General features: G+C 69.1%; 53 protein-coding genes and 3 riboswitches. Of the genes, 28 read left to right on the top strand and 25 right to left on the bottom strand.

The window, feature by feature from the left end; translation table 11 throughout:
* The first annotated feature begins 21 nt into the window (after nucleotides 1–21).
* The gene (locus APY03_RS05475) at nucleotides 22–399 is read left to right on the top strand and encodes a VOC family protein (protein WP_068674697.1); all 378 of its coding nucleotides are present in this window, start codon (nucleotides 22–24) and stop codon (nucleotides 397–399) included.
* Between the two features lie 146 nt (nucleotides 400–545).
* The gene (locus tag APY03_RS05470) at nucleotides 546–743 is read left to right on the top strand and encodes a hypothetical protein (RefSeq protein ID WP_068674696.1); all 198 of its coding nucleotides are present in this window, start codon (nucleotides 546–548) and stop codon (nucleotides 741–743) included.
* A gap of 9 nt (nucleotides 744–752) precedes the next feature.
* Here the strand turns inward: APY03_RS05470 and rocF are convergent, their stop codons facing one another.
* Genes rocF through senA form a run of 6 tightly spaced genes read right to left on the bottom strand, consistent with a single transcriptional unit; the run spans nucleotide 753 to nucleotide 6,343 of the window.
* Nucleotides 753–1,670: an arginase gene (gene rocF / locus APY03_RS05465; RefSeq protein WP_068674694.1), complete on the bottom strand. Its 918-nt coding sequence runs from the start codon at nucleotides 1,668–1,670 to the stop codon at nucleotides 753–755.
* Nucleotides 1,671–1,694: 24 nt separating this feature from the next.
* The gene (phnE, locus tag APY03_RS05460; protein WP_068674899.1) at nucleotides 1,695–2,504 is read right to left on the bottom strand and encodes a phosphonate ABC transporter, permease protein PhnE; all 810 of its coding nucleotides are present in this window, start codon (nucleotides 2,502–2,504) and stop codon (nucleotides 1,695–1,697) included.
* Nucleotides 2,505–2,547: 43 nt separating this feature from the next.
* Nucleotides 2,548–3,384 carry a PhnE/PtxC family ABC transporter permease gene (locus APY03_RS05455; protein WP_068674692.1) on the bottom strand — a complete coding sequence of 279 codons (837 nt, stop codon included), beginning with the start codon at nucleotides 3,382–3,384 and terminating at the stop codon, nucleotides 2,548–2,550.
* Nucleotides 3,381–4,211 carry a phosphonate ABC transporter ATP-binding protein gene (locus tag APY03_RS05450; protein WP_083944174.1) on the bottom strand — a complete coding sequence of 277 codons (831 nt, stop codon included), beginning with the start codon at nucleotides 4,209–4,211 and terminating at the stop codon, nucleotides 3,381–3,383. Before APY03_RS05450 ends, APY03_RS05455 begins: the two co-directional genes overlap by 4 nt.
* Before the next feature lie 13 nt (nucleotides 4,212–4,224).
* Nucleotides 4,225–5,091, bottom strand: a complete 867-nt coding sequence (locus APY03_RS05445) for a putative selenate ABC transporter substrate-binding protein (RefSeq protein WP_068674690.1) — start codon at nucleotides 5,089–5,091, stop codon at nucleotides 4,225–4,227.
* Nucleotides 5,092–5,125: 34 nt separating this feature from the next.
* Nucleotides 5,126–6,343, bottom strand: a complete 1,218-nt coding sequence (senA, locus tag APY03_RS05440; RefSeq protein WP_157103375.1) for a selenoneine synthase SenA — start codon at nucleotides 6,341–6,343, stop codon at nucleotides 5,126–5,128.
* Here senA and senB point away from each other — a divergent pair.
* From senB to APY03_RS05400, 8 genes are all read left to right on the top strand, one after another.
* Entirely contained in the window at nucleotides 6,336–7,298 is a 963-nt protein-coding gene (gene senB / locus APY03_RS05435) for a selenoneine biosynthesis selenosugar synthase SenB (RefSeq protein WP_068674895.1), read from the top strand. The two genes, senA and senB, sit on opposite strands and share 8 nt — an antisense overlap.
* A gap of 26 nt (nucleotides 7,299–7,324) precedes the next feature.
* A complete protein-coding gene (gene selD / locus APY03_RS05430; protein ID WP_068674686.1) occupies nucleotides 7,325–8,386 on the top strand; it encodes a selenide, water dikinase SelD in 1,062 nt (353 codons plus the stop codon).
* Between the two features lie 158 nt (nucleotides 8,387–8,544).
* A complete protein-coding gene (locus tag APY03_RS05425) occupies nucleotides 8,545–9,096 on the top strand; it encodes a hypothetical protein (RefSeq protein ID WP_174262782.1) in 552 nt (183 codons plus the stop codon).
* Nucleotides 9,097–9,182: 86 nt separating this feature from the next.
* Nucleotides 9,183–9,644: a phasin family protein gene (locus APY03_RS05420; RefSeq protein WP_232081209.1), complete on the top strand. Its 462-nt coding sequence runs from the start codon at nucleotides 9,183–9,185 to the stop codon at nucleotides 9,642–9,644.
* A gap of 26 nt (nucleotides 9,645–9,670) precedes the next feature.
* Nucleotides 9,671–10,303 carry a TetR/AcrR family transcriptional regulator gene (locus APY03_RS05415; RefSeq protein ID WP_232081210.1) on the top strand — a complete coding sequence of 211 codons (633 nt, stop codon included), beginning with the start codon at nucleotides 9,671–9,673 and terminating at the stop codon, nucleotides 10,301–10,303.
* A gap of 68 nt (nucleotides 10,304–10,371) precedes the next feature.
* Entirely contained in the window at nucleotides 10,372–11,145 is a 774-nt protein-coding gene (locus tag APY03_RS05410) for an esterase/lipase family protein (protein ID WP_083944173.1), read from the top strand.
* Between the two features lie 48 nt (nucleotides 11,146–11,193).
* On the top strand, nucleotides 11,194–11,469 hold the full coding sequence (locus APY03_RS05405) for a DUF2164 domain-containing protein (RefSeq protein ID WP_068674671.1): 276 nt from the start codon (nucleotides 11,194–11,196) through the stop codon (nucleotides 11,467–11,469).
* A 159-nt stretch (nucleotides 11,470–11,628) separates the two neighbouring features.
* Entirely contained in the window at nucleotides 11,629–12,012 is a 384-nt protein-coding gene (locus tag APY03_RS05400; protein ID WP_068674890.1) for a RidA family protein, read from the top strand.
* Between the two features lie 15 nt (nucleotides 12,013–12,027).
* Here the strand turns inward: APY03_RS05400 and APY03_RS05395 are convergent, their stop codons facing one another.
* The 3 genes from APY03_RS05395 to APY03_RS05385 all read right to left on the bottom strand — a co-directional run bounded on the left by APY03_RS05395 (nucleotide 12,028) and on the right by APY03_RS05385 (nucleotide 17,325).
* Complete coding sequence (locus tag APY03_RS05395) at nucleotides 12,028–15,249, bottom strand: bifunctional cytochrome P450/NADPH--P450 reductase (RefSeq protein WP_068674669.1); 3,222 nt, start codon at nucleotides 15,247–15,249, stop codon at nucleotides 12,028–12,030.
* Nucleotides 15,250–15,348: 99 nt separating this feature from the next.
* Nucleotides 15,349–16,602, bottom strand: coding sequence for a branched-chain amino acid ABC transporter substrate-binding protein (locus APY03_RS05390; protein ID WP_068674667.1), 1,254 nt, complete (start codon nucleotides 16,600–16,602; stop codon nucleotides 15,349–15,351).
* 51 nt (nucleotides 16,603–16,653) lie between these two features.
* Nucleotides 16,654–17,325, bottom strand: a complete 672-nt coding sequence (locus APY03_RS05385) for a TetR/AcrR family transcriptional regulator (RefSeq protein WP_068674665.1) — start codon at nucleotides 17,323–17,325, stop codon at nucleotides 16,654–16,656.
* A 74-nt stretch (nucleotides 17,326–17,399) separates the two neighbouring features.
* On the opposite strand from APY03_RS05385, the gene APY03_RS05380 reads away from it, so the two are divergent.
* The 4 genes from APY03_RS05380 to APY03_RS05365 all read left to right on the top strand — a co-directional run bounded on the left by APY03_RS05380 (nucleotide 17,400) and on the right by APY03_RS05365 (nucleotide 24,263).
* Nucleotides 17,400–19,022 carry an AMP-binding protein gene (locus tag APY03_RS05380; RefSeq protein ID WP_068674663.1) on the top strand — a complete coding sequence of 541 codons (1,623 nt, stop codon included), beginning with the start codon at nucleotides 17,400–17,402 and terminating at the stop codon, nucleotides 19,020–19,022.
* Nucleotides 19,023–19,033: 11 nt separating this feature from the next.
* Complete coding sequence (locus APY03_RS05375) at nucleotides 19,034–22,333, top strand: carboxyl transferase domain-containing protein (protein WP_068674661.1); 3,300 nt, start codon at nucleotides 19,034–19,036, stop codon at nucleotides 22,331–22,333.
* A 73-nt stretch (nucleotides 22,334–22,406) separates the two neighbouring features.
* Nucleotides 22,407–23,690: an SGNH/GDSL hydrolase family protein gene (locus APY03_RS05370; protein WP_146039272.1), complete on the top strand. Its 1,284-nt coding sequence runs from the start codon at nucleotides 22,407–22,409 to the stop codon at nucleotides 23,688–23,690.
* 117 nt (nucleotides 23,691–23,807) lie between these two features.
* Nucleotides 23,808–24,263 carry a YXWGXW repeat-containing protein gene (locus APY03_RS05365; protein WP_068674660.1) on the top strand — a complete coding sequence of 152 codons (456 nt, stop codon included), beginning with the start codon at nucleotides 23,808–23,810 and terminating at the stop codon, nucleotides 24,261–24,263.
* Nucleotides 24,264–24,318: 55 nt separating this feature from the next.
* Here APY03_RS05365 and APY03_RS05360 read toward each other — a convergent pair whose 3' ends face one another.
* Genes APY03_RS05360 through purU form a run of 4 tightly spaced genes read right to left on the bottom strand, consistent with a single transcriptional unit; the run spans nucleotide 24,319 to nucleotide 27,801 of the window.
* Entirely contained in the window at nucleotides 24,319–25,047 is a 729-nt protein-coding gene (locus APY03_RS05360; protein ID WP_068674658.1) for an LrgB family protein, read from the bottom strand.
* Nucleotides 25,048–25,050: 3 nt separating this feature from the next.
* Complete coding sequence (locus APY03_RS05355) at nucleotides 25,051–25,410, bottom strand: CidA/LrgA family protein (RefSeq protein ID WP_068674657.1); 360 nt, start codon at nucleotides 25,408–25,410, stop codon at nucleotides 25,051–25,053.
* A gap of 2 nt (nucleotides 25,411–25,412) precedes the next feature.
* Nucleotides 25,413–26,918 (bottom strand): FAD-linked oxidase C-terminal domain-containing protein, encoded by a 1,506-nt coding sequence (locus APY03_RS05350; RefSeq protein ID WP_068674655.1) that lies wholly within the window; start codon nucleotides 26,916–26,918, stop codon nucleotides 25,413–25,415.
* Between the two features lie 34 nt (nucleotides 26,919–26,952).
* On the bottom strand, nucleotides 26,953–27,801 hold the full coding sequence (gene purU / locus APY03_RS05345; protein ID WP_068674653.1) for a formyltetrahydrofolate deformylase: 849 nt from the start codon (nucleotides 27,799–27,801) through the stop codon (nucleotides 26,953–26,955).
* Between the two features lie 89 nt (nucleotides 27,802–27,890).
* Between purU and APY03_RS05340 the strand changes: the two genes are divergently transcribed.
* Nucleotides 27,891–29,225: an aminotransferase class III-fold pyridoxal phosphate-dependent enzyme gene (locus tag APY03_RS05340; protein ID WP_068674651.1), complete on the top strand. Its 1,335-nt coding sequence runs from the start codon at nucleotides 27,891–27,893 to the stop codon at nucleotides 29,223–29,225.
* 37 nt (nucleotides 29,226–29,262) lie between these two features.
* On the opposite strand, the gene APY03_RS05335 is transcribed toward APY03_RS05340, so the two are convergent.
* Nucleotides 29,263–30,099: a ChaN family lipoprotein gene (locus APY03_RS05335; RefSeq protein WP_068674649.1), complete on the bottom strand. Its 837-nt coding sequence runs from the start codon at nucleotides 30,097–30,099 to the stop codon at nucleotides 29,263–29,265.
* Between the two features lie 62 nt (nucleotides 30,100–30,161).
* On the opposite strand from APY03_RS05335, the gene APY03_RS05330 reads away from it, so the two are divergent.
* Complete coding sequence (locus APY03_RS05330; protein WP_083944171.1) at nucleotides 30,162–31,241, top strand: AbrB family transcriptional regulator; 1,080 nt, start codon at nucleotides 30,162–30,164, stop codon at nucleotides 31,239–31,241.
* On the opposite strand, the gene APY03_RS05325 is transcribed toward APY03_RS05330, so the two are convergent.
* The gene (locus tag APY03_RS05325; RefSeq protein ID WP_068674884.1) at nucleotides 31,238–31,516 is read right to left on the bottom strand and encodes a BTH_I0359 family protein; all 279 of its coding nucleotides are present in this window, start codon (nucleotides 31,514–31,516) and stop codon (nucleotides 31,238–31,240) included. The genes APY03_RS05330 and APY03_RS05325 overlap by 4 nt on opposite strands.
* Before the next feature lie 121 nt (nucleotides 31,517–31,637).
* Nucleotides 31,638–32,798 (bottom strand): DUF3108 domain-containing protein, encoded by a 1,161-nt coding sequence (locus APY03_RS05320; protein WP_068674647.1) that lies wholly within the window; start codon nucleotides 32,796–32,798, stop codon nucleotides 31,638–31,640.
* A 109-nt stretch (nucleotides 32,799–32,907) separates the two neighbouring features.
* On the opposite strand from APY03_RS05320, the gene APY03_RS05315 reads away from it, so the two are divergent.
* Complete coding sequence (locus APY03_RS05315; protein ID WP_068674645.1) at nucleotides 32,908–33,912, top strand: fumarylacetoacetate hydrolase family protein; 1,005 nt, start codon at nucleotides 32,908–32,910, stop codon at nucleotides 33,910–33,912.
* Nucleotides 33,913–33,917: 5 nt separating this feature from the next.
* On the opposite strand, the gene fic is transcribed toward APY03_RS05315, so the two are convergent.
* Nucleotides 33,918–35,072, bottom strand: coding sequence for a protein adenylyltransferase Fic (gene fic, locus APY03_RS05310; RefSeq protein ID WP_068674643.1), 1,155 nt, complete (start codon nucleotides 35,070–35,072; stop codon nucleotides 33,918–33,920).
* A gap of 143 nt (nucleotides 35,073–35,215) precedes the next feature.
* On the bottom strand, nucleotides 35,216–35,995 hold the full coding sequence (locus tag APY03_RS05305; RefSeq protein WP_068674641.1) for a LuxR family transcriptional regulator: 780 nt from the start codon (nucleotides 35,993–35,995) through the stop codon (nucleotides 35,216–35,218).
* Nucleotides 35,996–36,069: 74 nt separating this feature from the next.
* Here APY03_RS05305 and APY03_RS05300 point away from each other — a divergent pair, with 74 nt between their 5' ends.
* Genes APY03_RS05300 through APY03_RS05290 form a run of 3 tightly spaced genes read left to right on the top strand, consistent with a single transcriptional unit; the run spans nucleotide 36,070 to nucleotide 39,050 of the window.
* Nucleotides 36,070–37,815, top strand: a complete 1,746-nt coding sequence (locus APY03_RS05300) for an FAD-dependent monooxygenase (protein ID WP_068674639.1) — start codon at nucleotides 36,070–36,072, stop codon at nucleotides 37,813–37,815.
* A complete protein-coding gene (locus APY03_RS05295; protein ID WP_068674637.1) occupies nucleotides 37,812–38,042 on the top strand; it encodes a DUF2783 domain-containing protein in 231 nt (76 codons plus the stop codon). Before APY03_RS05300 ends, APY03_RS05295 begins: the two co-directional genes overlap by 4 nt.
* A 33-nt stretch (nucleotides 38,043–38,075) precedes the next feature.
* A complete protein-coding gene (locus tag APY03_RS05290) occupies nucleotides 38,076–39,050 on the top strand; it encodes a Bug family tripartite tricarboxylate transporter substrate binding protein (RefSeq protein ID WP_068674635.1) in 975 nt (324 codons plus the stop codon).
* A gap of 13 nt (nucleotides 39,051–39,063) precedes the next feature.
* Here the strand turns inward: APY03_RS05290 and APY03_RS05285 are convergent, their stop codons facing one another.
* Together APY03_RS05285 and APY03_RS05280 are read right to left on the bottom strand one after the other, a co-directional pair.
* The gene (locus APY03_RS05285) at nucleotides 39,064–40,230 is read right to left on the bottom strand and encodes a toxin-antitoxin system YwqK family antitoxin (RefSeq protein ID WP_068674633.1); all 1,167 of its coding nucleotides are present in this window, start codon (nucleotides 40,228–40,230) and stop codon (nucleotides 39,064–39,066) included.
* A 6-nt stretch (nucleotides 40,231–40,236) separates the two neighbouring features.
* Nucleotides 40,237–40,650 (bottom strand): VOC family protein, encoded by a 414-nt coding sequence (locus tag APY03_RS05280; protein ID WP_068674631.1) that lies wholly within the window; start codon nucleotides 40,648–40,650, stop codon nucleotides 40,237–40,239.
* Between the two features lie 118 nt (nucleotides 40,651–40,768).
* Here APY03_RS05280 and APY03_RS05275 point away from each other — a divergent pair, with 118 nt between their 5' ends.
* The 5 genes from APY03_RS05275 (at nucleotide 40,769) to APY03_RS05255 (ending at nucleotide 46,177) form a co-directional block, all read left to right on the top strand.
* Nucleotides 40,769–41,122, top strand: a complete 354-nt coding sequence (locus APY03_RS05275; protein WP_068674629.1) for a DUF2946 family protein — start codon at nucleotides 40,769–40,771, stop codon at nucleotides 41,120–41,122.
* Between the two features lie 102 nt (nucleotides 41,123–41,224).
* Nucleotides 41,225–43,552, top strand: coding sequence for a TonB-dependent receptor (locus APY03_RS05270; protein WP_068674627.1), 2,328 nt, complete (start codon nucleotides 41,225–41,227; stop codon nucleotides 43,550–43,552).
* A 25-nt stretch (nucleotides 43,553–43,577) separates the two neighbouring features.
* Nucleotides 43,578–44,072 (top strand): copper chaperone PCu(A)C, encoded by a 495-nt coding sequence (locus APY03_RS05265; protein ID WP_068674625.1) that lies wholly within the window; start codon nucleotides 43,578–43,580, stop codon nucleotides 44,070–44,072.
* 70 nt (nucleotides 44,073–44,142) lie between these two features.
* Entirely contained in the window at nucleotides 44,143–44,877 is a 735-nt protein-coding gene (locus APY03_RS05260) for a PhaM family polyhydroxyalkanoate granule multifunctional regulatory protein (RefSeq protein ID WP_068674623.1), read from the top strand.
* 31 nt (nucleotides 44,878–44,908) lie between these two features.
* The gene (locus APY03_RS05255) at nucleotides 44,909–46,177 is read left to right on the top strand and encodes an FIST signal transduction protein (RefSeq protein ID WP_068674621.1); all 1,269 of its coding nucleotides are present in this window, start codon (nucleotides 44,909–44,911) and stop codon (nucleotides 46,175–46,177) included.
* A gap of 3 nt (nucleotides 46,178–46,180) precedes the next feature.
* Here the strand turns inward: APY03_RS05255 and APY03_RS05250 are convergent, their stop codons facing one another.
* Nucleotides 46,181–47,353: a M20 aminoacylase family protein gene (locus APY03_RS05250; RefSeq protein WP_068674619.1), complete on the bottom strand. Its 1,173-nt coding sequence runs from the start codon at nucleotides 47,351–47,353 to the stop codon at nucleotides 46,181–46,183.
* 10 nt (nucleotides 47,354–47,363) lie between these two features.
* Nucleotides 47,364–48,347: a tripartite tricarboxylate transporter substrate binding protein gene (locus APY03_RS05245; protein ID WP_068674617.1), complete on the bottom strand. Its 984-nt coding sequence runs from the start codon at nucleotides 48,345–48,347 to the stop codon at nucleotides 47,364–47,366.
* Between the two features lie 123 nt (nucleotides 48,348–48,470).
* Between APY03_RS05245 and APY03_RS05240 the strand changes: the two genes are divergently transcribed.
* Nucleotides 48,471–49,358 (top strand): LysR family transcriptional regulator, encoded by an 888-nt coding sequence (locus APY03_RS05240; RefSeq protein WP_068674615.1) that lies wholly within the window; start codon nucleotides 48,471–48,473, stop codon nucleotides 49,356–49,358.
* A 2-nt stretch (nucleotides 49,359–49,360) separates the two neighbouring features.
* Here the strand turns inward: APY03_RS05240 and APY03_RS05235 are convergent, their stop codons facing one another.
* The 3 genes from APY03_RS05235 to APY03_RS05225 form a co-directional block, all read right to left on the bottom strand.
* Nucleotides 49,361–50,629 carry a D-amino acid dehydrogenase gene (locus APY03_RS05235; RefSeq protein ID WP_068674613.1) on the bottom strand — a complete coding sequence of 423 codons (1,269 nt, stop codon included), beginning with the start codon at nucleotides 50,627–50,629 and terminating at the stop codon, nucleotides 49,361–49,363.
* 91 nt (nucleotides 50,630–50,720) lie between these two features.
* A riboswitch (glycine riboswitch) is annotated at nucleotides 50,721–50,828 on the bottom strand.
* A gap of 4 nt (nucleotides 50,829–50,832) precedes the next feature.
* Nucleotides 50,833–50,937, bottom strand: a riboswitch (glycine riboswitch).
* Nucleotides 50,938–50,976: 39 nt separating this feature from the next.
* A complete protein-coding gene (locus APY03_RS05230; protein WP_068674611.1) occupies nucleotides 50,977–52,221 on the bottom strand; it encodes an FAD-dependent oxidoreductase in 1,245 nt (414 codons plus the stop codon).
* Nucleotides 52,222–52,302: 81 nt separating this feature from the next.
* Nucleotides 52,303–52,410, bottom strand: a riboswitch (glycine riboswitch).
* Nucleotides 52,411–52,551: 141 nt separating this feature from the next.
* Nucleotides 52,552–53,286 (bottom strand): helix-turn-helix domain-containing protein, encoded by a 735-nt coding sequence (locus APY03_RS05225; RefSeq protein WP_068674609.1) that lies wholly within the window; start codon nucleotides 53,284–53,286, stop codon nucleotides 52,552–52,554.
* Nucleotides 53,287–53,411: 125 nt separating this feature from the next.
* On the opposite strand from APY03_RS05225, the gene APY03_RS05220 reads away from it, so the two are divergent.
* Nucleotides 53,412–54,257 carry a hypothetical protein gene (locus APY03_RS05220; protein ID WP_068674607.1) on the top strand — a complete coding sequence of 282 codons (846 nt, stop codon included), beginning with the start codon at nucleotides 53,412–53,414 and terminating at the stop codon, nucleotides 54,255–54,257.
* Between the two features lie 23 nt (nucleotides 54,258–54,280).
* Nucleotides 54,281–55,150 (top strand): MFS transporter (locus tag APY03_RS43280; protein WP_232324160.1); only part of this gene is annotated, 870 nt, incomplete at its 3' end.

Below are 55,150 nucleotides of genomic sequence, written 5' to 3'. Positions count from 1 at the left end.
CCTCTCTGAAGGAGCAAGGCCATGCTGGGAAACAAGGAAGCGGTCGCGAACCTCGCGGTCAAGGACCTCGACCGGGCGAAGCAGTTCTACGAGGAGATATTGGGGCTCGTGCCGGTCGAGGCCGAGGGCGATGACTTGATCGTCTTCCAGAGCGGTGTCTCGACGCTCAACGTCTACCGCTCGCAGTACGCCGGCACCAATCAGGCGACCGCGGTCACCTGGGCCGTCGGCGACGAGATCGAGGCACTGGTCAGCGCGCTCAAGGCCAAGGGCGTGCGCTTCGAGCGCTACGACATGCCTGAGACGCGGCTCGAAGGCGACATTCACGTCATGGGCGAGATGAAGGTCGCGTGGTTCAAGGACCCCGACGGCAACATCCTCAACCTCATCAACCAGTAAAAAGAAACCAAAGGTTCTAAGCTTGCGCGAGAGCGAGTTGTCACGCGCAGTGTTTTGTTTTCTTCGGTGAATTTATTCACTGCCGTTCCGCAAGGGTGGCCGGTACGCTTCGCCCATCTTGTTTTTGTCGATGGAGATTCCCCTTGATGTCCTCCAGCCATCAAAAGCGCACTTTTGAAGAGTGGGCCCGCTCCCTGGAAGAAAGCAATGCCGGCACGCTGCCGGAGACCGGCCAGCCACTGGTCTCGTCCACCGAGTGGGCGAGGCTGGAGGACGTGGCCGTGCGGCGCAGCCTGGGCCTCTCGGTGCGCGTGTTCCCCAGCGTGTTCGCGCGCCTCGTCTGACGACACGCTTCAGCGCACCAGCGTCGACTTGCCGAACAGGCTCTCGATCAGCTCCACCGCCACTTCCGCCGTGCGGTTGCGCACATCCAGAGCGGGATTGAGCTCGGTGACGTCGAGCGAGGCGAGCCGTCCGGTGTCGGCAATCATCTCCATGCACAGCTGCATCTCGCGCCAGGTCGGGCCGCCGCGCACGCCGGTGCCCACCCCTGGCGCGTAGTCGGGGTCCAGGCAGTCGAGGTCGAAGCTCACGTGCAGGTGGGTCTCCTCGTCGATGTCCTGCAGCGCCTCTGTCATGGTGGTGCGCATGCCGTGTTCGTCGATGTGGCGCATGTCGAAGACGTTCAGGCTGAGCGCGCGGATTGCCGCCTTCTCCTCCGCGTCGACGCTGCGGATACCGATGAAGCGGATCGAATCGTGCTCCAGCGCCGCGGCCTCGCCGCTCCAGCCGCTCAGCGCCTGCGGCCCGTGGCCGAGCAGGCAGGCGACCGGCATGCCGTGGATGTTGCCGCTGGGGCTGGTGCGCTCGGTGTTGACGTCGGAATGCGCATCCAGCCACAGCACGCGCAGCTTCTTGCCGCGCCGGCGCGCATGCCAGGCGATGGCGCTGACCGAGCCGATCGCGAGGCAGTGGTCGCCGCCCATCAGCAGCGGCAGGTGGCCGGCGCCAAGGGCGCGGTCGACGGCATCGTAGACCGCGCGGTTCCAGCTCACCACTTCGTCCAGGTGCCGCAGCCCGTTGGCCGGGTCGGCCCAGGGGGTCGCGGGCCCGGCCAGGTTGCCCCGGTCCACGATCTCGTAGCCCAGGCGCGAAAGGGTGCCGGCGATGTCCGCCACCCGCAGCGCATCCGGCCCCATGCCGGCGCCGCGTACGCTGGCGCCGATGTCGGTGGGAGCGCCGATCAGTTCGACCGTGGTGAAGGTGCTCATGGGCGAATCTCCGGGAGGTTCTTCTCAGGCGTGCGCGGGTGCCAGCCCGCGCCGAAGCCGGCCGCTCGCAGTGTCCACGACGAAGACCAGCACGAACATGGCGCCGATCACCGTCGCCGACTGCGCCTGCTGGAACAGCGAGAGATGAAAGTACAGCATCTGCCCGAGCCCGCCGGCGCCGACGAAGCCGAGCACGGCGGCCATGCGGATGTTCATCTCCCAACGGTACAGCGCATAGGCCAGCCATTGGGGCCATGCGAGCGGCAAGCTGCCGTAGGCGAAGGCCGCAACTGCGCCGCTGCCGGCGTCGCGCAGCGCGCGCTCGGGCGTGGGCGGCACGTTCTCGAGCGTCTCGCCGAACAGGCGGCCGAACACGCCGGTGGTGTGCAGTGCCAGCGCCAGCACCCCGGCGAAGGGCCCGAGCCCTGCCGCCAGCACCATCAGCGCGGCCCACACCAGCTCGGGCACGCTGCGCAGGAGGTTCAGTACGAAGCGCGAGGCCTGGCGCAGCGCCGGACCGAAGCGGCCCGAGGCGGGCAGTGCCAACGCGGCGCCGCCCAGCATTGCGAGCAGCGTGCCGACGGCCGAAACCGCCAGCGTCTGCAGTGCGCCCCAGGCGGTCCTGGTAAGGAACGCCGGCGACAGGTCGGGCGGAAAGAACTCGGCCACGAACTTCGCCATCGAGGCCAGCGACTCGCGTGCCACCAGCGCGCGGAAGTCGATGCCGAGGTAGAGGAAGCTGGCGATCACCGCGACCAGGATCGCACCCGTGGCCAGGATGCAGCCAAGGCAGGGTCCGGCGGCGCGGGCGCGTTCGGTGGCCGTGGGGCGCATCGAATTCACTGGAGTACCTTCGCCTTCGGAGCGGCCGTGCGGCTCATGCCAGCCACTTCCGCAGCGCCGCGCTCAAGGCATCGGCCATCAGCACCAGCAGCAGGAACACGATCAGGATGCTGCAGGCCTCGCCGCCGTTGAGCATCTTCATCGACTGGTCCATCAGCTGGCCCAGCCCGCCGGCGCCGACGAAGCCCATCACCACGGAGGCGCGCACCGCGCATTCCCAGCGGTAGACGGTGTAGGAAGCCAGCTCCTGCGCGGCGCCCGGCAGCAGGCCATAGAAGAGCGCTGCGATGCGCCCGCTGCCGGCCTCGAGCAATGCGCGCGCGGGCCGCGTGTCGCCCGATTCGAGGATCTCCGCGTAGACCTTGCCGAGCATGCCGCCATAGGTGATCGCCAGCGCCAGCACCCCCGCTGCCGGGCCCAGGCCGAAGGCCCGCACCAGCAGCAGCGCCCACACCAGTTCGGGGATCGCGCGCAGCACGGTGAGCAGGCCGCGCGCTGCCGTCCGGATCGCCGCGCCGCGCCAGCGCCCGGGACCGGGGCCGATGCGCGAGATCGACAGCGAGCGCGTCACCACGAAGGCCAGCGGCACCGCGAGCACGAAGGCGAGTGCGACGCCGGCGGTTGCCATCGCAAGGGTTTCCAGCGTCGCGCGCGCCAGCAGGCCGAGAAAATCCGCGGTCAGGACGGGCGGCAGGAAGCCCGCCAGGAAGCCGCCCATCACGCGCAGGCTGCCGGGCGCCAGCAGCGCCTGGGGCTTGAACTCCGCGATCACCAGCATCGGCCACAGCACCACCAGCGCGAGCAGCAGCGCGCCCAGCCGGTGGCGCGCGAGTGGGTCGCGCAAGGGCGGCGGGTGCTGCAGCGCGTTCATCGGCAGGCGACCGGCAGCACAGGCGCGCGACGCTCTTCGAGCACGAAGTCCGGCGCCTGGGTCGGCAGCGCGCCGCCCTCGGTCGCATAGAGCTCCTGCAGCATCGTGCGGCTGACCGCGGCGGCCGGCGCATCGAAGACCACCACGCCCGCACGCAGCCCGACGATGCGGTCGAACCACTTCAGCGCCAGGTCCACCGCGTGCAGGGAGGCGACCACGGTCGCCCCGCTGGACTGGCTCTGAGCAATCAGCTCGCCCACCGCGAGGTCGGCCAGCGCAGGGTCGAGCGCAGACACCGGCTCGTCGGCCAGCAGCAGTTCGGGCGCCTGGTAGAGCACGCGGGCCATGCCCACGCGCTGCAGCTGGCCGCCCGAGAGCCGGTCGCAGCGGTCGAACAGCCGGTCCGCCAGGTCCAGCCGGGCCAGCACGGCCTGCGCGCCGGCGATGTCGGCCGGCACCAGCAACGAGGCCAGGGCGTGCGCGCCCGACCAGGCGCCGAGCCGCCCGGCCAGCACCGCCGTGACCACGCGCAGCCGCGGCGGGATCGGCGGCGCCTGGTGGATCAGCCCGATGCGCGCGCGCAACGCCTTCAGCGGCCGGGCGCGCAACTGCCAGGGCCGCGCGCCCAGCACCTCGACGCGCCCTTCGCTGGCGCGCAGCGCGGTGGCGGCGATGCGCAGCAGGCTCGTCTTGCCGGCCCCCGAGGGGCCGATGATGGCCACGCGTGCACCCGGCGCCACCCGCAGCGTCACTGCGTGCAGCGCGCGCTGGCCGTTGGCATGGACCAGGCCGACATCCTCCAGCGCCAGCGCGGCTCTTGCGGTCAACGGCGCGGCCCGCCTACTTGATGAGACCGGCCGAGCGCGCCGCCGCCTCGATGCCGTCGTAGTTCGAGGCCTGGGTCGGAATGAACTTCGAGGCGCGCTGCAGCTCCAGGACTTCCTTGTGCGCCGGATTCGCCGGGTCCAGCTTGAGGAAGGCGTCGGTCAGCTTCTTCGTGGTCGCGGCGTCGAGGCCCGGGCGCACGGTCCAGTTGTAGTCGTAGTAGGGGGCGGTGGTCGCCAGCACGCGCACCTTGGCGGCGTTGGGGTTCGCTGACTCGACGAGCTTGTCCATGACCGAGGCGTTCAGTACGCCGGCCTCGGCCCGGCCCGAGGCCACGAAGGCCACCGTCGCATCGTGCGCACCCGAGAAAGCGACGGTCTTGAAGTCCTTCTCGGGGTTGATGCCGGCCTGCAGCAGGACATGGCGCGGCATCAGGTGGCCCGAGGTCGAGGAGGGCGAGCCGAAGGCGAATGTGGCGCCCCGCAGGTCCGTCAGCGTCTTCGCCTTGCTGTCGGCCGGCACGATGAACTTGCTGGTGAACTTCTCGTCCTCGGCGCGCTGCACGATCGGCACGGCCGCGCCGTTGGTGCGCAGCCTGGCCTGCACGAAGGTAAAGCCCCCGAGCCAGGCCAGGTCGATCTTGTTGCCGGCCAGGCCCTCGACCACGGCCGCGTAGTCGGTGACCGGCGTGAACTGCACGTCGAGCCCGGTCTCCTTCTTCAGGTACTCGCCCAGCGGCTTGAACTTGCGCTGCAGCTCGGTAGGCGCCTCGTCGGGGATGGCCGAGACGCGCAGCGTGGTGGCGGTCTGCGCATGGACCGGCAGGCCGGAGGCCAGGCCGAGCAGGCAGAAGAGGGCGGTCTGGAGGAACTGTCGTTTCATGATGGGGGGTTGCCGAGGGGAAGAGATCCGCAGTTTAAGGAGCCGCGGTCCTGAAGCCGGCGAACACATCGTTGCGGCCGGGCTGGAAGAAGTTGCGATAGTGCAGGCCGTGCAGCCGCGCGTGCGTGGCGAAGGCGCCGCCACGCAGTTCCCGGTGGTCGCCGAACCAGGGAGCCGAGTAGTCGCGATACGGGCCCGGCGCGAAGCCGGGGTAGGGCGTGAAGGTGCTGGCGGTCCATTCCCACACGCTGCGGCCCCAGGCGAAGGCGGGCTGCGTGGCGGCCGCATGCTCCCATTCGGCGGCCGTGGGCAGGCGGCGACCGGCCCAGCGCGCATAGGCTTCGGCTTCCCAGGCGCTGAGATGGATCATGGGCTGCTCGGGGTCGAGGGGCAGCCAACGGTCGAACCAGCGCGCCTCCCATTGCTGCGCCACGCGGCGCCAGCGCGCGGGGTGATCGCGTGGCTGCGTCGCGCGCCACCGTCCGGCTTCGCCCGGCCAGAAGGTCGCATTGTCATAGCCGCCGGACTCCACGAAGCGCAGGTAGTGGCCTGCCGAGACCTGCGTGGCGTCGATCTCGTAGCCGGCCAGGCCGACTGGGTGTTCGCCGACCTCGTTGTCGAAGGTGAAGCCGCCGCGCGCCGCCGGCCAGCCGATGCGGGCCTGCGCGGCGGGCACGCCGATGGCGGGCGCCACGGCAAGCCGCGGCAGCGCAGCCAGCCCGTCGGGCGCGGGGTAGCCGAGCGTTGCGCGCAGCCAGGCGAAGGCCTCGTCGTGCATATCCTCGTGGAACAGCGTCAGGCGATGGAAATACAGGGCTTCGTTGCTGTCCTCGCATTGTGCGAGCGCGGCCAGGCAGGCATCGAGCTGGGCGTCGAGCCGTGCGTCGATCTCATCGCGCGCCGGAAGAGCCACGGACCAGCGCGCGATGTGGGCCAGCCGGGACGAGTCGAACAGCGCGTCGGGGCCGGCGATCCGTGCCGGCGCGCTGGCCTGCACACGGCCATGCGCGTCGACAGCGTGCGGGCCGCGCAGCACCCAGAACTCGCCGAACCAGGCGAGGTGCGACAGCTCCCAGGCGACGAGGTTCACGCCGGCCTGGCGCGGCACCCGCCATTGCGCGTCGCTCAGGTCGAAGGTCCAGGCCCGCGTGCGGGCACGGCAGTCGCGCAGCGCGGCTGCGAGCGCTTCGCCGGCGAGCGTGCGCGCCTCAGCCATGCCGATGCTGCCCTGCCAGAATGGGCCGATGAACAAGAAGCCGCGGGTCCTGATCGTCTCGCCCGCGCTGGCGGATGCGAACAACGGCAACTGGCGCACCGCTTCGCGCTGGGGCCGGTTTCTCTCGGGCGTGGCCGAGGTCCAGATTGCGCGCGGCTGGGACGGCGCGGCCTGCGACGCGATGATCGCCCTGCATGCCCGCCGCTCCGCCGAGGCGATTGCGCAGCTGAGCGCGGCGCGGCCGGCCTGCCCGATCGCGCTGGTCCTGACCGGCACCGACGTGTACCGCGACATCGAAGAGAACGAGACTGCTCGGCATTCGCTCCAGTGTGCCAGCCAACTGGTGGTGCTGCAGCCAGATGCCCTCGATCGCCTCGGTGCGGCCGAGCGTGCGAAGAGCCGGGTCATCCTCCAGTCGGCGAGCCGCCTGCGCCGCCGCGCCGCATCGCGAAGCGTGGACCTGGTCGCCGTCGGCCACCTGCGCGAGGAGAAGGATCCGCTCACCCTGATGGCTGCGGCGCGCCGCCTGCCCGCCGACACGCCGATCCGCATCGTGCATATCGGCGAGGCGCTGGCGCCCGAGTTGGGCGAGGCGGCGCGCCGCACCATGGCCGAATGCCCGCACTACCGCTGGCTCGGCGGCCTGCCGCGCGAGGCCGCGCGGCGCTGGATTGCGCGTGCCCGCGCGCTGGTGCACATGAGCCGGATGGAAGGCGGCGCGCAGGCGGTGATCGAGGCCGTGCGCTCGGACGTGCCGGTGCTGGCCAGCCGCATCGGCGGCAACCTGGGGCTGCTGGGCGCGGACTACGAAGGCTACTTTCCCGTCGGCGACGCCGCGGCGCTGGCGGTGCTGATGCAGCGTTTCGCGGCCGAGCCCGCCTTTGCGACCAGGCTGGCGGCGCAGTGCGCACTGCGCGAGCCGCTTTTCACCCCGGAGGCCGAACGTGAATGCGTGCGGCGCCTGCTGCGCGATCTGCTCGCGCCACCATAATCGGCCAACCTCGAAAGTGAGACACCATGAACGATCGAATCACCGCCCCGGCCATCCGTCTCACCAGCTTCTCCCACGGCGGCGGCTGCGGCTGCAAGATCGCGCCGGGCGTGCTGTCGGAGATCCTGCGAAACAGCGGCAGCGGCATCATCCCCCCCGAGCTGCTGGTGGGCATCGAGACCGCCGACGACGCCGCGGTCTACCAGCTCAACGAGGAGCAGGCGCTCATCGCCACCACCGACTTCTTCATGCCGATCGTCGACGACCCCTTCGACTTCGGCCGCATCGCCGCCACCAATGCCATCAGCGATGTCTACGCCATGGGCGGCACGCCCATCATGGCCCTGGCGCTGGTCGCGATGCCGGTCAACCAGTTGCCGCTCGAGGTGATCGGCGCGGTGGTACGCGGCGGCCAGGCGGTGTGCCGCGAAGCCGGGATCCCGATCGCGGGCGGCCACACCATCGACTCGGTCGAGCCAATCTACGGTCTGGTGGTCATGGGTCTGGTGCACCCGAAACGTCTCAAGCGCAATGCCGATGCGAGGGCCGGCGACGTGCTGGTGCTCGGCAAGCCGCTGGGCGTGGGCGTGCTGTCGGCCGCGCTCAAGAAGGAGAAGCTGGACGCCGAAGGCTATGCGCAGCTGGTCGCCAACACCACGCGTCTCAACAAACCCGGCATCGCGTTGGCCGCGCTCGAGGGCGTGCATGCGCTGACCGATGTGACGGGCTTCGGCCTGGCCGGCCACACGCTGGAGATGGCGCGCGGCGCGGGGCTGCAGGCGGTGATCGACTGGCCGCAGGTGCCGCTGCTGCCCCGTGTCGCCGAGATGGCGGCCGAGGGCTTCGTCACCGGCGCCTCGGGCCGCAATTGGGCCGGTTATGGCGCCGAGGTGCGGCTCGATGACGCGCTTCCGCCGGTGGCGCAGGACCTGCTGAGCGACCCGCAGACCTCGGGCGGGCTGCTGGTGAGCTGCGCGCCTGACAGCGTGCCGCAGGTGCTGGCGCTGTTCCACGAACAGGGCTTCGAGGCCGCCCGCGTGATCGGGCGCATGGAGGCCGGGCCGGCCGGCCTGCTCGTCAAATCTTGAGGAAGTTGGGGCAGTTGGCCTAACTATCCGACGCTTCTAGTTTTTCAGGCCTAGGGCTTTGCGAAGAAGATGAGGCCATCGCGTCGGAACCATGGCGCGTGCGATGGCGGGGTCGGTCCCCGCTGTCGTGTGTCCCCATCCAGCTTCAAGGAATCATCATGTCCACGCAGAACATCTCCACCGCCGCCGTCCACGTCATCGGCCAGTACAACGATGCCGGCAAGACCCTGGTCGGCGCCTACCGCGCCGGCGTCCATCGCCTGCTGAACGGTGCTGCCTCGCGCACCAGCGGATTCCTCGATGCCCGGCAGCTGCCGCTGGTGAGCGAAACGCTCAAGGCCCGCCTCGTCGGCGCGCAGGAGAAGGTCAACGGCTTCCTGGCCAACCGCCTCGACGTCGACACTGGACGGGTCGTGGCCGTGATGGACCGCATCGCCGGAACCACCACCGGCGGCATCGAGTCGGTCGCCAACGCCGCCGGCCGCATCGAATCGCCGCTCGGCAACTCGGTGCTGCAGGCCCTGGGCAACCTGCACCAGCCGGTTGCCGCCGTCTCGGTGCAGATTGCGGACCGCATCGCCGCCGGCGCCAAGCAGATCGAAAGCCGGGTGGCGGGTACCTCCGGCGAAGCAGCGGCGGTCAAGACTGTGAAGGCCAAGGCCCGCACCGCCGTGCGTCGCCCTGCGCGCGCCGCGCGCAAGGCTGCCTGAGCGCCGGCACATGGCCGGCCGGCCGCCTTTCCGATCGACCTGTCCTGGAGCAACGCATGGCGCCTCGCCGCGATGAAACTGTCAGCGTGAAGAAGAAAGCGGCTGCGGCCGGCAAGAAGACGGCTCCTGCCAAGAAGACGGCTCCTGCCAAGAAGACGGCGGCGCCGCGCAAGAAGGCCGTGCTGGCGAAGAAGCGGGCGCCCGCCAAGAGGCCGGCGCAAGACGGCAGGAAGGCTGGCGCACAAGGGCTGCTGCGCGCCGGCCTCAAGGCCTTGGGCAACGTGCGCGACGACGTCGTCAAGCGCCAGACTAACGTCATCGAGAGCCTGCTCGGCATCGGCCAGCCCAAGGGCGATGCGGCGCCGCGCGGCTTCGCGCTCGAGAGCTTCGGCATCCGCAAGTTCGAGGACGTGTTCGACCAGCGCGTGGCCACCGCGCTGCAGCGCCTGGGCATGCCGACGGCCCAGGAGATCCAGGAACTGCGCGAGCAGATGAAGCGCCTGCTCGAGCACCTGGAGCGCATCGAATCGGGACGGCGCAAGCGCTGAGTTCCACTGGTCGAACGCAGAGCCTCGTGGCCAGCATCAACACGCGCGAACGCATCCTGCAGACCAGCCTGGCGCTGTTCAACGCGCAGGGGCTTCCCGCCGTGTCCACGCACCGCATCGCGGCCGAGCTGGAGATGAGCCCCGGCAACCTGCACTACCACTTCAAGGCCAAGCAGCTGATCGTCGATCGCCTGTTCCGGCGCTTCGAGGAACGGCTGGAGCTCCTCAACGCCTCCTCGAATTCGGTTCGCGCGATCGACGACCTGTGGCTCGCGCTGCACCTGCGCTTCGAGGCCATCGATGCCTACCGCTTCGTCTACCGCGACATGGCCTTCCTGGCCGGCGAGTACCCGGCGCTGGGCCAGCGGGCGCAGGCCCTGACCGCGCAGAACCTGCTGGCCGCGCAATCGCTGTGCGAGACGCTCGTGGCCGCGGGCGTCATCGAGGCGACGGCCGAGGAGGCCCAGATGCTGGCCCTGCAGATGGTCTTCACCACCACCTGCTGGCTCTCCTTCGAGCGGCTGGTGCCGGGGCGAGACGCGTTGCAGCAGGCCGACCCGGGGCTTGCGGCCTTCTACACGCTGACGCTCGTTTCCCCGTATGTTTCCCGCGAATCGAGGGCTTACCTCGATTACCTGCGCGGCAAATACCTCGGATAACCGGCACAGTCCCGCACACACGGGAGCCGTGCGCATGCGCGTGGGGACTCAGAACGAAGGAGAGATTCATGATGGCTGCCGCCGGTGATCCGATCAAACCCCCTTCGCGCCTGCTGCTGCTGGCCGAAGGACGCGCCCTCTGGGAGGCCGGCGCCGCCCTGGCCCTGTGGCCGCTCCTGCAACTCACGCCGCGCGGCGACGGCCATCCCGTGCTGGTGCTGCCGGGCCTGGTGGCCAGCGACATGTCGACCAAGCTGCTGCGGCGCTATCTCGAAGGCCGCGGCTACGACGCCCACGGCTGGGGCCTGGGGCGCAACCTCGGCCCGCGCGAGGGTATCGAGGACGGCATGACCGCCAAGCTCGAGGCCCTGCACGCCGAAAGCGGTCGGAAGGTGAGCCTGGTGGGCTGGAGCCTGGGCGGCGTCTATGCGCGCCTGCTTGCCGCGCGCCGTCCGCAATGGGTGCGCAGCGTGGTCACGCTGGGCAGCCCCTTCACCGGCAGCGCGCGCGCCACCAACGCGTGGCGAGTCTACGAAGGCGTGAGCGGCCAGAGCGCGGAGGACCCGCGCCGCATGAAGCACGTGCGCCCCACGCCACCGGTGCCCACCACCTCCATCTTCAGCCGCAGCGACGGCGTGGTCGCCTGGCGCTGCAGCTTGGAGGAGGCGGGGCCGCAATCCGAGAACATCGAGGTGATCGCAAGCCACCTGGGCCTTGGCGCACACCCGGCCGTGCTCTATGCGCTGGCCGACCGGCTGGCGCAGGCCGAGGGGCAGTGGAAGCCTTTCGACCGCAGGCTGTGGGGGCCGCTGGTGTATCCGGACCCGGGGCGGGCGGAGTAGGCTCGCGCTGATCCATCCGCCGAACGCCGGGACACACACTCCACGACCATGCCCATCGAACTGAACAAGGAAGCCCGATCGGAAGCCATCAAGTCGATCGAGCGCTATTTCCAGGAGAACATGGAAGAACGCATCGGGAACATCGCCGCCGGCGCGCTCCTGGGCTTCTTCGTCGAGGAGATCGGGCCGTTGATCTACAACCAGGCTGTCGCCGATGTTCAGGAGCGCCTTCATGCGCGGATCTCGGAAATCGACATCGAGATCCATGAGGACGAGTTCCAGTACTGGAGAAAGTTCGACAGCCAGCGCAAGTCGAAGAAGTGAGATCGGAACCCGATGCCGGGTGAGGGCCACATTCATGTGGCAAGCTACGTCGTCTCAGCGTGAGTACAGACCTGCAAGCCCTTGAAGCCGAAGAAAAGCGTGAGGCTGCGCTGCGGCCAGGGCGAAAATCGCATTCCCTTCGACTTCGCAAGCCAGCCCATGACACGCAGACTCATCAGCTCCGGCTCGACCTTCGAGCAGGAGATCGGTTATTCCCGCGCCGTGGTGGACGGCGAGTGGGTGTTCGTCTCCGGCACCACCGGCTTCGACTACGCGACCATGACCATTCGCGATGGCGTCGTGGAGCAGGCCGAGCAATGCCTTCGCAACATCGGCGCGGCGCTGGCCGAAGCCGGCGCCTCCTTCGCGGATGTGGTGCGCGTCACCTACGTGCTGCCCAAGGCGGACGACTTTCCCGCCTGCTGGCCCGTGCTGCGCAAGTACTTCGGCGAGTCGAGGCCGGCGGCGATGATGATCTCGGCGGGGCTGGCCGACCCCCGGATGAAGATCGAGATCGAGGTCACGGCGCGCAAGCGCGCCTGAAATCCCGCGCGGGGCTCAGTTGCCCGCCCACACGTCAAGCACGTAGCGCCGGTCGGCGATCATGCGCTCCAGCCAGGCATCGCCGTCCTGCCCATGCTCGCGCGCGATGTCGGACAACGCGCGCCGCACGTCGGGCTCCATGCGGGAGCCGTCGCCGCACACATAGACGATCGCGCCCTGCTCCAGCAGCCGCCAGATCTCGGCCCCCTGCTCGCGAATGCGGTCCTGCACGTAGACCTTGCGCTCGCTCGCGCGCGAGAAGGCGGTGAAGAGCCGCACGACGCCGCGCTCGGCCCAGCCGTTCAGCTCGTCGGCGTAGATGAAATCCTGCTCGGGGTGGCGGCAGCCGAAGAAGAGCAGCGCCTCGCCGGGCGCCGTGCCCTTGGCGATCTGCGCCTCGCGCTCCTGCAGGAAGCCGCGAAAGGGCGCGAGGCCTGTGCCCGGCCCCACCATGATCAGCGGTTGCTGCGCATCTTCGGGCAGCCGGAAGCCCTCGGCCGTGGTTTCGCGCACCACGCCGTGCACCAGCTCGCCGGCCTCGGCGCGCGCCAGGTAGTTCGAGCAAACGCCCTCGAACTTTCCCAACCCCGAGCGCGCCGGCCCGGCCACCACGCCCACCGTGATGCAGCAACGTCCGTCATCGACCACCGGCGAAGAGGAGATCGAGTAGTAGCGCAGCGAGAGCGGCGACAGCATTTCCAGGAAGAGCGCGAAGGGCGGCTGGCAGGCCGGGAATTCCTCCAGCAGGTCGAGTACCGACTTGCGCTTGTGCAGCACCTCGCTCCTGTAGAGCGCAGCCGAGGCCTCGTCGGCGCCCGACAGGGCCTCCAGCCTGGGCCGCGTGAAGGGGCATTGCGTATTCGCCGCGAGCTGGGCAATCTGCTTGCGCGTGGCCACGTCCTGCAGCTCGACGTAGTCGCCCAGCAGCCGGTCCACTGCGATCACTTCGTCGACCGGCAGCGCGGCCTTGCGCCCCGGCGCGGCCTGCAGCCGCACGTGGGCCTTGCGGTCGAAGCCGAAGCGCGCCATGGCACGCTCCACCTGCGCCGCGCCGTTGCGCGGCACCACGCTCAGGTGGTCGCCGGCGCGGTAGCTCACGCCTTCGGGCAGTTGCAGTTCGACGTGGCGCGTGGAGCGGTCCTGCGCGGGGTCGTCGCCGCTGCGTTGCAGTTCTCGGTTCTCGAGTACGCGCAGGCCCACTGCGCCGAGCGCATCGACCAGCGCATTCTTCTGCGGCGGCGGCATCTCCTCCAGTGTGTAGAGCGGCTCGCTCTCCAAGGGCGCGGAGTCGGCGTCCTTGAGATAGAAGGCCATGGCGAGCTGCGGCCACAGCGCATCGCTCCAGTCCTGGAAGCTTCCGTCCATGTCCTCGCGCGCGTCGCCCTCGCCGCGGGCATGCACGCATGTGGCGCCCAGCGCGGCCAGGCGTTCGTCGATGCGCCGTGGCACCGCCTGGTAGGTGGAGGCCCAGTCGGTGTTGCCGCAGCCGAAGACGCTGAAGCGCACGCCATTGAGCGAATCGTCGGCAGCGTCGAGCCAGCGATGAAACTCGGCCGCGTTGTCCGGCGCCGTGCCGTTGTAGGAGGCGCAGACGATGGCGACCGCGCCTGTCGCGGGCAGCCGCTCGGCGTAGTCGTCCAGCGAGGCGAGCTGGGTCGAATAGCCGCGCATCTCGCCCGCCTCGGCGAGCTGGCGCGCCAGGTCTTCGGCGGTTCCGAGGTTCGAGCCCTGCAGCACCAGCAGCGAGGTGCCATGGCGCGCGGCCTGCAGCTTGGCCGCGACGGGCCGCGGGGCCGCCGCCTGCACAAGTTGCGACGCGGAGAAATCGCCGCGCGCGCGCGTGGCCGGATCGCGCGGCACCGCACGGATCCTGAAGCCTTCCGGCTTGATGGTGAGCGCCTCGCGGATCTTGAGCTGGTAGCCGGTGTGGTCGACCAGGTCGAAGCGCTGCAGGATCATGCCCAGCGTGAGCACCGCCTCCTGCAGCGCGAACTGGCGCCCGATGCACGCACGCTGCCCGTTGCCGAAGGGCTTGAAGGCGTTGACAGGCCGCTCGCGCTCCGCCTCGCGGCTGAAATGGTCAGGGTTGAAGCGGTCCGCGTCCTCGCCCCACACTGTCTTGTCGCGGTGCAGCGCCAGCGCGTGCAGGATCACCATGTTGCGCCGCTTGATCGTGTACTGGCCGCCGATGGTCGTGTCTTCCTTGGCGGCCATCGCGACGGCCGGCGCGGTCGGGAACATGCGCAGCGATTCCTTGAGCACCTGCAGCACGTAGACCAGGCGGTTGACCTGCGCGTAGGTCGGCTTCACCGAAGGGTCGGGGCCGAACACCTGATCGACCTCGGCTTGCGCCCTCGCCATCGCCTCGGGGTTGTTGAGGAGGAAGTGGATCGCGAAGGACAAGAGCCCGCTCGTGGTCTCGTGCCCCGCGATCAGGAACTCGATGCACTCGTCGCGGATCTGCCGGTCGTCCAGCCGCTCGCCGGTCTTCTTGTCTACGCCGGCGATCATGTAGCTCAGGAGGTCGGGCTTGGTCGCGATGTCTGCCCCGCTCTCGCGCCGCTCCTGGATGATGTTCTCCACCATCGTGTGCATGTAGCGGATGTCCTTGCGCTGCTGCGCCAGCTGCTTCTTCAGCATCAGCTCCTCGAGCGGAATGCCGCGCCGGTTCTGCACCGTCTCCAGCGTGCGCACCATCGCGTCGACGAAGGGGTGGAAGCCCTCGCGATAGAAGGAGTTGAAGCGGTAGCCGAAGCCGCACAGGCCGATGGTGTCGAGCGTGAGCGCGGTCATGTCGCGCACTACGTCCACCTCCTCGTCGAAGTTCAGGCGCTCCCACTTGGTCACCAGCTGCTCCGCGATATCAAGCATCATCGGGTGGTAGGCCTGCATCGCGCGCTGGCTGAAATTGGCCAGCAGGATGTTGTGCGGCTTGGACCAGGTCGACTCGTGCGTGTCGGAGGTGAAGAGCCCATGCGAGAGCGCGCGCAGCCGGCGCAGCGTGCCCTTGGTGCTCTTGTCGAAGCGCTTCTCGTCGCACAGCTCGTCGACCAGCTCCGCCGAGGAGACCACGATCACCGGCATGCCCGGCATGTCCAGCCAGTAGATCGGGCCCAGCTCCTGCGCGATCCTCCACATGTCGAGCACCGGCGACTCGGAGCCGATCGACAGGAGGTTGCCGACGAATGGCTTTCTCGCGGGGTGCGGGATCGGATGGAGCGGGTTCTTGCCTGCCATGGTGTTCTTCGACCTCCTGGTCAGCCCTTTGCGAGCGACATCGCAGTATCTCGATGCCGCCGCACGCGGCAGGCAGGGCTATCCCTTAGCGCAAGGAGTTCAGGACGCGGGCCGCACCATCTTGCACTCCGTGCCCTGCGCCAGTTCGTTGCCCGTATAGACCGCATCGGTGCGAAAGCCGTAGTTCGTGCCTTCCCAGCCCACCTTCACCGCCTTGCCATCCACGGGCGCGATGGTGTTGACCACCTGCGGCAGCAGGAGCTGGTGGTCCTCGGCGCGCATGCGCACGGGGCCGACCACCGAATCGAGGCTGATGTCTTCCATGGCGCGCGCCACCTTGGTGGTGTCGGTGCTGCCGGCCTTGTTGATGGCGGCTGCCAGCAGCCGCGGTGTGAGCTCTATGCGTGGCGCCAGGAAGTCCTTGCTGGTCCTGGCCTTGTAGGCCTTGGCCAGCGCATCGGCCTTCGGCCGGTCGGCCTGCCCCGGATGCCACTCGGCCACCCAGGTGAGCTTGCCCAGCTTGGCCTGCGACACCGCCAGCACCGTGCCGGGCACCGAGCCCGCGCTGTGGTTGAAATAGTGCAGGTCGTAGCCCGCATCGCCCGCGGCCTTGAGGAGCAGCGTCATGTCCTGTCCCCAGTTACCGGTGATCACCGACTCGGCGCCGGCCTGGCGCACGTTGGCGAGGTAGGGCGAGAAGTCCTTCACGCGCCCGATGGGGTGCAGCGTTTCGCCCACGAACTGGATGTCGGGCCGCGCCAGCCCGACGAGCTGCCGGCCGTAGCTGGCCCATTGCTTGCCATGTGCGTAGTCCTGGTTGAGCAGGTAGACCTTCCTGATCTCAGGCGTCTTCTTGATGTAGTTGGCCAGCGCCTTCATCTTCATCGCCGTGTTGGCCTCTGTCTGGAAGTGCCAGAAGCTGCAGGCCTTGCCCGTCATCTCGGGGTCGATCGAGGAGTGGTTGAGCACGAGCAGCTCCTTGCCCGGATTGCGCTGGTTCCAGCGGTTGACCGACTGCACCAGCGCCGTCACCACCGAGGAGCCCGAGCCGCCGGTCACGATCGCCTGGGCGCCCTGGTCGATCGCAGCCTGCAGGGCGCTCTGGCTCTCCTGCGCCGAGAGCTTGCTGTCGAACTGCAGCAGCTGCAGCTTGGTGCCGCCGAGGACGCCGCCCTTGGCATTGATGTCCTCGATCGCGTACTGCGTGTGCGTGAGCATCAGCTCGCCGACGTTCGCGAAAGGGCCCGAGAGCGGGTCGATGTAGGCGATCTTGTAGGTCTGCTGGGCTTGTGCGGCGCCGGCGGCTAGCACTGCGGCGGCAGCCAGAGGCGCGAACGCGAAAATGGACTTCATGGCTTGTCTCGGAAGTTGGGGGTGGAAGGAAGGGAAGGGCGCGCGGGCCGGTCAGCCAGCACGCTCGCGCAGGCCCAGTACGCGCCACGAGAGCTGCGTCAGCTCGGTCACCACCTCCTCCGACGAGAGGCGGCCTTCGGGCCGGTACCAGCTGTAGAGGAAGCCGGGGAGGCTGAGCGCGGCCAGCGCGGTGATCTTGGTTTCGCGAAAGTCCAGGTCGCCATCGCGCCGCGCTTCTTCGAGCAAGGGGCAGAGGCGATCGTAGAAGTGGTGCGCCAGCTTCTTCTGCGCAGCGACATACTCGGGGCGGTAGACCTGTGGCTCGCGGTAGGGAAAGAAGGCGCAGGGATGATGCGCCACCGTGGCGCGGATCAGGCGCTCGATGCCTTCCTTCACTTTCTCGACCGCTGGCCGCGGGTCGCCTTCGGCGAAGTCCAGCGAAGTGAAGCAATCGACCGTGGGCTGCCACGAGAGCGTCTCGAAGATCTCCTGCTTGTCCCGGAAGTAGTAATAGACGAAGGGCTTGGTGACGTCGAGCGCCCGCACGATCTGCGTCATGGTGGTGTTGGCGTAGCCCTGCGCGGCGAAGAGCTGCGCAGCGGCCTGCAGGATGCGTTCGCGTTGGACGTCGGTCCCCGCGGTGGCCGCGCGCTGGCGGCCGGTGCCCTGCGGCAGGTCGGTGCGCCCAGAGGGTTTGTGCGGTGTCGCCGAGGTTATACCCATGGGTAGGATTGTTGGAGCACCATGGAGCCTTGGCAAGCGGCCAGTCCTATCGATAACCCTGTGAGAGTGACGCCATGGAGACATTGACCCAGCTCCCCGATCGCCCCGAGCAGCCCCTGCACGAGTACCTGCGCGCGCATGCGCGCGAGCGCGGCAACCATCCGGCATGCATCTGGTACGGTCATTCGATGAGCTACGCCGAGCTCGACGCAGCGAGCGATGCCTTCGCGGCGCGCCTGCAGGCGATCGGCGTGAAGAAGGGCGACCCGGTCGTGCTCTTCCTCAACAACTGCCCGCAGTACCTCGCGGCGCACTACGGCATCCAGAAGATCGGCGCGATCGTCTGCCCCAGCGGTCCGCTCAACAAGGAGCACGAACTGGCCTACCAGGTCAACGACCTGAACGCGCGGGTGATCGTCGCGGCCTCCTCGCTGCTGCCGGTGGTGGACAAGGTGCGTGGCCAGAGTGCGTTGGCGCACGTGTTCGTGGTGCACTACGCCGACCTGCTGCCGCAGGCGCCCACGCTCGACGTTCCAGGCGACCTGGCCGCGGCGCAACGCGAGCCGCGGCTCGTGCCGCAGGGATGCGAGGACCTCCTGGCCGTCATGAAGAGCGGCGCGCGCCCGGCGCCTGTCGCGCTGTCGATGGACGACGTGGCCCTGATGACCTACACCTCCGGCACCACTGGCCTGCCCAAGGGCGCGATGCTGAGCTACGGCAATGCGCTCTTCAAGACCCGCGCCGCCGCCGATTGCAATGGCGTGGCCGGGAGCGATGTGCTGCTGTCCATCGCGCCGCTCTATCACATCGCCGGCATGCTGATGGGCGTCAACGTGCCGGTGCTCACCGGCGCCACCTCGGTGCTGCTGCACCGCTTCGAGCCGCGCTCAGTGCTCCAGGCCATCGAGCGCTACCGGGTCAGCTGGTGGTACAGCATCGCGCCGATGAACGTGGCATGCATGCAGGTGGAGGGCATCGAGGGCTTCGACCTGTCCAGCCTGCGAATGAATCCGGTCACCAGCTTCGGCATCACCTTTACCGAGCCCCTGGCCGCGCAGTGGCGCGGCCTTGCGAAGAACTGCGCTTCCTTCGAGGCGGCCTATGGCTTGTCGGAGACCCACACCTGCGACACCTACACGCCGCACCATGCGCCGCGCTGGGGAACGCAAGGGATCGCGGTGCCGGGCGTCACCATCCGGATCATCGACCCCGATACCGGCGCTGATCGGCCCGTGGGCGAGATCGGCGAGATCGTGCTCACCAGCCCCGGCAGCTTCAAGGGCTACTGGAACAAGCCGGAAGCCACCGCCGCGACGCTGCGAAGCGGCTGGGTGCACACCGGCGACATGGGCAAGCTGGATGCCGATGGCTACCTGACTTTCATCGGCCGCTTCAAGGAAATGATCAAGGTCTCGGGCTACAGCGTCTTCCCCGAGGAGGTCGAGACCATCCTCATCAAGCACCCGGCCGTGGCGCAGGCGGCGGTGATCGCCGAGCCCGATGCGCAGAAGGGCGAGGTGGTCAAGGCCTTCATCGTGCGCAAGGCGGGCGCCGAGCTCGACGCCGACGCGCTGGTCGCCTGGGCGCGCGAGAACATGGCGCCCTACAAGGCGCCGCGCACGGTGCGCTTCATCGATGCGCTGCCCACCACGGGCGCCGGCAAGGTGCTGCGCCGGCTGCTGAAAGACCACCCTTGAAAGGCCGTCCGTTGTTCAACAAGATCCTTGTGGCCAATCGCGGCGAGATCGCGGTGCGGCTGGTGCGCGCGCTGCGCGACCTGGGCATCGCGAGCGTGGCCGTCCATGCGAAGGACGATGCCCCGGCCCTGCACGTTCAACTGGCCGACACGGCGGTTCCGCTCGGCCTCACCGGGCCTGCGGCCTATCTCGACGGCGCGGCGCTGATCGGGATCGCGCGGGCCGAGGGCTGCGATGCCGTGCACCCCGGCTACGGCTTTCTCAGCGAGCGCGCCGACTTCGCGCAAGCCTGTGCGGACGCTGGCTTGTGCTTCATCGGCCCTGCGCCGGACCAGCTCGCGCTCTTCGGGGACAAGGCGCGTGCGCGCGCGCTGGCGCAGCGATGCGATGTGCCGGTCATGCCGGGCAGCGCCGGTGCCGTGACGCTCGCCCAGGCGCAGGCCTTCTTCGCCGCGCAGCAAGCGGACGCGGCGGGGATCATGGTCAAGGCCATCGGCGGGGGCGGCGGGCGCGGCATGCGCGCCGTGCTGAGCGCGTCCGATCTGCCGCAAGCGCACGCGCGCTGCATGTCCGAGGCCAAGGCTGCCTTCGGCGTCGAGGGCGTGTACGTCGAGCGGCTGATGCGCCACGCGCGCCATATCGAGATCCAGGTGCTGGGCGACGGCCACGCGGTCGCCAGCCTGGGCGAGCGCGAATGCACGCTGCAGCGGCGCTTCCAGAAGCTGGTCGAGATCGCGCCCAGCCCTTCGCTGCCGACGTCATTGCGCGAGCGCCTGACGCAGGCCGCGCTGCGGATGGCGAAGGCCGTGGGCTACCGCGGCCTGGGCACCTTCGAATTCCTGGTGGACGAGGAATCGACGAGCCTGCCCTTCGTCTTCATCGAGGCCAATCCACGCCTGCAGGTCGAGCACACGGTGACGGAGGCGGTGACCGGGCTCGACCTGGTGCAGTTGCAGATCGGCGTCGCGGCAGGGCTGCGGCTCGATGAACTCGGCATCGAAGCCGATCGCAGCGCGGCGCAGCGCGGCTTCGCGGTGCAATGGCGTCTCAACGCCGAGACACTCGACGCTCAGGGCCAGGCGCGTCCGGCCGGGGGCGTGCTGTCGCGCTTCGATCTGCCGGCCGGCCCCGGCGTGCGCGTCGACACCCACGGCTTTACGGGGCTCGCGCCCTCGCCGCACTACGACACGCTGCTCGCCAAGCTGATCGTGCATCACGCCTCGCCGCGCTTCGACGACGTGTTGCGGCGTTCGTTGCGCGCACTGGAGGAATGCCGCATCGAGGGCATCGCGACCAACCTTGCGCTGCTGCGTGCGATCGGCGAGCGGCCGGAGTTTGCGACGCAGAAGCTGCACACCCGCTTCGTCGAGGAGCACCTTTCCGACCTGCTCGCGGCGGCCTCGCGCATCGATGCGGCGGCCGCCGAGGCGGCCCAGCCGCCGGCGGTCGAGCCGAAGGCGGTGCCGCCGCAGGAGGACGGGGGCGGCCTGGTGGTCAAGGCCCCGATGCCGGCACGTCTGGTGCAGTTCGAGGTCGAGGTCGGTGACATCCTGCCGGCCGGTGCGCAGCTCGGCGTGCTCGAGGCCATGAAGATGGAACATCTGCTGCATGCGCCTGCTGCAGGCCGCGTGGTGGCGCTGCTTGCCGCGCCCGGCGACTATCTTGTGGAGGGCCAGTCGCTCCTGCGGCTCGAGCCGGTGGATGCGCAGGCCACCGAGGCCGAGTCGCATCCCGAGCAGGACCTCGATGCGGTCCGGCCGGACTTGCAGAAGGTGATGGATCGCCACGCCTTCACGCTCGACGCCAACCGCGGCGCCGCGGTCGCGAAGCGCCAGGCCCAGGGCAGCCGCACTGCGCGCGCCAACATCGCGGACCTCTGCGACCTGGCCGAGGAGCCGGCCAACTTCAATGAATACGGCGCACTCGCGATCGCGGCGCAGACGCGCCGCCGCCCGCTCGAGGACCTGATCGCCAACACGCCGGCCGACGGCATGGTGACCGGCATCGGCAGCATCAATGCGAGGCAGTTCGGGCCGGAGAAGTCGCGCTGCGTGGTCATGGCGTACGACTACACCGTGCTTGCCGGCACGCAGGGCCTGCGCAACCACCAGAAGACCGATCGCATGCTGGGCATCGCGCACCGGCTGAAGTTGCCGGTGGTGCTGTTCGCCGAAGGCGGAGGCGGGCGCCCCGGCGACACCGACATGCCGATCGTCGCGGGCCTCAACAATCACACCTTCACGCAGTTCGCGGCGCTTTCGGGCCATGTGCCGGTGGTAGGCATCGTGCATGGGCGCTGCTTTGCCGGCAATGCAGCACTGCTGGGGTGCGCCGACGTGATCATCGCCACCGAGGCCAGCAACATCGGCATGAGCGGGCCGGCCATGATCGAGGGCGGCGGGCTCGGCACCTTCGCGCCCGAGCAGATCGGGCCCAGTGCCGTGCAGTCGCGCAACGGCGTGATCGACCTCCTCGTGAAGGACGAGGCAGCCGCGGTGGCGGCGGCGAAGCAGTACCTCTCGTATTTCCAGGGCCCGACGCCGGGCTGGCAATGTGCCGACCCGCGCGTGCTGCGCCAGGTGGTGCCCGAGAACCGGATGCGCGTGTACGACGTGCGCGCCGCGATGCGCGGCGTGGCCGACACCGGCTCGCTGCTGGAACTGCGCGCCGGCTTCGGCGCCGGCATCGTCACCGCACTGGCGCGCATCGAAGGCAAGCCGGTGGGCCTGCTCGCGAACAATCCGCACCACCTCGGCGGCGCGATCGACGTCGAGGCCGCCGACAAGGCCGCGCGCTTCATGCAGCTGTGCAACGCGCACGGCCTGCCGCTGGTCGCACTGTGCGACACACCTGGCTTCATGGTGGGTCCGGAGATCGAGGCACAGGCCCAGGTGCGCCATGTGTGCCGCATGTTCATGGTGGCCTCGCACCTGCGCGTGCCCTACTTCGCGGTGGTGCTGCGCAAGGGCTACGGGCTGGGCGCGCAGGCGATGACGGCCGGCGGCTTCGACGCGCCGGTCTTCACCGTGGCCTGGCCCACCGGCGAGTTCGGTGCGATGGGGCTGGAAGGCGCGGTGCGCCTGGGCTTTCGCAAGGAGCTCGAGGCCGCGGCCGAGGGACCCGAGCGCGATGCCTTGTTCAAGAAGCTGGTGGCGCAGCAGTATGCAAACGGCGAGGCGATCCACATGGCGCAGACGCTGGAGATCGATGCGGTGATCGACCCGGCGGACACGCGCGCCTGGCTGGTGCGCGGGCTTGCCTCGGCCGCGGTGGCCCCGCGGGCGGCCACGCCGTTCGTGGATACCTGGTAGCCCTCACGCGCCGGCGTCCGACACACCGGCGCCCGAGGGCCTGCGTAAACTGCCCCGCTTGCGCACGGACCTGTTGACACGACGACGATTCGCCCAGGCCGGGCTCGCGGGATGCGCGGGCCTGGGGCTGCTGGCCACCCTTCCGCTACCCCTGCGCGCGCAGCCGAAGGCGGTGCAAGCGCCGCGCTGGGCCGCCAGCTGGGCCGCGGCGCCGCTCGACTACCTGCCGGCGCCGCTGTTCCCAGGCTTGCCGGCGATGCCCGCCAGGCAGCAGCGCTTCGAAGGGCAGAGCCTGCGCCAGCTGGTGGTGTCGGCCCTGGGCGGCGAGCGCGTGCGCGTGCGCTTCTCGAACCTGTTCGGACGGCAGCCGCTGCGCATCATGGAGGCCAGCGTGGGGCTCGCCGCCGGCGCCGACGCAGTGGCGCCGGCCACCCTGCAGCGCCTGCGGTTCGGAGGGCGGATCAGCGTCCTGATCGCACCCGGCCGCGAGGTCTGGAGCGATGGTGCTTCGCTTGCCATCCCGGCGGGCCGGACGGTGGCCGTCAGCTACCAGATACCAGCCGGTACGCCCTTCGGCACCGTGCATGCGCTGGGCCCGACGGTGATGACGCCGGACGCTGCGGTCATGCGTGCCAACTGGCGCGGCGCCACCCCTTCGCCGATGGCACACATCGTGACGGGTCTCGATATCGCCGTGCAAGCCACGCCGCGCGTGGTGGTGGCCTTCGGCGACTCGATCACCCAGGGCACCGGCAACGGTGAGGTCTCGCCGGCGAGCTATCCGGACCGGCTGGCCCAGCGCCTGCGCGAGCAGACGGGCATGCAGGGCGGCTTCGCGGTGATCAATGCCGGCATCGGCGGCAACCGGCTGCTCGTGGACGGCACGGGCCCGCGCGGCGTCGATCGCTTCCGGCGCGATGCGCTGGGGCAGAGCGGCGTGACGCACGTGCTGATTCTCATCGGCATCAACGACCTCGGCGTCAGCCTGCCGGTTGCGATGCAGGGCCTGTCGCCGGCCTTCCGCCCGGCCAGCACCGAGCAGCTGGCAGCCGGGCTGCAGCAACTGATAGGACAGGCGCGCGAGCGGGTTGTGAAGGTGCTGCTGGGCACGATCACGCCTTTCAAGGGCGCTGCCTATTGGAGCGAAGAGAAGGAGCTGCGCCGGCAGGCCCTGAACCGCTGGATCCGCGGCCGCCAGGACGTCGATGCGGTGGTGGATTTCGATCAGGCGCTGCGCGACGCCGCCGATCCTGCCGCCATGAATCCGCTGTACGACAGCGGCGACCACCTGCACCCCGGCCCTGCCGGCTATGCGGCCATGGGCGATGCAGTCGACCTGCGCGAGCTGACCGAATAGCACCCTCGTTTGCAACAAAAAGCGACACCCGTTTACAAAAGGCTGCGGGCCGGGCTTACACGCGCTTCACACGGTCACGGGAGGATGAAGGCTCCAACAACTCATGAGGGCATCCCCATGAAAAAACTCGCGATTTCTCTTGCCGTAGGCGCCGCGTCGATCCTGTCGGTGGGCACCGCCGTGATGGTCCCGACCACCGCGCAGGCCCAGCCCGCGATCATCATCCAGACCCCGCCGCCGCCTCCGCGCTACGAGCGCGTGCCGCCGCCGCGCCGTGGCTATGTGTGGGCACCTGGCCACTACGAGTGGCAGCGCGGGCGCCACGTCTGGGTGCGCGGCGCCTGGGTCCGCGCCCGGCCGGGCTATGCCTACCGTGCGCCGGGATGGCGTGAGCGGGATGGGCGCTGGGAATACAACCGCGGCCGCTGGGACCGCGATCGCGACGGCGTGCCGAACCGCTACGACCGTGACCGCGACAACGACGGCGTGCCCAACCGCTACGACCGCGACCGCGACAACGACGGTGTGCCCAACCGCCGCGACGACCGTCCCAACAATCCGAACCGCAGCTGATACGAGCCAGAAGGAAACGCCCGCGTCGCGGGCGTTTTTTCTTCTGGCGGAGCATTCAGCGAAGCATGCTGAACACCAGCGGCATCAGCAGCGCCGCCAGCACCACCTGCATCCCCAGCGCGAGTCCCGCGTAGGCCCCCGCATCCGCATCCACGTGCAGCGCGCGCGCGGCGCCGATGCCGTGGGCGGTCGTGCCGAGCGCGAAGCCGCGCGCTGCGAAGCCGTCGGGGTCGGTGCCGATGCGCAGGGCATCGAAGAGGTACTTGCCCGAGAGCGCGCCGATCATGCCGGTCAGCACCGCGAACACCGCCGACAACGCAGGGATGCCGCCGATCTTCTCCGAGATGCCCATGGCCACCGGCGCGGTGACCGATTTGGGCGCCAGCGAAAGCACCACGTCGTGCGGCAGCCCCACCACCCACGCCAGCGCCACGGCCGAGGCGCTCGCGGCAATGCCGCCCAGCAGCGCCGCCAGCAGCAGCCGGCCGAAGCGCGCCTTGAGCTCGGCGCGCCGTTGCCACAGCGGCCAGGCCAGCGCGACCACCGCGGGGCCGAGCAGGAAATGGATGAACTGCGCGCCCGCGAAATAGCTGGGGTAGTCCACCCCGGTCGCCAGCAGGCCGCCGGCCAGCGCGATCACCGACCACAGCACGGGATTGGCCCAGGGCGCGCTGCCCAGCCGCGTGTAGGCCGCATTCGCGAGCAGGTAGGTCACCAGCGTGGCCGTGAGGCCGAAGAGCGGCGTGGCCGAGAGATAGATCCACAGTTCGACGAAGCGCGGCATGGGTCAGCGCTCCGCCTCGCCGCCGCGCTTGCGACCGGGCCAGTAGAGCACCGTGGCCGTCACGGCCAGCCCGATCCAGGTCGACAGCACGATCACGAACAGCATGCGGCCGCCATATTGCGCGAGCAGTGCGAGGTGCGTCATCACGCCCACGCCGACCGGGATGAACAGCAGCGACAGGTGCGAGAGCAGGAAGTTCGCGCATTCGGCCACCGGCTCGCGCACAGGCTCGAATCTGAGCGCGGCGAGCAGCAGAACCAGTCCCAGCACAGGTCCGGGCAGCGGAAGAGAAAGCCCTCGCGACAGCAGTTCGCCGATCGATTGCAGGACCAGAAGCCAGGCCAGGCCGCGCAGCCCCTTCATCGTCAGAAGCGGGGCAGTTCGGCGTGCGGCATCGGCTGCCCAGCACGGAACACCTGCTTGCCGTACTCGGCGCAGCGCTGCAGCGTCGGGATGGTCTTGCCCGGATTGAGCAGGCCCGCCGGGTCGAAGGCGCGCTTGACCCCGAACATCTGCTCGTTTTCCGCGGCCGTGAACTGCACGCACATGCTGTTGAGCTTCTCGACGCCCACGCCGTGTTCCCCCGATACCGTGCCGCCCATCGCCACGCTGGTCTCCAGGATGTCGGCGCCGAAGAGCTCGCAGCGGTGCAGCTCGTCGGGGTCGTTGGCGTCGAACAGCACCAGCGGATGCAGGTTGCCGTCGCCCGCGTGGAACACGTTGCAGCAGCGCAGGTTGTACTTGATCTCCATCTGCTGGATCGCCAGCAGGATGTCGGCCAGGCGCTTGCGCGGGATGGTCGAATCGAGGCACATATAGTCGGGACTGATGCGGCCCGATGCCGGGAAGGCGTTCTTGCGCCCGCTCCAGAACTTCAGGCGTTCCTCCTCGCTCGTGCTCACCGAGATCCCGGTTGCGCCCGAGGCCCGCAGCACGTCGCTCATGCGGCCGATCTCTTCCTCCACCTCCTCGGGCGTGCCGTCGGATTCGCACAGGAGGATCGCCGCCGCCTCGAGGTCGTAGCCGGCGCGCACGAAGTCCTCGACCGCGGCCGTCATCGGCTTGTCCATCATCTCGAGGCCGGCCGGGATGATGCCGGCCGCGATCACCGCCGCCACCGCATCGCCGGCTTTGCGCACGTCGTCGAAGCTGGCCATGATGCAGCGCGCCAACTGCGGCTTGGGCACCAGCTTGACCGTGACCTCGGTGGTGACGGCCAGCATGCCTTCGCTGCCCACCACAAGGGCCAGCAGGTCGAGCCCCGCGCAGTCCAGCGCCTCGCTGCCGAACTCGACCGCCTCGCCCTCGGCAGTGAAGCCACGCACGCGCAGCACGTTGTGCAGCGTCAGGCCGTACTTGAGGCAGTGCACGCCGCCCGAGTTCTCGGCCACGTTGCCGCCGATGGTGCAGGCGATCTGGCTCGAGGGATCAGGCGCGTAGTAGAGATTGAAGGGCGCGGCCGCCTCGCTGATCGCGAGGTTGCGCACGCCGCACTGGACCACGGCGGTGCGGCTGACCGGGTCGACCTTCAGGATGTTGTTGAACTTGGCGAGCGAGAGCGTGACGCCCATCGCATGCGGCATCGCGCCGCCCGAGAGCCCGGTGCCTGCGCCGCGCGCCACCACCGGCACGCCGAGCGCGTGGCAGGTCTGGAGCACGGCCTGCACTTGCCCCTCGGTCTCGGGCAGGGCCACCGCCAGCGGGCGCTGGCGGTAGGCGGTGAGGCCGTCGCATTCGTAGGGCGTGGTGTCCTCGGGCTGCCAGATCAGTGCATGGGCGGGCAGGCGTGCCTGCAGTGCGCGGACCACCTCGGCCTGGCGTTCGGAAGCCTGCAGCAGGCCGCGGTGGGTGGTCGTCGTGGGCGCGTTCATGGACCCGACTCTACGGCAAGGGCCGCGGCGCGTGCTACTTGAAGACGACCGTGCGGTGCCCGTTGAGCAGCACCCGGTGTTCGCTGTGCCACTTCACGGCCCGGGCCAGCACCTGGGTCTCGGTGTCGCGGCCGCGGGCGGTGAGGTCCTCGACCGTGTCGGTATGGTCGGAGCGCTCCACGTCCTGCTCGATGATCGGGCCCTCGTCGAGGTCGGCCGTCACGTAGTGGGCGGTGGCGCCGATCAGCTTCACGCCGCGGTCGTGCGCCTGGTAGTAGGGCTTGGCGCCCTTGAAGCTGGGCAGGAAGGAGTGGTGGATGTTGATCGCGCGGCCGGCGAGCTGGGTGCACAGGTCGTTGCTGAGGATCTGCATGTAGCGCGCCAGCACCACCAGCTCGGCGCCCTCGGCCTCGATGATCTCCAGCTGCTTCGCCTCGGCCTGGGCCTTGGTGGCGGCCGTTACCGGAATGTGGTGGAAAGGCACGTTGTAGCTGGCGGCCAGCTGGTAGAAGTCGCGGTGGTTCGAGACGATGGCGCGCACGTCGATCGAGAGCAGGCCGCTCTTCCAGCGGAACAGCAGGTCGTTGAGGCAGTGGCCTTCCTTGCTGACCAGGATCACCGTCTTCATCGGCTCGGCCGCCACGTGCAGCTTCCAGCGCATGCCGAAGCTCGCAGCCAGGCCCCCGATCTGCTCGCGCAGCGCCGCTTCGCCGTGGTCGGCGCAGGCGAAGCGCACGCGCATGAAGAACAGGCCCGTGCCGTGGTCGTTGTACTGCGCCGCTTCTTCGATGTTGCCGCCGCGCTCGAGCAGGAAGCCGGACACGGCGTGGACGATGCCGGTGCGGTCGGGGCAGGAAAGGGTGAGGATGTACGCGGGGGTCATAAGGGGCAGGATTGTCGCAGGGCTGCCGAGGAACGCGGCCGGTGCCAAAATGCCCTTCCCCCAGCGTCCACCCTGCAGGAGCGACCCAGATGGCCTACAACGACTTCAGCATGGACAACCAGTGGTTGCCCTTCACCCCCAACCGCCATTTCCGCAAGGATCCGCGCGTCTTCGTCGCCGCCGACGGCATGGAGTTCACCACGCACGACGGGCGCAAGGTGATCGACGGCATCTCCTCGCTCTGGTGCGTGGGCGCGGGCCACAACCGCAAGCCCATCAACGAGGCGATCAAGAAGCAGCTGGACACGCTCGACTACGCGACGGCCTTCCAGGTCAGCAACGACAAGGCCTTCAAGGCGGCAGAGATGATCGCCGCAATGGCGCCCGGCGACCTCGACAAGGTGCTGTTCTGCAACTCGGGCAGCGAGGCGGCGGACACCTCGCTGAAGGTGGCGCTGGCCTACCACCGCGCGCGCGGCGAAGGGCATCGCAACGTCTTCATCGGCCGCGAGAAGGGCTACCACGGCGTGGGCTTCGGCGGCATGTCGGTGGGCGGCATCCCGGGCAACCGCAAGGTGTTCGGCTCGGCCTTCCTGCCGCGGGTGGACCACATGCGCTTCATCCACGATCCGGTGAATCACGCCTACATCCACAACGAGGAGCCGGTCTGGGCCGAGGATGCGCTGGCCGACCTGGAGCAGCGCATCCTGCCGCTGCACGACCCGAGCAATGTGGCCGCAATCATCGTGGAGCCGATAGCAGGCTCTGCGGGCTGGTACCTGCCGCCCAAGGGCTACCTGCAGAAGCTGCGCGAGATCTGCGACAAGCACGGCATCCTGCTGATCTTCGACGAGGTCATCACCGGCTTCGGCCGCATGGGCACGAACTTCGCGTCGGACTTCTACGGCGTGGTGCCCGACATGCTGAACTTCGCCAAGTGCGTGACCAACGGCGTGATCCCGCTGGGCGGCGTGATCTGCCGCGACAAGCTCTACGACACGATGATGAACACCTCGGCCCCCGAGCACGTGGTGGAATTCTTCCACGGCTACACCTACTCGGGCCACCCGGTGGCCTGCGCCGCGGCGATCGCGACGCTCGAGTTGCTGCAGCAGGAAAAGCTCTTCGCGCGCGCCGGTGAGATGGGCAAGGTGCTGGGCGATGCCTTCCACGGCACGTTCAAGGGCCTGCCCAACGTGATCGGCATCCGCAGCCTCGGGCTGGCCGCGGCGGTGGAGTTTGCGCCGATCGCCGACGCACCGGGCAAGCGTGCGTATGACATTTTCCTGGATTGCTTCCACAAGGGCTCGCTGGTGCGGCCGGCCGGCGACGTGATCGTGATCGCGCCGCCCTTCGTGGTGGAGAAGTCGCACATCGACACGCTGGTCAACACGCTGGCGGACTCGATCCGGAAGAACGCCTGAATCCGGATCGGCGCGTCATTCGCGTCTTGCGAGTCCTTCAGCTCCTGGGCCCGGTCTGCGCCCGGAGGGCCGCGCAATAGTCCTTTTCCGGCAACGCGGGCGTCTGCCACACGGCATCGAAGGCGCCCGGCTCGCGCGGCGGGTTCGGGCTGTCGCCGGCGTGCATCTGCACCGTCTTCACCGCGAGATCGCTGGGCAGGTGCTGCGGCACGCCGACCGCCTTGGCGGTGTGGCCGGCACCGCTCAGCAACAGCACCGTCTTGCCCGGCACGCGCGCCTTGACGATGGTCTGCGCCATCGCGCGGTCGCGTGCGATCTGGATGCGCGTCATCGGCCCGATCTGCGACTCCGGCAGCAGGTTGCAGTGGCCGCTGCGCACGGCCTCCTGCTGGGCCTTGTGTGCCTCGGCCCCAAGCTGCGCGTCGAGCGACACGTCGGCCATGGCGTCCTTCATGCGCTCGCGCGGCAGGTTGGCGCCGAGCACCGGCACGCCGGCGCGCACCGCGGCCATCACGGCGGGGCCGTAGGCGCTCCAGGGCCAGGCCTTCTCGTTCCAGCCGAGGGCGGTCTGCACCTGGGCTTCGGTCGCGGCGGGGCCGAGGTGGGCTGTGCTGCCGCCTTGCTCGGCCATCTCGATCGCCAGTGCAGCCAGGCGCCCGCGCGCGGCCAATGCCTCCACCGTCTCGCGCTCGATCGCGTGGTGCTCGGGCGCGTCGTGCTGTTCGCCCAGCAGCAGTGCATCGGCCGGCAGCAGGGCCATGGCGCGGCGGGCGACCGGCGCATCGGCCGGCCCCAGTGCCGAGCAGCCGGCGAGCAGCGCCGCGGCCAGCAGGGACGGCAGCCAACCGGGCGAGAGCAGGGGGCAATGCAGCATCGGGCCATACTACGCGAGGGCGGCCGCGCCGCGTCGCCATCCAACGTCCCTTCCGCCTGTCCGTGCCCCCGCTTCGATCGACGCTGCGCATCCTCGCGACACTGTTGCTTGCGCTCTTGGCCGCCGGCGCCTGCCTCGCGTTGCACACGCCGCTGCCCTGGATGATCGGACCGTTGCTGGCGGTCTCGCTGGCTTCCATCGCCGGGGCGCCGACGGCCAGCTACACGCCGCTGCGAAACGCGGGGCAATGGGCGATCGGGCTGGCGCTGGGGCTCTACTTCACGCCCCAGATGGTGGGGCTGGTGGCCGGCCTCTGGTGGGCCATCGTGCTGGCGATCGCCTGGGCACTTGGCCTGGGCTGGCTGTTTGGCCGCTGGTTGCATGCCGTGCATGCCAAGCGCATGCCGCATGTACCGGCGCGTTCCATGAGAGCCACGACTTACTTCTCAGGCGCGATCGGCGGCGCCTCCGAGATGACGCTGCTGGCCGAGCGGGCGGGTGCGCGCACCGACCTGGTGGCCGCAGCCCACAGCCTGCGGCTGGTGCTGGTCACGGTGGCGATCCCCTTCGCCATGCAGTGGAGCGGGCTCCACGGGCTCGAACTCCATGCGGCCGGGCCGCGCGAGGTGCGCTGGGTCGGGCTCGGCCTGCTGGCGCTGGCGACCGGGATGGGCGGGCTGGCGATGCAGCTCGCGGGGCGCACCAATCCCTGGTTCATCGGGCCTTTGATGGTGTCCGTGGGCTTCGCCGTGGCGGGCGAGTCGCTCTCGGCCGTGCCGGCGTGGTTGTCGAACGCGGCCCAGCTGGTGATCGCGGTCAGCCTGGGCGTGCGCTTCAGCCGCGAGTTCCTGCACACGGCGCCGCTCTGGCTGGCCACGGTGGCGATGGGAACCCTGGGGATGATCGTCCTGTGCGCCGGCTTCGCCTGGCTGCTGGCCTGGGGCACCGGGCTGCATCCGGCCACCTTGGTTCTCGGCACTTCGCCGGGCGGCATCGCCGAGATGGCGATCACCGCCAAGGTGCTTCAGTTGGGGGTGCCGGTCGTGACGGCCTTCCAGGTGTGCCGGCTGGTGGCCGTGCTGCTGATCGTCGGGCCGATGTATGCCCGTTTGTATGGGGCGAAAAAGAAGCCCGGCGCTTAGTGCACCAGCACGGGCGTGTGGGCGAGCTCGGCGTAGCCCTCGAGCGTGTCTTCCACCTCTTCCTGGGTCGGGGTGTTGACCTGCCATGCGGCGATCTGCTGCTGGAACAGTTCGGCCCACGAGCCGTCGAGGTAGACCTCCTTGCCGGAGCGCTTGTCCACGATCTCGAAGCCATGGCGTGCGAGCACGGGGATGTTCGGCGCCACCGGCGTGTCGCCTTCGGTCGGCTGCACGTGCACGACGACGAAGGAGTCGGAGTCGTAAAGCATTTGCATGGCGGGTCCAGTGAGGATGTCGATAGCGTTCATGGTCGTTAGATAGCAATCAACGCGCCAGTTTCAATAAGCGCAATTGTTTTGTAGGCATGAGCCTTTATTTTTTGTGCTTTGTTCGGCTTCAGGGCCGCGCGCCCTGGGCATCGCGCAGCTGGAAATCCGCGAAATCTCCATTGGCCAGGGTCTGCCGTATCCGCACCGGCAGGTAGCCGAGCTCGGGAGCGAGCCAGAGCTCCACCTTGTCGTCGAAGGGCTTGCGCGGGTTGCGCGTGAGCTTGCGGGCGTTGTACTGGCCGGCCGGGAGCGTGAGGTGCTCGTCCTCCTCGACCTTGAAGATCCAGAGGTCGGCATCGCGCGGGCCCACGGTCTGGATCGCGAAGGCCGCGCCAGGCGGATAACGCGCCGGGTCGCCGGCCATCAGGGCACCGAGCTGCAGCATGACGCTGAGCCGGTCCTGTGCGCCGGGCAGGAGAGGCACGCTCGGCGCGTTGTTGCTGAATACGACCTGGCCCTGTTCGCGCATGAAATGCGCGGCCACCTCGGTGCGGCGTTTGTCCGAGAAACGCGCGGGCTCGATGCCCCCGGCGCCGATCACGCCGTTGCTGTGCTGGCTGCGGATGGTCTTGAAGAGAAAGCGCAGCGACAGCTGGGCATCGTATTGCTGGCCGTCCTGCTGCCAGACCAGGGTGCCGAACACGCCTTGCATCGGCGCGCTTCCCATCTGGCCGGTGACCGCGAAGGCGAGCTGGACCGAGCCCGGGACATGCGTCGGCTGCGGGGGCTCGGCCTGGCCCGCGGTGGCGGCCGCGCCGGAATCGGCACCGGAACCGGCATCTGCACCTGCACCGTTGGAGGCCGCGCCGGCAAGGGCGCCCGCAGCCGGTTCGGGCGCCGCCTCTGCTGCGGGCGGCTCTGCCGGAACCGTGGCCTCGGCCGGGGCGGCCTGTTCGGGCGCCGGGCTGTCAGCAGGCGGCGGGGTTGGCGCGGCGGGCGCCTCGCGCCGGGCCGCGGGCCGCGGCCGCGCGGGCTTGGGCGCGGTTGGCTTGGAGGCGGCCGGCGGCTCTGGCGCTGGCGCCGTCAGCGGCTCCGGCGGCGGGGCGATCACGATGGTTCGGGTAACGAACCTGCCCGCCAGCGGCGAGGGATGCGGCCCTCCCGCCAGGGGCGCCAGGCCCAGCAGGGCCATGTGCGCGAGCAGCACGGCGGCAGCCAGCAGCGCCAGGGCGCGCCACGGCGGGCGCGGGACGCCGGGGAGGGCAGGAGCGGCGGGGCGCAGGTGCATCGGGAGTGGATGGGAGGCCGCTGCCAAGGTTCAGCTCGGTACACTGCCGGCCCGTCCAATCAGTTTAGTAGCAGCGATGCCGCGCCGGCATCCGCACCCCGCTTCATCCATGAAACTCGCCACTCTCAAAGACGGCTCGCGCGACGGCCAGCTCGTCGTCGTTTCGCGCGACCTGGCCAGCGCCCACTACGCCACCGGCATCGCCAACCGTCTGCAGCAGGCGCTCGACGACTGGGGCTTCATCAGCCCCCAGCTGCAGGATCTGTCGGACGCCCTCAACGCCGGGCGCGCCCGCCACGCCTTCCCCTTCGACCCCGCGCAGTGCATGGCACCGCTGCCGCGCGCCTACCAGTGGGCGGACGGTTCGGCCTACCTCAACCATGTGGAGCTCGTGCGCAAGGCGCGCAACGCCGAGGTGCCCGAGAGCTTCTACACCGACCCCCTGATGTACCAGGGCGGCAGCGACGACTTCATCGGCCCGTGCGACCGCATCGTGGTGCCCAGCGAGGCCTTCGGCATCGACTTCGAGGCCGAGGTCGCCGTCGTCACCGGCGACGTGAAGATGGGCGCCACGCCCGAACAGGCGCTCGACGGCATCCGCCTGCTGATGCTGGCCAACGACGTGAGCCTGCGCAACCTGATCCCGGCCGAGCTGGCCAAGGGCTTCGGCTTCTTCCAGAGCAAGCCCGCCACCGCGTTCAGCCCGGTCGCCGTCACACCCGACGAACTGGGCGAGGCCTGGCAAGGCGGCCGCGTGCACCTCACGCTGCAGAGCAGCTGGAACGGCCGCAAGGTCGGCATGTGCGATGCCGGCGAGGAGATGACCTTCCACTTCGGCCAGCTGATCGCGCATATCGCCAGGACGCGCAACGTGCGCGCCGGCAGCATCGTGGGCAGTGGCACGGTCAGCAACAAGGGCATCGAGAAGAACGGCCGGATGGAGTGGCCCAAGGGCTACAGCTGCATCGCCGAGAAGCGGTGCATCGAGACCATCCAGGACGGGCAGCCCTCCACCGAGTTCATGAAGTACGGGGACACGATTCGCATCGAGATGAAGGGGCGGGACGGGCAGTCGGTGTTCGGGGCGATCGATCAGGAAGTGGCGGCGCCCTGATCGCGCTATGTCGCTCCCGCATAGGGCGCGAAGTCGTTGCCGTCCCTCATCAAGAGCTGGATCAGCTTCGGGTGCGTGAAGAGCTTTTCCTTGCCCGCCTGGATTTCCGACAGGACCCGAGCGCCCACCAGATCCTTCAGGTAGCGTGAGGCCGCCTGCCGCTGGGCGATTTGCTTGTCGACCAGGTTGCCGATGCGGCAATAAGGCTGCTCGAAGATCGTCTCGACGAGTTCGCGGCTGTAGATCTTGGGCAGCCTCTCGCGCACGTGCTCGGTGGTGTGCTCCGCCAGGCTTCGAATCGCGGCGATTTTTCCCGTGGTCCATAGCGCGGTTTCTTCCACCGCGCGCAGCATGTAGAGCACCCATTCCTCCCAGGCCTGCTCGCTGGTGACTTTCTGCAGCAGCCGGTAGTAGTCGGTCTTGTGCGCAATGATGTAGCGGCTCAGGTAGAGCACGGGCAGCGTCAGCAGCTTCTCCTGGATCAAGAGCAGGATGTTGATCACGCGGCCGGTGCGGCCGTTGCCATCGGTGAACGGATGGATTGCTTCGAACTGGTAGTGGCCCACGGCCATGCGGATCAGGGGATCGAGCTCGCGCTCGTCCTGGAGGAAGCGCTCCCAGTTCGCCAGCAGCTTGCGCAGCAGCGCCTCGCCCTCCGGCGGTGTGTAGATGCTCTCGCCGTTGCGGTCGCTGACGAGCTGCGTGCCGGGCGTGCAGCGGATGTCCATCTCGACGCCCTTGATGGTCGTGCAGATCTCGACCGCGGTGCGTATGCACAAAGGACGATCTTCCAGCGAGCGGAAGCCCTGATGCAACGCCGTTCTGCAGCGAAGGGCCTCTTTCGTGGCCGGATCGGCTTGGCTATCGTGGCTGTCCGCGTGGCGAAAGAGGCGGTCAGTGGTGGTGACGATGTTCTCGATTTCGGAACTGTCCTTGGCTTCCAGCAGCGGGATCGTGTTGATCAGCACGGCCGGATTCGGGATCAGGTCGGCCGCCTGCTTGAGCTCGGCCAATGCAGCGCGAGCCGTGATGCACTGCTTGAGAATCGCCTTGGTCTCCAAGTCGCGGGAGGGTGGCAATTGAGGCAGTTCAACATAAGGCCTGTCGGGACTCCAGGGTGACTGCGCTGTCGTGTTCGAAAAAGACGGATTTGGCGACATGACTTCAGCATATGTCGCTGGCGGCATCACGTCAACCGAACGTGTCGCAATTTGTTCGTTTCAGCGACATGACAATCAGTTCATGTCGTTGACAGCGACATGAGGTCGGGGATGTGTCGCAGATCTTGGATTTTGGCGACACATCAAGCCGAACCGCCGCGCAGCAGATCTTTCAGGCCTCTGATTCCCAATCGCCGAAACGCCCGGTACTGGTGGGTCCGCACCGTCGTGAGTTCGACGCCGATCTCGCGCGCCGTCTCCTTGGCGGTCCTGCCGGCGAGCAAATGGCCGACGACCTCGCGTTCGCGCAGGCTGAGTGCGAGCAGGCGCGTGCTCAGTGTGGGTTCGGCCGCCTCGCGGGCGGCCATCGCGCTGCGGCCGTGCGCGAGGGTCGCATCGGCCAGCAGCGTCGCGTGGACTTCCAGCAGCGCGAAGTCCGCGTCGCCGAACTCGGGCTGCGCCAGGCTGCGGTAGAAGCTCACCGCCGTGCGTTGCCCGGTCGGCAATAGCAACAGCACCGAAACGCGCTCGCGGATGCCCACGTCGCCATAACAGGCCGCGCGGTAGGCCGGGTCCGCCACCTCCTCGGCGACCTGGTGCCCCATCCAGAGCTGGGGCCGCTTGGGCAGCTTGCGGGCCGCGAGCCACACCATGTTCGGATCGAGCCGGTCGAAGCGCTGGGCCACATAGCGCTCGGCCGTGCGCTCGGCGGTGCTGCCGTAGCTGCTCGCGGCCGACACGGTCTCGATGCGGCCGGCTGCGCTCACGGTGAAGACAGTGCAGAAGGTCACCGGCAGCACCCGATGCATGGCGCCCAGGTAGCTGGCTGCCAGGTGAGGCGTGCCGATGCCGCCGAGCACGCCGCTGACCACGGGAGTCGCGAGCAGGCGCTCTTGCGCGCTGTTCAGGGGCCAGCGCCTCATGGGCGTCTCAGGGTTAACACGTCGTACGAAGTTAGGACATCGCCGACCGCGACGCATCGGGACAATCCCTTCGCATGAACACCGCAGTCCTGTCCTCGCCGGCCGCGCGCCCTGGCGATGCCGCCACCGGCCCGCTGCCGCCCGCAGGCGGCGCCTTGCCGCCGCCGGTCGGCGACTTCCGCTATGCCCGTTTCGCGCCCTTGCTGCCCCCGCTCGAGAACGGGGTCGAGGGCGGCCGCCATCCGGTGGTGATCGCGGGCGGCGGCCCGGTCGGCATGGCGCTGGCGCTGGGCCTGGCCAACCACGGCATGCGCAGCGTGATCCTGGAGGCCGACGACACCGTCTGCGTCGGCAGCCGCGCGGCCTGCATCTCGCGCCGCAGCCTGGAGATCGTCGAGCGGCTGGGCGCGGTCCGATCGTTCCTGGCCAAGGGCCTGCCCTGGACCGGCGGGCGCAGCTTCTACAAGACCGAAGAGGTGTTCCGCTTCGAGATGCCGCACGACGAGCGGCAGAAGCTGCCGCCGATGATCAACCTCGAGCAGTACTACATCGAGCAGTACCTGCTGGACGAGATCGTGCGCCGCAACGCGGCCGAGCCGGGGCTGATCGACATCCGCTGGGGCACCGAGCTCACCGGCCTCGCGCAGGAGGCCGACGGCGTCTCGCTCCAGGTGCGCAATGCGCTGGGCAGCTATGCGCTGAGCGCCGGGTGGCTGGTCGGCTGCGACGGCGGCCAGAGCTTCGTGCGCAAGTCGCTCGGGCTCAACCTCGAGGGCACGGCCTATGAAGGCCGCTACGTGATCATCGACATCGAGCTGCACAGCACGCACCCGACCGAGCGCCGCGCCTGGTTCGACCCGCCGTGGAACCCCGGCTCGACAGTGCTGATGCACCGCCAGCCCGACGACATCTGGCGCATCGACTACCAGTTGCGCGCCGGCCAGAGCACGGAGGAGGCGCTGAAGCCCGACGCGGTGGCCGGGTTCGTGCAGCGCCACCTCGACGCCATCGGCGAAGGCCACCTGCCCTGGAAGACGGTCTGGACCTCGGTCTACCGGGCCGGCGCCATGACGCTTGAGAGCTACCGCCACGGCCGCGTGCTGTTCGCCGGCAATGCCGCGCATGCAATGCCGATCTTCGGCGTGCGCGGCCTCAACTCGGGCTTCGACGATGCCGACAACCTGGCCTGGAAGCTGGCGCTGGTGGCGCGGGGCGTGTCCGGCGATGCGCTGCTCGACAGCTATTCGCAGGAGCGCATCGCAGCCTTCCACATCAATGCCGAGAGTGCGATGCGCAGCACCGAGTTCATGTCGCCGCCCTCGCGCGGCTTCGATCTGCTGCGCGAGGCGGCGCTGTCGCTGGCGGGCGCGCAGCGCGGCATCGCGAACCTGATCAATCCGCGGCAGACGCAAGCGGTGCACTACGAGGATTCCGCGCTGTCCAGCCAGAGCGATGCGCTACCCGGCGGGCCCCGGCCCGGCGAGACCCTGCCCGAGCAGCCGCTGGGGCCGGGGTTGCATCTCACCGATTGGCTGGGCCCGCAGTTCACCGTTCTCGTGCTCAACATCGAGCGCCTGGATCCCGCCTTCGAGGCCGAGCTTGCCGCCGCGCAGGCCGGTCCGCTGAAGGCCGTGCTGCGCACGCTGCCGCCTTCCGCGGCGCATGGCCCGGTGTTCGAAGCGCTGGGCGCGCAAGAGGGCGCGGTCTACCTGCTGCGCCCCGACGGCCATGTGGCCGCGCGTTGGCGCCGCGTGCCGCCCGGGGCACTGGCGCAAGCCCTGGCACGTGCATCGGCGCTGGCCACGAAGGAGGCCGCATGACTGCCCTGAGCTTCGAGGCACGCGACCGGCTCTACGCCGAATGCGCCCGCGCCATCAGCGAAGCCGGCGCCGAGCGAGAATCGCTCTTCCTCGCGCGACTCGTCCTGCTGCTCTTCGAGCAGCTCGGCGACGAGGCGCGTTGCCGGGCCGCGCTGGCGGAGGCGCTGAGCGATTTGCCGGTGCCCTCGCTGTCGGCGGCAGCGCCGGACGACGCCGATACGGCTTGATTCATTCATTCGAACCCCCAGGAGACTTCATCGATGGACCGCAGAACCCTGCTCACCACCCTCGCCGCCACCGCGGCCGCCGGCGCCGCACCCTGGGCGCGCGCGCAGAACTATCCCGAGCAGCTCATCAAGTGGGTGGTGCCCTATCCGGCGGGTGGCGGCACCGACGTCATCGCGCGCACCCTGGCCGAGGCCATGCGCCAGCCCCTGGGCCAGCAGATCGTGATCGACAACCGCCCCGGTGCTTCGACCAACATCGGCGCCGACCTGGTCGCCAAGTCCAAGCCCGACGGCTACACCATCATGTCGGCCGACAACGCGGTGCTGGCCTTCAACGAATACCTGTTCGGCAAGCTGCCCTTCAACCCCGAGAAGGACTTCAGCTACATCGGCGCGATCGGCAAGTTCCCGCTGGCACTGGTGGTGCACCCGGACTTCCCTGCCAAGGACTTCAAGGCCTTCCTCGCCTACGTCAAGGCCAATCCCGGCAAGGTCAACTACGCCTCGCCCGGCAACGGCTCGCCGCACCACCTGGCGATGGAGATGTTCAAGAACCGCACCGGCACCTTCATCACGCACATTCCCTACCGCGGTGCCGCGCCGGCGATGGCGGACGTGATGGGCGGCCAGGTGCCTTGCATGTTCCTCGACCTTGCCTCGGGCCTGCCGATCATGCAGGGCCAGAAGGTGCGGGTGCTGGCCATCGGCTCGGGCGCGCGCTCCAAGCTGCTGCCCGACGTTCCGACGCTGGCGGAGGTGGGCGTGCCCAACACCGAGGTGTTCGCCTTCCAGGGCATCCTGGGCCCGGCCGGCCTGCCCGCGCCGGTGGTGAGCAAGCTCAACGCGGAACTCAACCGCGCCTTCAGTGTGCCGGCGGTGCAGAAGCGCTTCAACGACTTCGGCATGGAGGCGATGCCCGGCACGCCGCAGCAGTTCGCGGCGCTCTCGCGCGCCGAGTCGAAGCGCTGGGGGCCGATCATCAAGTCGGCCGGCATCAAGCTGGATTGAAGCCTCGAAGGGGCTACCTGGCGTAGGCCCTGCGGGAGCCGTCCTCGAAGACTTCGTCGTCGCGCTCCAGCTTGCCTTGGGCATCCCAGCTGCGCTCTCGCGTAACGCGGCCCTTGTCGTCGTAGCTCGATTCGGCGCGCAGCGTTCCGCCATCGCCGAAGCGCTGGTGCAGGCCGATCGGAATCTGGCGGAAGCGGCTCACGACCGCGAAGCGCCCCTGCGCGGCGCGCTGGCCGTTGTCGTGGAACTCGGTGATCTCGACCGTGCGCGCCTCGCTCCCCTCGCCGTAGACCGCCTTGCTGCGCGGCTGGCCGTTGAGGTAGTAGCTCTCGTCGGACAGCGGCTCGCCGGCCGCGCTCCAGCGCTGGTCGCGGACCAGCGTGCCCTTCTCGGAGAACTCCTGCTCGCGCCGCTTGATGGCGCCGCGTTCCAGCAGCAGATAGACGATCTCCCGGCGCTTGATGCCCTCGGAGGACCAGCGCCGCTCGGTGCGCTGGTTGCCGCTGATCTCGTCCTGCATTGCCGGCTTGCCGTTGTCGTAGAGCTCCTCGCTGCGCAGCCGCTTGCCGGCCAGGTAGGCGAGCCGCGTGCGCAGGATGCCCTTGGCGTCGAAGAGCTCGACCTGCGAAGGGGTGCTGCCCACGAAGCCGCACAGCCGCGCATCGTCGACCACGGGGGCGAGCAGGGGCTTGTCGCCGCAGCGCAGGGCCGACAACTGGCCGCGTTCGGTGAACTCGGCATACGCGCGCTCGCCCGGCTCGGCGTAGAAGGTGGCGCGGCGCAGCTGCCCGCCGGGGTGGAAGCTGCGGGTGAGGCCGGTCTCGTGGCCGTTGTCGTACACGGCCTCGCGCAGCACCCGGCCCGTTGCCGGGGAGAACTCGCGCGCGGGGCCCTCCATGTTGCCGCGCGCGTTCAGGCTGTGTTCCTTTACCAGCTTGCCGCGCTCGTAGTGGCGCACCAGGCCCATGAAGACGCCGTTCTGCAGCTGCTGCTCGCGCACCAGCTCGCCGCTGCCGCGCTCCTTGCAGCGCATCAGGCCGGTCTTGCCGGCCGTTGTGTGGCCGTTGGCCGGGTTCACGCCCTGGCCGTTGAGCTCGCAGTCCTGCACCGCCTGCGCCGCCAGCGGCAACAGGGCGAGCAGCGCGGCTGCGATTCCGGCCGGGCGCAGGAACTGGGGCATGGCGGATCAGGTGGCGTAGACGGCATCGAGGGAGCGGAAACCCTTGACCTCGATCGGATTGCCGAAGGGGTCGCAGAAGAACATGGTCCACTGCTCGCCGGGCTGGCCCTCGAAGCGCACCTGCGGCTTCAGGACGAACTCGGTGCCGGCGGCTTCCAGGCGCGAGGCCAGCGCCTGCCAGTCGGGCAGCTCCAGGATCAGGCCCAGGTGCGGCATCGGCACCAGGACGTCGCCGACATGGCCGGTGCGCGCGGTGGCGAAGGGTTCTCCGAGGTGTAGCGAGATCTGGTGGCCGAAGAAGTCGAAATCGACCCAGGTGTCGGTGCTGCGGCCTTCGGTGCAGCCGAGGCGGCCGCCGTAGAAGCGGCGGGCCTCGTCGAGATCCCGGACGTTGAAGGCGAGGTGAAATATGCTGCGCATCCGAAGAGCATAGCGGCGCGGCCGCCGTGTTGACACCCCTGGATACATTCACACCCTGGCCGCGTGCTGCCTCGCATTGACGACCGCCGGGCCTCGCCTCGCCGATAATCGCCACCCCATGTCCCGCCTGCGTCACGCCCACCGCCTCGGCCGCCTCGTGCTGCTGTGGTTCGCACTGTCGCTGGGCGCGGCGATCGCCTCGCCGATCGTGCATCCGCAGGCGATGGAGCTGGTGTGTTCGAGCGTCGGCACCATCAAGATGCTGGTCCAGGGCGAGGACGGTGCGCAGGACCTGGGCGCCACCCACCTCGATTGCCCGCTGTGCCTGTTGACCGGCGCACCGCCGCCGGCGCTGGCGGCGGCGCTGCCCCATTCCTTCCCGCTGGCCCATGCGGTCCAGCCCATCCCGGCCGCGCGCATCGCAGCGGCCACTGCGGCCCCGCTGCCCGCGCGCGGGCCTCCCGCGCTCTGAGCTTGCTGTCGATCTCGTAGCGCGCAGCGCGTCGATCCGGCGCGCTGCGCGCTGATCTCCCTGCAATGCACCGGCGCTCCGTGGCGCCGAGGAGCGCTCTCCATGTTCAAGAAAACCGTGCTGTCGCTCGCCCTGGGCGCAGCTTTCCCGTGGCTGGCCGGGCCGGCCTTCGCCCAAACCCCTCCGAGCCCTGGCGGCGACCAGCGGCCCGAGCGCATCAAGTCGCTCGGCGTAATGACCGTTACCGGCGGCCAGCCGACCTCTCTGCCCACGCAGATTCCCACCACCATCGAAGGCGTGACGCGCGAGGAGATCGAGACCCGCATCAACGCCACCGACAGCGAGGACGCGCTCAAGTACCTGCCCAGCCTGCTGGTGCGCAAGCGCTACATCGGCGACTACAACCACGCCATCCTCTCGACCCGCGCCTCCGGCACAGGCAACAGCGCGCGTTCGGCGGTCTATGCGGATGGCATCCTGCTGTCCAACTACCTGGGCAATGGCATCGCCAACGGCACCAACTACGCACCGCGCTGGGGGCTGGTCACGCCCGAGGAGATCGAGCGCGTCGACGTGATGTACGGGCCCTTCTCCGCCGCCTACCCCGGCAACTCGGCAGGCGCCGTGGTCGACTACGTGACGCGCATGCCGACCCGGCTCGAGGCGCATGTGAAAGCCGGCTACTTTTCGCAGCCCTTCGACCTCTACGGCACGCACCAGACCTTCGATGGCTGGCAGACCAGCGCCTCGCTCGGCAGCAGGAGCGGCGACTGGTCCTGGTGGATCGACGTCAACCGCACCGACAGCCGGGGTCAGCCGCTGACCTTCACGACTGCCACGCTGGCCTCTGGCGTGCCGGGCCGCGCCGGCGCGCCGGTGGCGGGCGCGGTGCCGGGACTGAACACCACCCGCACGCCCTGGTACATCCTGGGCACCGGCACCGCCTATCGCACGGTGCAGGATCACGCGAAGCTGAAGCTGGCCTACGACTTCTCGCCCACGATTCGCGCCACCTACACGCTGGGCTGGTGGCAGAACAGCGCGGAAGGCCGGCCGGCCAGCTACCTGGTCAATGCGGCCGGCCAGCCGGTCTTCAGCGGACCCATCAGCATCGGCGGGCGCGGCTACACGCTGGCGCCCACCGCTTTCCCCCTCACGAACGACGGCCAGACCCACTACATGCACGGGCTTTCGGTCAAGAGCAACACCCGTGGCGAATGGGACTGGGAAGTGGCAGCGAGCCTGTACGACTACGCCAGGGACCGGCAGCGCGCGCCCACCGGCGCGCTCCCGCTGGCGGCCATCGGCGGCACCGGGACGCTGCAGGACCAGGACGGTACTGGCTGGAACACGCTGGCCGCCAAGGGCACTTGGCGGCCCCAAGGCGTTGGCGGCGCGCACATCGTGGACTTCGGCATCGGCCGTGACGCGTACAAGCTGGCCATCGTGAAGAACAACGTGCTGGGCAGCTGGCTGGACGGTCCGGTCCTGCCCGGGTCCCTCGTCAGCAATGTCGGTGGCCGCAGCCGGACGCAGAGCGCCTGGGTGCAGGACAGCTGGGGCTTCGCGCCGCGATGGAAGGCAGTGCTCGGCCTGCGCTACGAGCATTGGGAGGCCAAGGACGGCTTCACCGCCACGGGCACCGGTTCGCAGGCCTACGCCGCGCGCAGCGAATCCGACCTGTCCCCCAAGGCGGCGCTCGCCTGGCAGCTGGCGAAGGACACGGTGCTGAAGGCCTCCCTCGGCCGCGCGGTTCGCTACCCGACCGTGGGCGAGCTCTACGGCGCGACCGCGGGCGGGGCGCTGTCCTTCATCAACGACCCGAACCTGAAGCCCGAGAAGTCGTGGACCGGCGAGCTCTCCGCCGAGAAGGACCTGGGCAGCGGACTGGCGCGCGCCACGCTGTTCCACGAGACCACCAAGGATGCGCTCTACAGCCAGCTGATCCCGAACTCCACCGTCTCGCGCGTGCAGAACGTCGACAAGGTGCGCACCACCGGCCTGGAGCTGGCCTATACCGGCCAGGACGTGTGGGTTCGCGGCCTTGACCTGGGAGGCAGCGTGACCTATGCGGATTCCACGATCGTCGCCAACGCCGCATTTCCGGCCAGCATCGGCAAGTGGCAGCCGCGCGTGCCGCGCTGGCGCTCCACGGTCTACGCCAGCTACAAGCCCGACGCGCGCTGGGCCTTCACCGTGGCGGCGCGCTACAGCGGCCGCCAATACTCGAACCTGGACAACAGTGACGTGAACGCCAATGCCTACTTCGGCGCCAGCCGCTACTTCACCGTCGACCTGCGCGTGCGCTACCGGATCGACAAGCACTGGTCGGCGGCGTTCGGCATCGACAACGCCAACAACGAGCAGTACTGGAACTTTCATCCCTACCCGCAGCGCACCTATAGCGCTGAACTCCGCTTCGACCTTTGATTCACACTTTGCCAAGGACCCAGCCATGAACACTCGCATTCTTCCCCGGTTTCCCCGCCGTATCGCCGTCTCCCTCCTCCTGCTGGCAGCCGCCGGCAGCGCCCTGGCCCAGGTGCCCTCGGTCGACGTGCGCGATGCCTGGGTTCGCGCCACGGTGCCCGGCCAGAGCGGAACCGGCGCCTTCATGAAACTCAACGCACCCGCGGGCGCTCGCCTGGTCGGCGTTTCCACACCCGTGGCCGGTGTGGCCGAAGTCCACGAAATGAAGATGGAGGGCGACACCATGCGCATGCGCGCGCTGGAACGCGGCCTCGAGCTGCCGGCGCGGCAGACCGTCGAGCTCAAGCCCGGCGGCTACCACCTGATGCTCATGGACCTGAAGCAACCCCTGGCCAAGGACAGCACCGTGCCTCTGACCCTGCGCTTCGAGGATGCGAAGGGGCAGAAGAGCACGATCGAACTCAAGGTCCCGGTGCTCGCCGGACCCGCCTCGCCCGCGGGCAGCGCACACAAGCATTGAGCGCTTCCAAGTTCATGCGCATGGAGTAAGCTGGCCGGACACAAGAAACCCTCTTGCAGGAGACCCTCTCATGAGCGACGCCAAGCCCTTTGCCTTCAGCCAGTTCGTTCCGGGCTTCGACTTCCTCCAGAGCCTTGCGAAGGGTGCTTCTGGCGGCACGAGCGCCTTGCCGGGCATGCCCAGCCTGTCGAGCTGGGTCGCGCCAACGCTGAGCGTGGAGGAGGTCGACAAGCGCATCCAGGAACTCAAGACGGTGCATTACTGGCTGGAGCAGAACGGCCACGCGCTCAAGGCCACCATCCAGGCGCTGGAAGTGCAGAAGATGACACTGTCGACCCTGCGCGGCATGAACCTGCGCATGGAGGACCTGGCCAATGCCTTCACCCGGTCGGCCGAGCCGCCGCCCGCGCCTGCGGCGTCTGCAGCCCAGGCTCAGGCGCCCGAGCCGGAAGCCGAACCCGAAGACGTCGCCGAGCCGGAGGAGTCGGCCGAAGTGCCGGCGCCCAGGCGCGGTGCCAAGGCCGAGGCCTCCAACGGACCCGCGCCGGATGCTGCCGGCGGCGTGGTCGACCCGCTTCAGTGGTGGGGCGCGCTCACGCAGCAGTTCCAGCAGATCGCGAGCTCCGCCCTGCAGGATGCGTCGCAACTCAAGATGCCCGCCGTGGCGCAGCCGATGGCCGATGCGGTGGGCGAGGCGATGAACGCGGCGGCGCGCCCCGCGGCGCGCAAGACGGGCGCCACCGCGAAGAAGGCACCGGCCACAGCCAAGAAGACGCCGGCGCGCAAGCGAACGCGCGCGCGCTGATTTTGCAACCCTTGCCTGGGATTCCGAGGCCATGAAGCTGTTCCCCACGGGCCACGCCACCCATCCCCAATGGCGCATGGCAGCCGGGCTCGTGCTCGCGCAACTGCGGGCGCAGATGGCGCTGCCGGACTATGCGCGTGCGCCCACGCTGGGCCTGCTCTACATCACGGACCACTACGCCGCCGAGGCGCAGGAGATCCTCGACCACCTGGGCGCCGAGCTGCCGGAGATCACGGACTGGTCCGGCACGGTAGGCATCGGCGTATCGGCCAACAACGCGGAGTACTTCGACGAGCCGGCGCTGTCGGTCATGCTGTGCATGCTTCCGAGCGACCAGTACCGCGTGTTCTCGGGCGTGGCGCCGCTGGCCGGCTCGGAGATGAGCGGCTTCGCGGCCCACACGGCCCTGGTACATGCCGATCCCGGCACACCGGACCTCACGGAGCTGGTGGCCGAGATGGCGGGGCGCACCGACACCGGGTACCTCTTCGGCGGCTTGTCCTCGGGCCGCAGCGGCGCGCTCCAGTTCGCGATCGGAGGCAACGGCAACATCCGCGGCCACGGGGCCGCAGGCGGTGTGTTCTCGGGGGGGCTGTCGGGCGTGGCCTTCGGCGAGGGGGTGCGCCTGGTATCGCGCGTCACCCAGGGCTGCCAGCCGGTCTCGCGCGAACGGGAGATCACCGAAGCTGAAGGCAACGTGCTGCTCAGGCTCGACGGCGAGCCGGCGCTCGACGTGCTGCTGGCCGAACTCGGCGTGTCGCTGGAGGCGCCGCAGGAAGCTATAGAGGCGGTGCGCGCGACGCTGGTGGGACTGGTCGACGCCGGAAGCGACGGTATCCGGCGCACCGGCGACCTCGGCGCTGACGTGCTGGTGCGCCACATCATCGGTCTCGATCCCACGCGCCGCGGCGTCGCCATCGCCGACGTGGCCGAGGCGGGCATGCGCATGAGCTTCGTGCGCCGCAACGCGCAGGCCGCGCGTGCCGACCTGATGCGCATCTGCGCCGAGGTCCGCGAGGAACTCGAGCCCCAGGAGCAGACGCTCGCGACCGCGCGCGCGGTCGCGGCCGGCGAGGCCGAGGCCGCGCCCCATCCGGCGCGCCGCATGGCGGGCGCTGTCTACGTGAGCTGCTCGGGGCGGGGCGGCCCGCATTTCGGCGCGCCGGGCGCCGAGCTGCAGATCGTGCGCCATGCGCTGGGCGATGTGCCGCTGGTCGGCTTCTTTGCCGCCGGCGAGATCGCACGGCACCACTTGTACGGCTATACGGGCGTGCTGACGGTGTTTGCTGCGAACGACTGACGTCTAGTTCAAGAAGCGCTCGGCCAGGAGCACCCAGTAGGCCGCTCCGATCGCCACGTTGCCGTCGTTGAAGTCATAGCCGGGGTTGTGCACCATGCAGGCGCCGTGGCTGTCGCCCTCGCCGTTGCCGATCAGCAGGTAGCTGCCGGGCACGCGCTCCAGCATGAAGGCGAAATCCTCGCTGCCCGGGAGTGCGGGCGCCTGCAGGGTGACGCGTTCCGGGCCGAGCAGTTCCAGCGCGATCTCACGCGCGAAAGCGGTCTCCGTCGGCGTATTGATCAGCACGGCGTAGCCGGGGCGCCAATCGATCTGCGCCCGCACGCCGAAGCTCTCGGCCTGCGCCGTGATCAGGGCCTTGATGCGCACTTCGAGCAGGCTGCGCACGTCGCGATCGAGCGCGCGCACGCTGAGCTCCAGCGTGGCGCTCTGCGGGATCACGTTGTTGGCCTTGCCTGCATGCAATGCGCCCACCGTCACCACCGCCATTTGCAGCGGGTCGATGTTGCGCGAGACCACCGTCTGCAGCGCCATCACGATGCTGGCTGCCGCCACGATCGGATCGGCCGTGCGGTGCGGCATGGCGCCGTGGCCGCCAATGCCGGTGAGCGTGACGGTGGCGTAGTCGGAAGAGGCCATCGCCGGCCCTTCGCGCAGCGCCAGCCGGCCCTGCGGGATGCCGGGCATGTTGTGCATCGCGAAGATGGCATCGCAGGGGTACTTGTCGAACAGGCCCTGCTCCATCATGCGCAGCGCCCCGCCGCCGCCCTCTTCGGCCGGCTGGAAGATCAGGTTCAGCGTGCCCGAAAAGCGCCCGCGCTCGGCCAGGTGGTGTGCGGCGGCCAGCAGCATCGCGGTGTGCCCGTCGTGGCCGCAGGCGTGCATCACGCCGGCGTGGCTGCTGGCGTATGCCAAGCCGGTGGCCTCGTCGATCGGCAGGGCGTCCATGTCGGCGCGCAGGCCCAGGCGGCGCTTGCCGTCGCCGCGCACCAGCCGGCCCACCACCCCGGTGCCGCCGAGGCCGCGCTCGACCTGGTAGCCCCAGGCTTCGAGCCGCTCGGCCACCAGCGCAGAGGTGCGGTGCTCGTGGAAGCCGAGTTCGGGATGGCGGTGGATGTCGCGGCGGATGCCGATGAAGGCATCGGCCTGCGCGTGCAGGTCTTCGAGAAGCGTGCTCATGGATTCCAGCTTACTGCGGTTGCAGTTGAATGGACTTGGCGATGTCCCGGTACCGCGCGGTCTCGGCCTCGAAGAACTTCGCCGACTCGGCCAGCGACATCGACGGCGAGGCGACCTGGGTCTGGGCCGCGAGCTGCGTACGGACGCTCGGGTCCTTCAAGGTCGCACCGATCGCCTTGTGCAGCTTCTGCACCACCTCCTCCGGCGTGTTCTCCGGCACCATGAAGCCGCTCCAGGTCTTGTAGGCGAAGTTCTTCAGCTCCTTGCCTTCGTTGGCGGTGGGCACGTTGGTCAGCAGCTCGGAGCGTTGCGCGCCGAGCTGCCCGATCACTTTGAGCCGGCCCTGCTCGGCCAGCGCGCCCATGGCGGCGCTGTACACCAGCACCGCGAAATCGACCTGCCCGCCGCCGATGTCCTGCAGGAGCGGCGCGTTGCCCTTGTAGGGCGCGTGCATCAGCTTGATGCCGGCGTCCTGCTGCACCTTCTCCAGGATCAGGTGGTAGAGCGATCCGACGCCCACGCTGCCATAGGAAAGCGGCTTGTCGGCAGACTTGCGCGCGAGTGCGATCAGCTCGTCCACGCTGTTGGCCGGCAGGTCCTTGCGCGCGACGAAGACCATCACCGCGTCGGCGACCGGATGCACCAGGCGGAAGTCCTCGGCCTTGAGCTTGACGGCCGCATTGGCCAGCGGCGAGAGGATCACCTCGTTGGGCGAGCCCTGGAAGATGTAGTGGCCGTCGGCCGGCGCCGCCAGCACCTTCTGGGCCGCCATCGCGCCGCTGACGCCGCCGAGGTTCTCGACCAGCACCTGCTGGCCCAGCTCCTTGCCCAGCGGCGTGGCGAAGATGCGCGCGGTGGCGTCGGATGGGCCGCCTGCGGGATAGGGAACCATCAGGTTGACCGGCTTGGCCGGATAGCCCTGGGCGAGGGCGGTGCCCGCTGCCAGCAAGAGGGTGCAGGCGAGAAGATGCGAGTGCTGGAAGATCGATGTCATCGGGACTCCGGATAGGGCTGGGTGGGGATGCCGGCTCATCGTAGAAGCGGCAAATGCGCACGTCCAATGCATTGTTGGCTGCGTTAGCATGAGTTCAATGCAGTTTTCTCGCAGGCCATCGCCATGACGCTGGTCCAACTCAGGCACCTCATCTCTCTGGCCCACACGGGCTCCTTCAGCAAGTCCGCGCAGGCCATGCACCTGACGCAGCCTGCGCTCAGCCGCAGCATCCGCGCGCTGGAGGAGGAGCTCGGCATGCCGCTGTTCGACCGCGTGGGCCGCCGCAACGAGCTCACCGCCTTCGGGCGCGAGGTGCTGGAGCGCTCGCGCCATCTGGTCTTCGAGGCCGACGAGTTGCGCGAAAGCGGCCGCCGGTTGCGCGAGGGGGAGGGCGGCACGGTGCGCATCGGCATGGGCTCGGGCCCGGGCGCGATGCTGATGACGCCCTTCCTGATGCACATGGCGAAGCACCACCCGAGGATGCGCGTGGCAGTGGCGCGCGGCGGGACCGATCTGCTCGTGCAGTCGCTGCGCGCGCACACCCTCGATGCGCTGGTGGTCGATGCACGCTCGCTGAAGCCCGCGCCCGATCTCGAGCTCGGGTTGGTGCGCGAGATGCGCGGCACCTTCATGTGCCGCCGCGGCCATCCTCTCGCGCGGCTGCGCGCCGGGGTGGGCTTCGACGCGGTGCGGCGCTATCCGATCGCCTCCACGCCGCTGAGCGACGAGGTGGCGCGTACCCTGGTCGAGGCCTACGGTCCCGAGGCGCACCCGGCGCACTGCGTGACGCTGCAATGCGAGGAGGTTCCCAGCCTGGTGGAGGTGGCGCGCCAGAGCGATGCCGTGCTGCTGGCGGTCCGGGCGGCCGCGCCCGGCCTGGTCGAGCTGAAGATGAATCCGCCTTTCGATGGCGTGGCCCGCTTCGGCCTCGTGACGCTGCGCCGGCGCACCGAGGCCCCGGCGCTGGGCATCCTGCGCGCGCTGATGCAGGCGCTGATCCGCGACAACTGAGCTCAGGCGCCGGCGAAGGCGAAGTCCACCTCGGGCTTCAGCCCGCTGATGATGCGCGCGATCGCGTGGCCCGAGCCGCAGGCATGGGTCCAGCCCAGCGTGCCGTGGCCGGTGTTGAGAAACAGATTGGCCAGGCGCGTCCGGCCGATCAGCGGCACGTTGCTCGGCGTGGCGGGGCGCAGGCCGGTCCAGAACTGCGCCCGAGTGGTGTCGCCGGCGCCGGGGAAGAGCTCTTCCACGCGCCGCACGATGGCCTCGCAGCGCACGCGGTTGAGGTCGCGGTCGTAGCCGTTGAGCTCGGCCGTGCCCGCAATGCGCAGCCGGTCGCCGCTTTCGGAGGTGTAGCGCGAAAAGACGAGCTTGTATTCGTCGTCGGTCAGCGAGACCTGGTGCGCCTTCGAGGCGTCCTTCACCGGTAGCGTGACCGAGTAGCCCTTGGCCGGGTAGATCGGCAACCGGATGCCGAGCGGCGCCGCATGGAGCGGGGAAAGCGAGCCCATCGCCAGCACGACGGCATCGCCGCGGATGCGCTGGAATCGGCCCTCGCTGTCGGTGGCTTCCACGTGGTCGATGCGCCCGCCCGCTTCGCGCAGCGCGGTGACGGTATGGCTCATGAGAAACTGCACGCCGTCGGCGACGGCCAGCGCGACCAGCTCCCGCGCGAAGCGGTTGGCGTCGCCGGACTCGTCCTCGGCCGTGTAGGTGGCGCCGGCGAGCCGCGGCCGGATGTGCGCCAGAGCCGGCTCGATGCGGACGGCTTCATCCGCCGAGACTACGCGGCGCTCGCAGCCCAGGGCCCGCATCTGCTCGGCCGGTTTCAGGGCTGCGTCGAATTCCTTCTGCGTCGTGTAGAAGTGCAGGATGCCCTGGGTGCGCTGGTCGTATTGCAGCCCCTTGTCGCGGCGCAGCTGCTGAAGCAGCTCTCGGCTGTAGGTGCCCAGGCGCACGATCTGCTCGATGTTGCGCCGGGTGCGCGCAGGCGTGCACTCGCGCAGAAAGGCCAGGCCCCAGATCCACTGGCGCAGGTCGGCGCGCAGGCGGAAGAGCAGCGGCGCATCTTCCCTGCCCAGCCATTGCAGCAGTTTGAGCGGCGCACCGGGATTGGCCCAGGGCTCGGCATGGCTGACCGAGATTTGGCCGCCGTTGGCGAAGCTGGTTTCGGCGGCTGGCGTGGCCTGCCGGTCGATCACGGTCACTTCGTGGCCGAGTTGGCGGAGGTAGTAGGCCGAGGTGACGCCGAGCAGGCCGGCGCCGAGAACGATCACGCGCATTGCAGAACCTTTCAGGTTGCAGCGCTCGGACGCGAGGAAGGCCACGGCAGCTTGTGAAGAAAGAAAAGCAACCGACGCACGCGTCCGAGTTGCCGCTCCCCCTGTCCTCGGTACCTGAGAGATTCATCCGCTGCGCCCGCAGCGGATTTGCTCCTTCGGTGCATCGCGCGTGGCGCGATGGCTCTCCAGACGGCTCTGACAGTTGGTGCAGTACAGGCTCATCATTGCGAGCCGACCTGAGCGTTTATGGGAGTTTGCGCCTTCGGTGGGGCCGTCTTGACGACGGCCCGCTCTCCTGCAGTGCCGAGGATTGTAGGGGGCACTTGCGCGCCACCAAGCGCTGCCCGCTACGAGCCGCGGAACGCGAACTCCAGCTCCGGCCGCAAGCCGCTCACGATGCGCGCGATGGACTTGCCTGCGCCGCACGCATTGATCCAGCCGCGCGCGCCCGGCGCGGTGTTGAGGAAGAGGTTGCGCAGGCGGGTCTTGCCGATGATCGGCAGGCCGCTCTTGCTGACCGCATGCAAGGTCGTCTCGAAGCCGGCCCGGCTGGTGTCCACGGCACCCGGCAGCATCGTCTCGATCCGGCGCAGCATCGCTTCGAAGCAATCCGGGTCGGGCTCGCTCGTGGCGCGGGGCTTGGCATGAACGGTCGTGGACACCCGCAGGAAGTCGCCGGCCGGTGTCTCGACGCGGCGAATGCGCAGCCGGCCCTGCCAGTCGCGCAGCGCCATGCGCGGAGCGCGGGCCGGATCCTTGATCGGCAGGGTGAGGATGTGTTCGCGCACAAAGCGCAGTGGCATCGCGATCCCCAGTTGCTCGGCATGCGCCACGCTGGAGGCGCCAAGCGCGAGAACATAGGCCTGCGCCTGCAGCTTGACGGGGCGGCCGTGGGCGTCCAGGGCCCTCACGTGGTCGATGCGGCCGGCGCGCTCGTGCAGCGAGAGCACCTGGTGCCGGGACAGGAAACGCACGCCCGCCGCGCGGCACAGGAAGACGAGGCCCGCGGCGAACTGGGCCGGATCGCGCGACGGGTCGTCGAGCGCATGGGCCGCGCCGGCCAGCGCCTCGCGCGCGCCGCGCAGCGCGGGTTCGAGCGCGAGTGCGTCTTCTGCCGAGAGCAGCCGCTCCTCGCAGCCCAGCGCGTCCCAGCGCGGCTGGCGCGCCAGGCGGCCCTCGAAGGCATCGGCATCCGTGTAGAAGCTCAGCACGCCCGCATTGCGCGCGCCGCCGGACACACCGACCTCGTCACGCAGGGCGCGGGCGCTGGCGCGACTGTAGGCACCCAGCCGCACCAGGTGCTCGAGCGGATGGAAGCGCGACGACGTGCCGAACGCGAGGTCGAGCCACCCGCCCAAGCGGCGGCGCAGCCGGTGGCGAAGCGCCTTCCAGCCGGTCTGCGCGGGCCGGGCGGCGGCCGACTGCTGCAGAAGACGGGCGGCATCCGGCGAGAGTCCCGAGGCGGCGAGGCCGCGGGCCTTGGCCGCCGGTGTCGCATGCCGGTCGATCACGGTCACTTCATGGCCCAGCTGCTGGAGGTAATAGGCCGATGTGACGCCGAGCAGGCCGGCGCCGAGTACGAGCACGCGCATGTCCGAATCCTTATGGGATGGCATGAACGGCGAGCCGCGGCACCCGGTTCGGGGGGCGCCTGGGACCCGGGTTCCAGTTTTGCCGCTCCCCCTGTCCTTGGTGCCTGAGAGATTCACCCGCTGCGCTGTCGCAACGGATTTGCTCCTTCGGCGCATCACGCGAGGTGATGACTCTCCAGTCGGCGATTGACGAAGGCAGCAGTGATCGAACCGCGTGGGTCTACCGCTTGGGCGTTCATGGGAGTTTTCGCCGACGGTGGGATGGCTGGCATCCGCTTGCCTGCTGCAAGCGCGGAATTCTAGCTTGAAACCGGTTTCTTCAAGCAGTCGTCATGTGCGGCGCAGGCGGGTGAACAGCTCGAATTCCCAGTTGCGCATGCCCAACAGCAGCGTGTAGCCCTCGCGTTCCTTGGGGGAGAGCTTCTGGTCGGTCTGGTGCTGCTGCGCGAAATCCTGCGCCACGCGCTGCAGGCGATCGAGGAAGGCCGGCGCCAGCGACTTGCTGATCGAGCCGTGTACGAGCAGCAGGCCCTCGGCCGGCCCGTCGAAGCCGCCGCGGTAATAGTCCAGCACGACGTTTTCGCGGAAGAAGTCCATCACCGGCCCGTGCGGGCGCCAGCGGAAGGTCTTGGCCAGCTTGAGCCGATAGCGGTTGAGCGGCCTGAGCTCGATGATGCCGATGCGGTCCAGCTGCGCCAGGTAGCCGATGCATTCGGCGTCGCTGAGGCGGTAGGCGGCGACGATCTGCTCCAGCGTCCACTGGCTCAGCACGCAGATGGCCATGAGCAGCAGCTTCTTGTCCTTGACCACGGCCTTTTCCTGCTCCAGCGTCAGCTCCTTGAGCAGCGGCTGCGCGTCGGCGACGCGCCGCGCCAGTTCCGCGAAGTCGATCTTCAGGGCGCGGCAGATGGCGTCGACCCGGGTCAATGGCATGTCGCCCTTGGCCAGCATGCGCTTGACACTCGATTCGGCCATGTCCAGCGACCTGGCCAGATCCGCATAGGTCATGCGAGCGGTCTTGAGTTCGTTCTTGAGAGCCTGGATGAGATCGACGGTGGTGCTCATGGGTCCGGGTATAGCGTCTTGATACCAAAGGGCGTGAAAAAGTACTCCGTATCGATTCTCGATGCTGCCCGAGGCGCTGGCAACCTACATTCCGCCGGACCGACATTCCACCCCTCGGAGCCGCCATGTCCCCCTTGTCTCTTCTCTCCCGCCGCGAACGCGCTCTCCTGCTCTTCTTCACCTTGCTCCTGCTGATCGGCCTGTTCGGGCCCGCGCTGGTCGCGCCAGGGGTCGGCGGCGGGCCCTTTGCCGACGAACGTGTCTGGGCCGGGGTGCCGCACGCCATGGACGTGTTGAGCAACCTGCCCTTCGCGGCGCTCGGCGTCTGGGGCCTGCGCTGGTTGCACTGGCACGACCGCACCCACGAGCACGTGCAGGACGCGGCGCCGCTGCACCACGCGGTGATTCAGCCGCCGGTCAACCTGCTCGACTGCGCCTGGATGTTCTTCGCCGGCCTGGTCATTACGGCTGCGGGCTCGGCCTTCTACCACCTGCAACCCGACGCCCTGCGCCTGGCGGCCGACCGTGCCGGCATGACGGTGGCCTTCGCCGGGTTGATCGGTTGCGCCGTCTGCGAGCGCATCAGCGCGCGCGCCGGCTGGCCCGCCGCCTGGTTCGTGCTTGGGGCCGGCTTGCTGGCGGTCGCGGTCTGCCAGGCCACGGACAACGTGCTTCCCTGGGCCCTGGTCCAGTTCGGCGGCATGTTGCTGGTGCTCGCGCTGGCGCTGGTCAGGCCCGCGCAGGGCGCCATCGGCCTGCGGCTGGGGTGGGTCATCTTCTTCTATGCGCTGGCGAAGCTCTTCGAGATCGCGGACCATGCCATCTACGAGGCGACGCACCATTTGCTGGCCGGCCACAGCCTCAAGCACGCGACTGCGGCCCTGGCGGCGCTGCCGGTGCTGCACGCGCTGCAGGCCATGGGCCGCCAGACGCTGCGGCACAATCCGGGCGCGGCCGCAGTGACGGCCTGAGGAGCCCGCCAGGGAGATCTCGAATGACGACATCCACCGATACCTCCCCGCTCGTCGGCGCGCCCGCGCCGAACCCCCACGCCAACCAGTTCTCCCTGCTCGGCCAGCGGCGCTTCGCCCCCTTCTTCTGGACCCAGTTCGCGGGGGCAGCGAACGACAACCTGTTCAAGTTCGCTTTCACCGTGATGGTCACCTACCAGCTGCAGCTCGGCTGGATGCCCCCGGCCATGGCGGGGCTGGTGATCGGCGCGCTTTTCATCCTGCCCTTCCTGCTGTTCTCGGCGACGGCCGGGCAGCTCACCGACAAGTACGACAAGACGAAGATGATCCGCTTCGTCAAGAACCTGGAAATCGCGATCATGCTGCTGGCCGCGTGGGGATTCATGCGTGCCGATGCGGTGCTGCTGTTGGGCTGCGTGTTCCTCATGGGGCTTCACTCGACGCTCTTCGGTCCGGTCAAGTTCGCCTACCTGCCGCAGGTGCTCGATGCGCGGGAGCTCACAGGCGGCAACGGCATGGTCGAGATGGGCACCTTCGTCGCCATCCTGCTGGGGCAGGTGGCCGGGGGCCTGCTGGTCGCGCTGCCGGGCATCGGGCATAGCACCGTGGCGGTGGCCTGCCTGCTGCTGGCGCTGGTGGGGCGTGGCGTGGCGCAGGCCATTCCGCCTGCGCCTGCAACCGACCCGGGCCTGGCGATCAACTGGAACCCGTTGGGCGAAACCTGGCGCAACCTGCGGCTCGCGCACGGCAACCTGGTGGTGTTCCGTTCGCTCCTGGGCATCTCGTGGATGTGGTTTTTCGGCGCCGTCTTCCTGAGCCAGTTCCCGAGCTTTGCCAAGGAGGTGCTGCACGGCAACGAGCAGGTCGCCTCGCTGCTGCTGGTGGTGTTCTCG

The organism is Variovorax sp. WDL1, from assembly GCF_001541225.1.
Classification (GTDB): domain Bacteria; phylum Pseudomonadota; class Gammaproteobacteria; order Burkholderiales; family Burkholderiaceae_C; genus Variovorax.
The sequence above is the reverse complement of the archived record's forward strand: the minus strand, read 5'-3'. Positions and strand labels throughout refer to the sequence as shown.

Coding starts and splice junctions, on each gene's coding strand:
- APY03_RS05285 (WP_068674633.1), bottom strand. CDS start 40,230: ATGCCCCAGTTCCTGCGCCCGGCCGGAATCGCAGCCGCGCTGCTCGCC.
- APY03_RS05380 (WP_068674663.1), top strand. CDS start 17,400: ATGGAGACATTGACCCAGCTCCCCGATCGCCCCGAGCAGCCCCTGCAC.
- APY03_RS05260 (WP_068674623.1), top strand. CDS start 44,143: ATGAGCGACGCCAAGCCCTTTGCCTTCAGCCAGTTCGTTCCGGGCTTC.
- APY03_RS05225 (WP_068674609.1), bottom strand. CDS start 53,286: ATGAGCACCACCGTCGATCTCATCCAGGCTCTCAAGAACGAACTCAAG.
- APY03_RS05355 (WP_068674657.1), bottom strand. CDS start 25,410: ATGAAGGGGCTGCGCGGCCTGGCCTGGCTTCTGGTCCTGCAATCGATC.
- APY03_RS05340 (WP_068674651.1), top strand. CDS start 27,891: ATGGCCTACAACGACTTCAGCATGGACAACCAGTGGTTGCCCTTCACC.
- APY03_RS05350 (WP_068674655.1), bottom strand. CDS start 26,918: ATGAACGCGCCCACGACGACCACCCACCGCGGCCTGCTGCAGGCTTCC.
- APY03_RS05220 (WP_068674607.1), top strand. CDS start 53,412: ATGTCCCCCTTGTCTCTTCTCTCCCGCCGCGAACGCGCTCTCCTGCTC.
- APY03_RS05255 (WP_068674621.1), top strand. CDS start 44,909: ATGAAGCTGTTCCCCACGGGCCACGCCACCCATCCCCAATGGCGCATG.
- APY03_RS05335 (WP_068674649.1), bottom strand. CDS start 30,099: ATGCTGCATTGCCCCCTGCTCTCGCCCGGTTGGCTGCCGTCCCTGCTG.
- APY03_RS05230 (WP_068674611.1), bottom strand. CDS start 52,221: ATGCGCGTGCTCGTACTCGGCGCCGGCCTGCTCGGCGTCACATCGGCC.
- APY03_RS05235 (WP_068674613.1), bottom strand. CDS start 50,629: ATGCGCGTGATCGTTCTCGGCGCCGGCCTGCTCGGCGTCACCTCGGCC.
- APY03_RS05320 (WP_068674647.1), bottom strand. CDS start 32,798: ATGCACCTGCGCCCCGCCGCTCCTGCCCTCCCCGGCGTCCCGCGCCCG.
- APY03_RS05305 (WP_068674641.1), bottom strand. CDS start 35,995: ATGAGGCGCTGGCCCCTGAACAGCGCGCAAGAGCGCCTGCTCGCGACT.
- APY03_RS05400 (WP_068674890.1), top strand. CDS start 11,629: ATGACACGCAGACTCATCAGCTCCGGCTCGACCTTCGAGCAGGAGATC.
- APY03_RS05390 (WP_068674667.1), bottom strand. CDS start 16,602: ATGAAGTCCATTTTCGCGTTCGCGCCTCTGGCTGCCGCCGCAGTGCTA.
- APY03_RS05470 (WP_068674696.1), top strand. CDS start 546: ATGTCCTCCAGCCATCAAAAGCGCACTTTTGAAGAGTGGGCCCGCTCC.
- APY03_RS05365 (WP_068674660.1), top strand. CDS start 23,808: ATGAAAAAACTCGCGATTTCTCTTGCCGTAGGCGCCGCGTCGATCCTG.
- APY03_RS05455 (WP_068674692.1), bottom strand. CDS start 3,384: ATGAACGCGCTGCAGCACCCGCCGCCCTTGCGCGACCCACTCGCGCGC.
- APY03_RS05410 (WP_083944173.1), top strand. CDS start 10,372: ATGATGGCTGCCGCCGGTGATCCGATCAAACCCCCTTCGCGCCTGCTG.
- APY03_RS05240 (WP_068674615.1), top strand. CDS start 48,471: ATGACGCTGGTCCAACTCAGGCACCTCATCTCTCTGGCCCACACGGGC.
- APY03_RS05445 (WP_068674690.1), bottom strand. CDS start 5,091: ATGAAACGACAGTTCCTCCAGACCGCCCTCTTCTGCCTGCTCGGCCTG.
- APY03_RS05265 (WP_068674625.1), top strand. CDS start 43,578: ATGAACACTCGCATTCTTCCCCGGTTTCCCCGCCGTATCGCCGTCTCC.
- APY03_RS05295 (WP_068674637.1), top strand. CDS start 37,812: ATGACTGCCCTGAGCTTCGAGGCACGCGACCGGCTCTACGCCGAATGC.
- APY03_RS05280 (WP_068674631.1), bottom strand. CDS start 40,650: ATGCGCAGCATATTTCACCTCGCCTTCAACGTCCGGGATCTCGACGAG.
- fic (WP_068674643.1), bottom strand. CDS start 35,072: ATGTCGCCAAATCCGTCTTTTTCGAACACGACAGCGCAGTCACCCTGG.
- APY03_RS05290 (WP_068674635.1), top strand. CDS start 38,076: ATGGACCGCAGAACCCTGCTCACCACCCTCGCCGCCACCGCGGCCGCC.
- APY03_RS05245 (WP_068674617.1), bottom strand. CDS start 48,347: ATGACATCGATCTTCCAGCACTCGCATCTTCTCGCCTGCACCCTCTTG.
- phnE (WP_068674899.1), bottom strand. CDS start 2,504: ATGCGCCCCACGGCCACCGAACGCGCCCGCGCCGCCGGACCCTGCCTT.
- APY03_RS05385 (WP_068674665.1), bottom strand. CDS start 17,325: ATGGGTATAACCTCGGCGACACCGCACAAACCCTCTGGGCGCACCGAC.
- purU (WP_068674653.1), bottom strand. CDS start 27,801: ATGACCCCCGCGTACATCCTCACCCTTTCCTGCCCCGACCGCACCGGC.
- selD (WP_068674686.1), top strand. CDS start 7,325: ATGAACGATCGAATCACCGCCCCGGCCATCCGTCTCACCAGCTTCTCC.
- APY03_RS05250 (WP_068674619.1), bottom strand. CDS start 47,353: ATGAGCACGCTTCTCGAAGACCTGCACGCGCAGGCCGATGCCTTCATC.
- APY03_RS05425 (WP_174262782.1), top strand. CDS start 8,545: ATGTCCACGCAGAACATCTCCACCGCCGCCGTCCACGTCATCGGCCAG.
- APY03_RS05360 (WP_068674658.1), bottom strand. CDS start 25,047: ATGCCGCGCTTCGTCGAACTGTGGATCTATCTCTCGGCCACGCCGCTC.
- APY03_RS05300 (WP_068674639.1), top strand. CDS start 36,070: ATGAACACCGCAGTCCTGTCCTCGCCGGCCGCGCGCCCTGGCGATGCC.
- APY03_RS05270 (WP_068674627.1), top strand. CDS start 41,225: ATGTTCAAGAAAACCGTGCTGTCGCTCGCCCTGGGCGCAGCTTTCCCG.
- rocF (WP_068674694.1), bottom strand. CDS start 1,670: ATGAGCACCTTCACCACGGTCGAACTGATCGGCGCTCCCACCGACATC.
- APY03_RS05395 (WP_068674669.1), bottom strand. CDS start 15,249: ATGGCAGGCAAGAACCCGCTCCATCCGATCCCGCACCCCGCGAGAAAG.
- APY03_RS05475 (WP_068674697.1), top strand. CDS start 22: ATGCTGGGAAACAAGGAAGCGGTCGCGAACCTCGCGGTCAAGGACCTC.
- APY03_RS05275 (WP_068674629.1), top strand. CDS start 40,769: ATGTCCCGCCTGCGTCACGCCCACCGCCTCGGCCGCCTCGTGCTGCTG.
- APY03_RS05405 (WP_068674671.1), top strand. CDS start 11,194: ATGCCCATCGAACTGAACAAGGAAGCCCGATCGGAAGCCATCAAGTCG.
- senB (WP_068674895.1), top strand. CDS start 6,336: ATGAACAAGAAGCCGCGGGTCCTGATCGTCTCGCCCGCGCTGGCGGAT.
- APY03_RS05315 (WP_068674645.1), top strand. CDS start 32,908: ATGAAACTCGCCACTCTCAAAGACGGCTCGCGCGACGGCCAGCTCGTC.
- APY03_RS05325 (WP_068674884.1), bottom strand. CDS start 31,516: ATGCAAATGCTTTACGACTCCGACTCCTTCGTCGTCGTGCACGTGCAG.